This window comes from Pseudofrankia inefficax (genome assembly GCF_000166135.1).
GTDB lineage: Bacteria > Actinomycetota > Actinomycetes > Frankiales > Frankiaceae > Pseudofrankia > Pseudofrankia inefficax.
Genome location: NC_014666.1, coordinates 1,265,975 through 1,323,645 on the forward strand (window position 1 = coordinate 1,265,975; position 57,671 = coordinate 1,323,645).

The following is a 57,671-nucleotide window of genomic DNA, read 5'->3' on the forward strand; positions in this document are numbered from 1 at the left end:
GGCTCGACGGTGGGCCTGGCCACGCTGCACAACGCCGACCAGGTGAAGGCCAAGGGCGTCCTGATCGGTGACATGATCATCCTGCGCAAGGCTGGCGACGTGATCCCCGAGATCGTCGGGCCGGTCGTCGATCTGCGCGACGGCACCGAGCGCGAGTTCGTCTTCCCCACCCACTGCCCGGAGTGCGGCACCGAGCTGGTCCGCCCGGAGGGCGAGGCCGACACCCGCTGCCCGAACACGGTCGGCTGCCCGGCCCAGCGCCGAGAGGCGATCATCCACCTGGCGTCGCGCGGCGCCCTGGACATCGACGGCCTCGGCGGCGAGAGCGCGATCGACCTGATCGAGGCTGGCCGGGTCAAGGACATCGCGGACGTCTTCCACCTCGACGAGCGGTCCTTCACCGGGATGCCGCTGTTCGAGCGGATCGAGACCGTCCGCGACGAGAACGGCAAGCTCGTCAAGGGCCCGGACGGCAAGGCGCTGCGCCGGTCGGTGCTCGGCAAGAAGGCCGAGCAGGTCCTCAAGGGCATCGAGGCGGCCCGGCACCGCCCGCTGTGGCGCCTGCTCGTCGGCCTGTCGATCCGCCACGTCGGCCCGTCCGCGGCCCAGGCGCTGGCCAGGGAGCTGCGCTCGACCGACGCGATCCGGGCGGCCAGCCTGGAGGAACTGGCGGTCGTCGACGGTGTCGGCCCGACGATCGCGGCCGCCGTCGTCGAGTGGTTCGCCGACCCGCGTCACCTCGACCTGGTCGAACGGCTGCGGGCCGGCGGCGTGACCCTGGCCGACGAGGGCGCCGACGAGGGCCCGCGCCCGCTGGCCGGCGTCACCGTCGTCATCACCGGCTCGCTGGAGGGCTACACCCGGGACTCGGCGACGGAGGCGGTCCAGAACCTGGGCGGCAAGGTCAGCGGCTCGGTCAGCAAGAAGACCAGCTTTGTCATCGCGGGCGAGAACGCCGGGACGAAGTACGACAAGGCCGTATCCCTGAAGGTCCCGATCCTCGACGAGGCCGGCCTCCGCGTCCTGCTCACCGAGGGCGTCGAAGCGGCCGGTGCCTTGGCCCAGGTCAGCGACCCGACGTCGCCCGCGGAGCCGTCCGGGGTCACCGCGGGTCCCTCCGACCCGGCCGCCTCTCGAACGGAGTAGCCGCAGGCCCCGGCCTTCGTTGATCGCCGTTTGGCCCTCGGATGGTCGTAGGCAGGGTGTTTCACGACCGGTAGCGGGCCAAAACGACGATCAAGGCCCGATGGTGGCGCCGTCGGTAGGCCGGGCCGCCCGGGGCCGCGCGGCAGGACCTACAGCGCTGTGCGGCGGGCGAGGGACGCGGTGATGCCGGCCAGGTGGGCCAGGCGGGCGACCTCGGAGGAGCGGAACCTCGGGCCACCGGGACGGCCGATGAGGATCACCAGCTCGGCGCAGCCGACGGGGGCGGCGGCGAGCTCCATGCCGCGTTCGGACCAGCGCGCAGGCAGGCCGCCTTCGGCCGGGTCGATCACCCGGGCCTCGGGCAGCGGCAGCCACGGCACCGGCTCGATCGCCCGCGGCGGGCTCGCGTAGTCGTACACGCCCAGGTCCGGCGCGCCGACCGACGCCTCCCGGATGCGCACGTCGCCCGGCCCGGCGTAGTCGAGCAGCAGAGCCCAGTCCGCGTGGAAGACCCCGGGCACGAGGTCGGCGAGCATGGCGGCCGCCTCGCCCGGCCGGTCGGTGAGCGCGTCCACCAGGTCCAGGTCGTCGCTGACCCCGGCCCCGTCCGCGAGGTACGGCCGCAGCGACTCGACCCGCACGCCCGCGACCGAGTGCGCGGCCGTCAGCGCGCTGTCCGCGAGGCCACCCATGGGCAGCTGCACCACCAGGTCGTCGATCGCGCCGTCCGTCGACCGTTCGACGACGGCGAGGCTGATGATGTCGATCCCGACCCGCCCCAGCGCCGTCGCCACCGCCCCCAGCGCGCCGGGTCGGTCGGGCAGCAGCAGACGCAGGAGGTACGACATGACGTCGAGGATTCCGGATCGGCGTGACGCTGTGGTGACATCCGCGTGCGTTCCTGAATGTCGTCGCGGCTGTGCGGCCGCCGCGCGTGGGAAGATCGCGCCTTGCCCGGCGGCAGGCGCGTCGGCGTCCGCCGTACGATGAGGCTACGCAGACACGCCGAGGTGTCGCCCGTCGTCGCCGCCCGGCAAAATTCATTGTCCGGTCAGGCCGTTGGCTGGACACTGGCGACAACCGGCCGGTAGACGGCCGTAGAACAGGGGTCCACCGCCATGGCCATCACGAGGGACGAGGTCGCGCATCTCGCCCGCCTGTCGCGGATGTCGCTGTCGGATGCCGAGCTCGACGCGCTCGCACCACAGCTGGACCAGATCCTGTCCGCCGTCGCCCGGGTCGCCGAGGTCGCGGCGGCGGACATCCCGCCCACCAGCCATGCTGTGCCGCTTACCAACGTCTTCCGGGTCGACACGACCCGGCCGTCGCTGACGGCGGAGGAGGCACTCGCCGGGGCGCCGTCCGCCGAGGAAGGCCGTTTCCGGGTACCGCGCATCCTCGACCCGGACGAGTAGCGGCGCCCAGGCACGCGACGCCCGCTCGCCGGACGGAGCCTCGGTGGCCGAGCCAGGCCAGGGGGACCGCCCAGGCCGACGCGGCGGGCCGCGAACCCCGAGGACGAGGCGTCGACGCACCCGCGCGGCCAGATCCGCCGCCGATCGCGGACAGTCCCGGTGAACGCGGGACCCAGACGAACCAGGAAGCCTCCCAGAGGCCCACAGACGACAGAGAAGGACCGACCGCAGCCATGACCGACGCATCCGCCGACGTCGTCCGGCTCACCGCCGTCGAGACCGCGGCAGCGATCGCGGCCGGCGAGCTGTCCGCCGTCGAGGCCACCCAGGCGGCGCTCGACCGGATCGCCAAGGTCGACGACGCCGTGCACGCCTTCCTGCACGTCGACGTCGAGGGCGCGCTCGCCACCGCGGCCGGGGTCGACACCCGCCGCGCCGCCGGTGAGCAGCTCGGGCCGCTCGCCGGCGTCCCGCTCGCCCTCAAGGACGTCCTGACGGCCAAGGGCCAGCCGACGACCTGCGGGAGCCGCATCCTCGAGGGCTGGTACCCGCCGTACGACGCGACCGTCACCGCGCGCCTGCGGGCCGCCGACGTCGTGATCCTCGGCAAGGCCAACATGGACGAGTTCGCCATGGGCTCCTCCACCGAGAACTCGGCCTACGGCGCCACCCGCAACCCGTGGGACCTCAGCCGCATCCCCGGTGGCAGCTCCGGCGGCTCGTCGGCCGCGGTCGCCGCCTTCGAGGCGCCGCTGGCGATCGGCACGGACACGGGCGGGTCGATCCGCCAGCCGGCCGCCGTCTGCGGCCTGGTCGGGGTGAAGCCCACCTACGGCGGGGTGTCGCGCTACGGGCTGGTGGCCTTCTCCAGCTCGCTGGACCAGGCCGGCCCGCTGGCCAGGACCGTCACCGACGCCGCGCTGCTGCACGCGGCGATCGCCGGCCACGATCCGTGCGACTCCACCAGCGTCGACCGGCCGGTCCCGCCGGTGGTCGAGGCCGCCGTGCGCCGCGAGGTGCGCGGGCTGCGGATCGGCGTGGTCCGGGAGCTGTCCGGGGACGGCTACGAGCCCGGCGTGCAGGCCCGCTTCGACGAGGCGGTGGCGCTGCTCGCCGAGCTCGGGGCGGAGATCGTCGAGGTCAGCTGCCCGCACTTCGACTACGCGCTGGCCGCCTACTACCTGATCGCGCCGAGCGAGTGCTCGTCGAACCTGGCCCGGTTCGACGCGATGCGCTTCGGCCTGCGGCTCGGCGACGACGGGCTGGCCGGCGCCGAGGAGGTCATGAGCCGCACCCGGGCGGCCGGTTTCGGCCCCGAGGTCAAGCGGCGGATCATCCTGGGCACCTACGCCCTGTCGTCCGGCTACTACGACGCCTACTACGGCCAGGCGCAGAAGGTACGGACGCTGATCAGCCGGGACTTCACCGCGGCGTTCGAGCAGGTCGACGTGCTCGTCTCGCCGACCACGCCCACGGTCGCGTTCCCGATCGGGGCGAAGGTCGACGACCCGATCGCCATGTACCTCAACGACCTGTGCACGATCCCGGCGAACCTGGCGGGCGTGCCGGCGATGAGCGTCCCGGCCGGCCTCTCTGACGGATTGCCGGTCGGCTTCCAGATCATGGCCCCGGCCTTCGCCGACGAGCGGCTCTACGAGGTCGGCGGCGCGCTGGAGACGGCGCTCGACGCCCGCCGCGGCTACCCGCTGCTGGCGGCCGCGCCCGCGCTCTAGCGCGGGGCCGGCCGGACGAGACGGAAGGAAACGACATCATGGTCGGGCTGCGCAGCAGGCGGCAGGACCGGACGCTGCTGATCGTGCTGTGGCTGTTCACCGCCATCGTGCTGGTGCTCGGCGGGTTCGCGGTAAGCCCGATCCTGCTGGTCTGGGGGACGGTCGGGCTCCTGGCCGCGATCTTCCTGACCTACATCCACGTGCGCGACACCCGCGGGCAGGGCGGCGGCCCAGGAGCCCAGGACACGCCGGGCCAGGACGAGGACGCGGCAACCACGAACCCAGAAGACACAGCCACGCGCACGGACGCAGAGGAGTCCCGGTGAGCACGGACGGCGCCGTCATCGCCACCCCGTCCTTCGAGGACGCGGTCGCCCGGTACGAGCCGGTGATCGGCCTGGAGACGCACGTCGAGCTCGGCACCGCGTCGAAGATGTTCTGCGGCTGCTCGACCTCGTTCGGCGCCGCGCCGAACACCCAGGTCTGCCCGGTCTGCCTCGGGCTGCCCGGCGCGCTGCCGGTGGTCAACGAGGCGGCGATCCGGTTCGCCGTCATGATCGGCCTGGCGCTGAACTGCTCGATCGCGTCCTGGTGCCGGTTCGCGCGGAAGAACTACTTCTACCCGGACATGCCGAAGAACTTCCAGATCAGCCAGTACGACGAGCCGCTGTGCTCGAACGGCTGGCTGGCCGTCGAGGTCGACGGGGAGGTGCACCGGGTCGGCATCACCCGGGTGCACCTGGAGGAGGACACCGGCAAGTCGCTGCACGTCGGTGGCGCCACCGGCCGGATCCACGGCGCGACCCACTCGCTCGTCGACTACAACCGGGCCGGCATCCCGCTGGTGGAGATCGTCACCGAGCCGGACATCCGCTCGCCCGAGGTCGCCCGCGCCTACGTCGAGGAACTGCGCGAGCTGTGCCGCTCGCTCGCCGTGTCCGACGTCCGGATGGAGCAGGGCTCGCTGCGTTGCGACGCGAACGTCTCGCTGCGCCGCCGGCCGGTCCCCGGCGAGCCGGACGCGCCGTTCGGCACCCGGACGGAGACCAAGAACCTCAACTCGCTGCGGTCGGTCGAGCGGGCCGCCCGTTACGAGATCACCCGCCAGGCGGCGCTGCTGGACGGTGGCGAGCGGATCCACCAGGAGACCCGCCACTTCGAGGAGGCCTCGGGCCGTACCGCGGCCGGCCGGTCGAAGGAGGAGGCGACCGACTACCGGTATTTCCCGGAGCCGGACCTGACTCCACTGGCGCTGACCCGGGAGTACATCGACGCCGTCGGGGCGTCGCTGCCTGAGCTGCCGTCGCAGCGGCGGGCCCGGCTGATCGCCGAGCACGGCTTCAGCCCGCGCGATCTCGTCGACATGAGCAACGCGGGCGCGCTCGAACTGGTCGAGGAGACGATCGCCGCCGGCGCGTCCGCCCCGGCGGCGCGCAAGTGGTGGCTCAACGAGCTGGCCCGGCGCGCGTCCGACCAGGGCGTGACCCCCGCGGAGCTGGCGATCCGGCCGGTCGACGTGGCCCGGATCATCGAGCTGATCGCCGACGGGAGCCTCACGGACGCGCTGGCCCGCAAGGTCATCGACGGTGTGCTCGCCGGCGAGGGCGACCCGGACGAGGTCGTGTCGGCCCGGGGCCTGGCTGTCGTCACCGATGACACCGCGCTGTCCGCGGCCGTCGACACCGCGATCGCCGCGTCCCCGGACCTCGCCGACAAGGTCCGCGGCGGCAACCTCAACGCCGTCGGCCCGCTCGTCGGCGCCGTCATGAAGGCCATGAAGGGCCAGGCCGTCGCCTCGACCGTCCGGGCACTCCTGCTGGAGCGACTCGGCGCGGCGTAGACGCGGACGGCCGATCGGTCTCGCCGGGGCGAGGCCGATCGGCCGTGGGCCGTCCGGGGGAGGCGTTCCGGACCGGTCGCCTGGTCAGACCGTGGTCCGGCGGATCGTGCTGAACCCGCCGGCCAGCAGGGCCGCGGCGAGCACGGCCAGGATCGCGGTCAGTCCCAGCGCGTCGGCGCTGGTGAGGAAGTCGCCGACGCCGGCCCAGGCGTGCGTCCAGGTGACGACCAGGATGGCGACGACCGCCACGGTGACCTGGGCGGCGCCGAAGGCGAGCGAACCGAGGATGCTCCAGCGGCGGAACACGATCCCGAACCACATGCCGTAGGCGAACAGCATTGCGATGCTCACGAACGACGTCAGCCAGGTGATGTACCAGGGACCGTCGAGGATGTCGGCGATCCGGAAGAAGTACAGGTGCCCGCCCCAGCCGCCGGTGGCCCGCTCGATCGCCTGCAGCGCGGTGATCGCGGCACCGTCGGCCGCGGCGATGGCCGCCCAGAGGCAGATCGTCCCCAGGTAGTAGGACCGCCTGCTGACACCCAGGGCGAGTCCGAACGGCAGCGACGCCGTGGTGCTGTAGAGCCCGCAGACGAGCACGTAGATGAAGATCGCGCCAAGCCCGCCGGTCCGCACCCCGTCCACCTGGGTGGACACGACCAGGTTGACGACGAAGCTGAACCCGACGATGGCCCAGGGCATGCCCAGGTAGACCAGCCGGTTGACCAGGTGGTACTGGGCGACGTTGGTGATGGTGCGCCGGGTGGTCATGCGTTCGTCCTCTCCAGCGAGTCCTCGCCGGCCTGGCCGGAGACGGCGACCAGCATCTGTTGCAGGGACAGGGGTTCCATCCGCAGGTGCAGCTCCTGCGCGCGCAGCCGGTCGGACTCGTCGAGAGGCTCGGCCAGGACGACGGCCTCCTGCGACGCGAGCGTGCGCCGTTCCCAGGTGGGGCGCCCGGCGACGAGCTCGGCCACCGCGGCGGACGGGCCGCTCACCGACGTGTACCGGCCCCGCAGGTCGTCGGCCGCGGCGTTCAGGACGACCCGGCCGCGGCTGATGATCACGACCTGGTCGAGCAGGCCGGCGACCTCGTCGACCAGGTGGGTGGACAGCAGCACGGTGCGCGGGTGCTCCGCGTAGTCCAGGAGGAGCCGGTCGTAGAACACCTGGCGCGCGACCGCGTCCAGGCCGGCGTAGGGCTCGTCGAACAGCACGACCTCGGTTCGCGCCGCCAGGCCGATGACGATGCTCAGCGCGGACCGCATCCCCCGGGACAGCTTCTTGACCGGTCGGCGGCTCGGCAGCTCGAACTCGGCGACCAGATCGTCGGCCAGCTCGGTGCTCCAGTTCGGGTAGAACAGCGCCGCCATCCGCAGGGCGTCGCGGACCCGGATGTCCGGGAAGACCTGGTCCTCGCGCACGAAGACCATGCGGCGCAGGATGGCGTCGTTCTCGACCGGGCTGGCGCCGAGGACCAGCACCTGGCCGGCCGACGGGAACTGCTGGGCGGCGATGATCCGCATCAGCGTCGTCTTGCCGGCGCCGTTGCGGCCCAGCAGCCCGGTGATCGTGGGGCCCTGGAGGTCGAGCGTGACGTCGTCCAGGGCGACGTGGCCCCGGTAGCGCCTGGTCACGCCGGTGAGCGAGATCGTCGTGGTCATGGGGTGACGCCCTCCTGCGTGTGGCTGGCCTCGTGGATCAGGGCGGTCAGGGTCTCGGCGTCGATCCCGAGCCGGGTGGCCTCGGTGACCAGCGGGGCGACATAGCGCTCCGCGAACCGCTTGCGGCGCTCCTGGATCAGGCGGTCCCGGGCGCCCGCGGCGACGAACATGCCGATGCCGCGCCGCTTCTCCAGCAGTCCGTCGTCGGTCAGCACGTTGATTCCCTTCGCCGCGGTGGCTGGGTTGATCCGGTAGAAGGCGGCCAACTCGTTGGTCGATGGCACTCGTCCGCCCTCCGCCAGGGCGCCATCGGCGATCTCCTCGGCCAGTCGCTCGGCGATCTGGGCGAACAGCGGTGTCCCCTCATCGAGCAAGACCCCTCCCTTCGTCGCTCGGTTGGTTACCTACTCAAGTAACTAACCAATGAGGCGATCTGTCAAGGGAGATCTCCGCGCGAAGCGGGCGGGCCGGGTGCCGCGGCCGGTGGCGAACGCGACAAGATCACAGTCCTGGCGGGCGCGCCCTGTTCGGGTCGGCCTGTGCGACCATCGGAAGAATGGCCGCCGCCTCCCGGAAGCTGCTCGCGTGCAGCGATCTGCACGTCCGCCATCAGGAGAACCGGGCCGTGGTCGAGGCGATGCGTCCGACCGGGGACGACGACTGGCTGCTCGTCGTCGGTGACGTGGCCGAGTACGTCGCCGAGTTCCGCTGGGCGCTCACGCTGCTGGCCGGCAGGTTCGCGAAGGTCATCTGGGTGCCGGGCAACCACGAGCTGTGGACGCCGAACCGCGACCCGGTCCAGCTACGCGGGGTCGCCCGTTACTGGCACCTGGTCGACATCTGCCGCGAGCTCGGCGTGCTCACGCCGGAGGACCCCTACCCGACCTGGGACGGGCCGGGCGGGCCGGTCGTGGTCGCGCCGATGTTCCTGCTCTACGACTACACGTTCCGCCCGCAGGGCACGTCGACCAAGGCCGAGGCGCTCGCCTACGCCTACTCGACCGGCGTCGTCTGCTCGGACGAGCACCTGCTGCACCCCGACCCGTTCCCGGCCATCGACGACTGGTGCCGGTCCCGGGTCGCGCTCACCGAGCAGCGGCTGGAGGCGCTCGACCCCGCGGGCCCGCCGACCCTGCTGGTCAACCACTTCCCGCTGGTCCGGGAGCCGACCAGGGTGCTGCGCTACCCCGAGTTCGCGCAGTGGTGCGGCACCGAGCTGACCGCCGACTGGCACCTGCGCTTCCGGGCCGCCGCCGCCGTCTACGGCCACCTGCACATCCCGCGCACCACCAGCTACGACGGCGTCCGCTTCGAGGAGGTCTCCCTCGGCTACCCCCGAGAGTGGACCCGCCGCCCGGCCCACTACCAACGCCCCCCACTCCGCCAGATCCTCCCCGTCGAGGCCTGACTGGTCGGCTGAGCTCAGCCGGGGGCGGCGGCGGTGGTTGCGGGGGCGGTGGCCGGGTTGGCCGGGGGTGGGAGGTTGCCGTCGAGGGCGTTCAGGAAGGCGGCGGCGAGCGGGGCGGCGGACTCGGCGCCGAAGCCGCCGTCCTCGACGAGGACCGCGAAGGCGATCGGGCCCCGGTAGCCGACGAACCAGGCGTGGGTCGGCGGCGGGTTCCCCGCGTTGTACTCGGCCGTGCCGGTCTTGCCGAACACCTCACCGGGGAACTGGACCTGCGCCGCAGTCCCGTCCGTGACGACCGCCCGCATGAACGAGCGCAGGTCCGGCAGGATCTTCGCCGGCAGCTGGTGGGACCGGGCCGGGCCGCCGACGACGAACGGTGAGCGCCAGGTGCCGCTGGCCACCGCGGCCGCGACGCTCGCCATCTGCGCCGGAGACGCGGCGATCCGCCCCTGGCCGATCGCGGACGAGGCCAGCTCGGCGCCGTCCCGCGGGGCCGGGAAGACGCCCCCGACGCTCGCGATCGGCAACGGCGCCGCCCCGTCGAAGCCGTACAGCTGGGCGGCCTTCTCCAGCGCGCCAGGGGGTAGCGACTCGGCGAGGCCGACGAAAGCCGTGTTGCAGCTGCGCGCGAACGCGTCGCGCAGCGTCAGCGGCCCGAACTTCTCGTTCTCCGCGTTCGAGAAGGATCGGCCGCCGGCCAGGATGGTCTGCGAGCAGTCCAGCTGGGTGTTGGCGTTACGCCCGTTCATCAGCGCGGCGGTCGCCGTCACGATCTTGAAAGTCGAGCCCGGTGGGTACGTGCCGCGCAGGGCCCGGCCGTAGCCGCTGGGCGGGTGATTCGCCGACGCGAGGATGCCCCCGGTCCGGGTGTCGATCGCGACGAGCGCCGCGGCCGGCCACCGCGAGGTCGCCAGCGCCGCCTCGGCGGCCTGCTGGACGGAGAGGCTGATGGAGGTGCGTATCGTCTGGCCGTTGGCCATCGGCCAGGTCTGCGGGGTCTTCACCGTTTTCCCCGCCGCGTCGCGCAGCACGATCTGGCCGCCGAGAGCCTCGAGCCGGTCGTTGTAGGCCCGCTGCAGCCCGCTCGGCGGGGAGATCTGGCCGACGAGGTTGCCGGCGAGATCCTGGTCCTCCGTCAGCGGCCGGCCCGCTCTGTCGAGCAGCTGCCCGCGGCTGGCCGTCGAGCCGGTCCGGTCGAACCGCAGCCCCTGCGCGAGGTCGGGCTGCACCGAGGACAGCCGCGCCTGCACCCGCCACACGCCACCGAGCTTCGTCAGCGACAGCTGGCCGGGGTAGGTCCACGGCGTCGGCGCGTCGGCCAGGCGCAGCGTCGCGGTGTAGGGGACTGTCGCGCTGGTGCCGGCGCGGTGGACCTTGCCGGGGGTGAAGCTGGCGTCGCTGATGCGCAGCCGGTCGCGCATGTCGGTCATCGCGGTGACCAGGGTCGGGACGTCGGTGTCGCCCGGGACGGTGACGGCCGCGATCCCGGCCGCGCCCGCCGCGCCCGGCCCGGTGACGGCGGAGACACCGGCAGCGCCCGCGCCCGCGCCGCCGCCCGCTCCCGCGCCACCGTGCGCCGAACCCGTGGCGACGAACAGGGCGGGCGCCGCGGAGGCCCGCGGCGTGACGGTCGCGCTCGGCGTGGCCGACGGGCCGGCCGCGTTGCCGTTCGCCGCGGCCCGGGACGGCGTCACGGCCGGGGGTGTGACCGGGCGGTCCCGGTCGATCGCCCGCCACGACCCGAGATAGGCCACCGCGACGTCGCGGACGGCGCGGTCGGCGGAGTTCCGGTCGCGCGCGGTCTTCCAGAGGAACCCGCCGCCGGCCCCGGCGCCGAGCAGCAGCAGCACGGCCGCCGCCAGCGCGGCGCCGCGCCGTGGGCCCCGCCGGCGCCGGCCCCCGCCGCCCATCGCTGTGAAACCGCCTGGAGTCAAAGGCACGGCGCTACCTCCCCCGATCGCCGCGACGGCTCGCGCCCGGACCGTCCGTCATCGGTGCTGGTCCGGGGATGCCGACGGCCGTAACTTACGTTGGGTAGCGGCTCGCCGCATGTCGCGTCAGAGCTGGGTGCTGCCTGCCGGTGCCGGAGAGCCCCAACCGCCGGGCGCGCGCGGGACGCCGGACCGGCCGAGGGCCGGCCTGGGCCTCCGGTGGCGTGGCGTCAGGCCGGCGTGGTGGCGAGGCTGGCGAACGACTCGCTGACCGTGGCCCGGTTGGGCAGCTGGGCCGTGCAGGCCAGCTGCTGTACCCCGGCGTTCCACCCGTCGGCACCCGGTTCCAACGCGCTGGAGACGATCTCCAGGTCGGGCCTGGCATGACTGGTGTAGCTCAGGAAGGCCTTGGCGCACTGGGTTGCCGCGAGGCTGTCCAGGGCCGCGGATCCGGGCCAGATGTCGCCGGGCACCTGTCCGGTGAGGCCGAGAATCTTGACCACCTCGGCGCGGTGCGGCGTCGTGCACGAGACGACCATGGCGCCGGTGGAGCCCGGCCGCAGCGCCCAGGTGATGCAGTCGCCGACCTTCAGCGTCGGCAGCAGGGCCGAGGACACCTGGTAGCCGCTGGCCGTCCGCGGCGCCAGGGGCGCGGTCGTGGAGGTGGCTCGGCCAGTGCCGGTCGCGGTCGGCGTCGTGGCCGGAGTGCGATTGGTTGTGTGACGCAGCGTGATGACGATGCTCATGACGCCGGCGAGCACCGCGACGAAGGCGAGGATCCGCGCGGCCCGTCGACGCCGCGGCCCCGGGCCCGGAGCCCAGACCATCCTGTGCATTCCGGCGGGAAGGCGCCGGTTGGCGGGCACGACCTGGCAACGGCCCGGATCGCGCCGGTCGCCCGTCCGACCGCGCTCGGCGGCGGAGGGCTCGACGAACCGCGCGGCCCGGACGAATCCCTCGTCCAAGCGCAAGTTCTCGAAGGGGTCCCGGTGCTCCGCGGGCTCCCGTTCCGGCGACGCCATGGCAGCAACGGTAAACCCGCGCCGGGCCATCCCGATGGTCTTTCCATCAACGTGCGGATAGACCACAACGAATACCCCACGGTGCGGGGTCGACCGGGCCTCTTTTTGCCTCCAGTCCCGTCAGAATGGGACGCCCGGTGACGTGCCGCTGACGCGTGGTGCAAAGCGGCCCCCGGTCCGGGTGACGCTTGGTTCGCGCTTCGCCGAGGTGGTCCGGGTCGGGGGATGCGTTAGCTGACGCTGACAGCCCGTGCGTACGGCGCACCGATGATCTTCGCGATCTCCTGGAGGATGTCGGCCGGGACGGCGTCGTCGAGCGAGAGCGACATCAGCGCCGGGCCGCCGACGGCGAGCCGGCTGACCTGGGCGTTGGCGATGTTGATGTGCGCGTCGCCCAAGAGCTCGCCGACCGCGCCGACGATGCCCGGCCGGTCCTCGTACCGGAAGAACGCCAGGTGCGCCTCCGGCCTCAGGTCGACCTCGAAGCCGTCGATCGCGGTGATCTTCTCGACCTGCCGGGTGCCGATCAGCGTGCCAGCGATCGAGACCACCGTGCCGTCCGCGAGCGCCCCGCGCAGGGTGACCAGGTTGCGGTAGTCCGGGCTGTCCCGGTGCGTCTCCAGAACCACCTCGACATGGCGCTCCTTGGCCAGCAGCGGCGCGTTCACGTACGTGACCTGCTCCTCGACGACGTCGTGGAACACGCCCTTGAGCGCCGCGAGCTGGAGCACGGAAACGTCGAACTCGGTGATCTCGCCGCGGATCTCGACGGTCAGGTTCTCCGGGAGGCCGCCGGCGATACCGGTGAACACCTGGCCGAGCTTCTCCGCCAGCGGAAGACCTGGCCGGACGTCCTCGGCGACCACGCCGCCGGCCTGCACGTTCACCGCGTCCGGGACGAACTCGCCCTGCAGCGCCAGCCGCACCGACCGGGCGACCGCGAGGCCGGCCTTCTCCTGGGCCTCGTTGGTGGAGGCCCCCAGGTGTGGCGTGACGACGACGTTCTCCAGCCCGAACAGCGGCGAGGAGGTGGTCGGCTCCTTGACGAAGACGTCGACGCCCGCGCCGCCGACGTGGCCGGAGCGGATCGCGTCCGCCAGCGCCTCCTCGACGACGAGCCCGCCGCGGGCGGCGTTGACGATGATGACGCCGGGCTTGGTCTTCGCCAGCTCGTCGGCGCCGATCAGGCCAAGAGTCTCCTTGGTCTTCGGCAGGTGGATCGTGATGGCGTCGCTGACCCGCAGCAGCTCGTCGAGGTCGACCAGGCGCACGCCCATCTGCGCGGCCCGGGCCGGCGCGAGGTAGGGATCGTAGGCGACGAGCGTCATGCCGAAGGCGGCAAGCCGCGCCGCGACCAGCTGACCGATCCGGCCGAGGCCGACGACGCCGGCGACCTTCTCCGTGAGCTCGACGCCGGTGTACTTCGAGCGCTTCCACTCGCCGTTCTGCAGCGACTGGTCGGCGGCCGGAACCCGGCGGGCGACCGCGAGCAGCAGCGCGATCGCGTGCTCGGCCGCGCTCACGATGTTCGACTGCGGCGCGTTGACGACCATGACGCCCCGGGTGGTGGCGGCGGGGACGTCGACGTTGTCGAGCCCGATGCCGGCGCGGGCGACGACCTTGAGCTTCGGCGCGGCGGCCAGCGCCTCGGCGTCGATCTTCGTCGCGGACCGGACGATCACCGCGTCGACGTCGGCGAGCGCGGGCAGCAGGGCACCGCGGTCGGCGCCGTCCACGTGGCGAAGCTCGAAATCGCCGGACAACACCGCCAGGCCGGCCGGCGAGAGCTCCTCGGCTACGAGTACGACGGGCACGTGATCTCCTCGTTGAGGCGCGCAGGGGCGCGGCGCCGCCGCGGATCTTCGCGCGCTGCCGCCGCTCCGGCCGCGCCAGGCAGACGCCTCCGGCGGCTAGGAGCTTAACGGGTGTCCCAGGTCACCCCGGCCCCAAAAACACGTAACGTCCAGCAACGGCCTACCGGCCGTCACTGGACGTTACGCGGAAGTTACGAAACCTCGGCTACTTGGCGATCCAGGACATCATCGAGCGCAGCTTCGAGCCGACCTTCTCGATCGGGTGGGACTTGCCCTCCTCGACGAGCTTGGTGAAGTTCGGGCGGCCGTTGTCGTCCTCGGCGACCCACTCGCGCGCGAAGGTGCCGTCCTGGATCTCGTCCAGGATCTTGCGCATCTCGGCCTTGACCGCCGGGGTGACGACCCGCGGGCCCCGGGTGACGTCGCCGTACTCGGCGGTGTCGGAGATCGAGTAGCGCATCTGGGAGATGCCGCCCTCGTACATCAGGTCGACGATGAGCTTCAGCTCGTGCAGGCACTCGAAGTAGGCGATCTCCGGCTGGTAGCCGGCCTCGACCAGCGTCTCGAACCCGGCCTGGACCAGGGCGGACGCGCCACCGCACAGGACGGCCTGCTCACCGAACAGGTCGGTCTCGGTCTCCTCGGTGAAGGTCGTGCGCAGCGTCCCGGCGCGGGTGCCGCCGATGCCCTTGGCGTAGGCGAGCGCGGTGGCCAGCGCCTTTCCGGTCGCGTCGGTCTCGACGGCGACGAGGCAGGGCACGCCCTTGCCCTCCTGGAACACCCGGCGAACCAGGTGGCCCGGGCCCTTGGGGGCGATCATGAAGACGTCGACGCCCTCGGGCGGGCTGATCAGGTTGTAGCGGATGTTGAAGCCGTGGCCGAAGGCGAGCGCGTCGCCGGCCTTGAGGTTCGGCAGGATCGACTCGGCGTAGATCTTCCGGTGGGCGGTGTCCGGCGCGAGGATCATGATGATGTCGGCCTCGGCGGCGGCCTCGAACGGGGTGACGACCCGGAGGCCCTCCTCCTGCGCCTTCGCCCGGCTCTTGCTGGTCTCCGGCAGGCCGACGCGGACGTCGACGCCCGAGTCCCGCAGGTTCAGCGCGTGCGCGTGGCCCTGGCTGCCGTACCCGATGATCGCGACCTTCCGGTCGGTCAGGTCGTCGAGGTTGGCGTCGTCGTCGTAGTAGATCTCGACCATCGTGGGCGAATCTCCTTGTAGGGCGTTCGGCGGAAATCGGCGCTCCGCGCCTCTTCCGCCGCCGGTGAACTTGGTCTGACTGGTCTCGCGAGCTGGGCTCTCTGGCCTGAAGGCCCTCGGCGTCAGCGCGCGATCTTACCGTTAGCCAGGGCTTGGCTACGCCGTGCGCTCCAGGGCGCGCAGGCTTCGGTCGGTGATCGAACGGGAGCCCCGGCCGAGCGCGACCATGCCGGACTGGACGAGCTCCTTGATCCCGAACGGCTCCAGGACTCGGACCAGCGCGTCCAGCTTGTCATGCGTTCCGGTGGCCTCCACGGTGACGGCGTCGCTGGCCACGTCGACGACCTTCGCGCGGAACAGCCCGACGAGCTCCAGGACCTGCGAGCGGACGGCCGCGTCGGCGCGCACCTTGATGAGCACCAGCTCGCGCTGCACCGACACGTCCGCGTCCATCTCGACGATCTTGAGCACGTTCACCAGCTTGTTCAGCTGCTTGGTGACCTGCTCCAGCGGCAGCTCGTCGACGGCCACCACGATGGTCATCCGCGAGATGTCACTGTGCTCCGTCGGCCCGACGGCGAGCGACTCGATGTTGAACCCCCGCCGCGAGAACAGGCTCGCGACCCGGGCCAGCACCCCCGGCTTGTTCTCCACAAGAACAGAAAGCGTGTGCCTGGTCACAGGTTCACCTCTGCGTCGCCGCTGTAGTCAAAGTCGGGGGCCATGCCGCGGGCGACCTTGATGTCGTCGTTGCTGGAGCCGGCGGCGACCATCGGCCAGACCATCGCGTCCGGGTGCACGACGAAGTCGATGACGACCGGCGCGTCGTCGATGGCCATCGCCTTCTCGATCGTGCTGTCGACGTCCCCGGCCGTCTCGCAGCGCAGCCCGACGCAGCCGAGCGCCTCGGCGAGCCGAACGAAGTCGGGGACCCGCTTCACGCCGGTGCGCGAGCTGGCCGGGTGGGTGCCCAGGTCGGTGTTCGAGTACCGCTCGTCGTAGAACAGCGTCTGCCACTGGCGGACCATGCCGAGGGCGCCGTTGTTGATGACGGCGACCTTGATCGGGATGCCTTCCAGCGCGCAGGTGGCGAGCTCCTGGTTGGTCATCTGGAAGCAGCCGTCGCCGTCGATCGCCCAGACGGTCGCCTCCGGCCGCCCGACCTTCGCGCCCATCGCGGCCGGCACCGCGTAGCCCATCGTCCCGGCGCCGCCGGAGTTCAGGAACGTGTACGGCTGCTCGTAGGAGATGAACTGCGCGGCCCACATCTGGTGCTGGCCGACGCCCGCCGTGTAGATCGCGTCCGGACCGGCGATCTTCCCGATCCGCTCGATGACGTGCTGCGGGGCCAGCGAGCCGTCGGCCGGCTCGGTGAAGCCGAGCGGGTAGGTGTCGCGCCACCGGTTCAGGTGGTCCCACCAGCCCGCGAGGTCGGGCTTCGGCTCGGCCTGCAGCGCGCCGATCAGGTCGGCGATGACCTCCCGGCAGTCGCCCACGATCGGCACGTCGGCGACCCGGTTCTTGCCGATCTCGGCCGGGTCGATGTCGGCGTGGATGATCTGCGCCGTCGGCGCGAACGACGACAGCTTGCCGGTGACCCGGTCGTCGAACCGGGTGCCCAGCGCGATCAGCAGGTCGGACTTCTGCAGCGCGGTCACGGCGGCCACCGAGCCGTGCATGCCCGGCATGCCCAGGTGCAGGTGGTGGGAGTCCGGGAAGGCACCCCGGGCCATCAGTGTCGTGACGACCGGGATCCCGGTCAGCTCGGCGAGGATCCGCAGCTCGGCGCTGGCCCGGGACTTCAGCACGCCACCACCGATGTAGAGCACCGGCCGCCGGGACGCGCTGATCATCTTGGCCGCCTCGCGGACCTGCTTGGCGTGCGGCCTGGTCACCGGCCGGTAGCCGGGCAGGTCGAGCGTCGGCGGCCACACCTCGTGCGGCAGCACCGCCGTCAGAGACTGCAGGACGTCCTTGGGCAGGTCGACGAGCACCGGCCCTGGCCGGCCGGTGGCGGCGAGGTGGAACGCCTCGGCGATCGTGCGCGGGATGTCGTCGGCCGACTGGACCAGGAAGTTGTGCTTGGTGATCGGCATCGTGATGCCGCAGATGTCCGCCTCCTGGAAGGCGTCCGTCCCGATGGCCGGCCGCGCGACCTGGCCGGTGATCGCGACCATCGGGACCGAGTCCATGTAGGCGTCGGCGATCGGCGTGACCAGGTTCGTCGCCCCCGGGCCGGAGGTAGCCATGCAGACGCCGACCTTGCCGGTCGCCTGCGCGTAGCCCTCGGCGGCGTGCCCCGCGCCCTGCTCGTGGCGGACCAGGATGTGCCGGACCCGGGCCGAGTCGTACAGCGGGTCGTAAGCGGGCAGGATCGCGCCACCCGGGATGCCGAAGACAACGTCGGCTCCGACCGCTTCCAGGGAGTGGACGAGCGACTGGGCTCCGGTGATCTCTCTAGTCATCTGGTCGTCTTCCTTGACGGGCCGTGGTTCGGGGGGCGCGGGGGCGTGCCCAGGGCACTAAAAAGCCCCTCGTGCCGAGGGCACTGAGGGGCTGCGTACGAGTCGGCTCCGGGACCTGCCCCGGTGACTACGCACGCTCCGTCTCTACTACGAGACCGCGCACAAGAATGTTCAGACGCACGCACCTACCTTGGCTGACGACCGCCGCCCAAGTCAAGCGCCCACCCGGATCCGGCCGCAAGGGAAGTGTTGGGCACGCGACGGCGCAGGCGGCGCCTGGGCTGGGTTACTGTGTTAACGCCATGAGTGCCTCGCTTCCGGCGACCCTGCCGACCAGTGCGCCGTTGCTCGCTCGCCTTGGGCTGACGCAGCTACGGCTTGGCGGCCTGCTCCTTATCCGCCGCGGCGGGGCCTGACTCATCCGGCTGGCTTCCCCGTCGCGGAGTTCTTGGCGCGTCAGCACATCTGGCCCGTACTTCGCCCGTCGCGGCCGTACGGGACCCGGATGTCACAGGCACCTCAGGGCTGAGGGCCTCGACAGGAAGCAGATGCAGTGATCACCAATCCGCAGGTTCCCTCCGGCATGCCCATCGACAAGTACCGGCCGTTCACGCCGGTCGCGCTGCCGGACCGCACCTGGCCGAACGCCCAGATCACGAAGGCGCCGCTGTGGTGCAGCGTCGATCTGCGTGACGGCAACCAGGCCCTGGTCGACCCGATGACGCCCGAGCGCAAGCTGAAGATGTTCGAGCTGCTGGTCGGGATGGGCTACAAGGAGATCGAGGTCGGGTTCCCGGCCGCGAGCCAGACCGACTTCGACTTCATCCGCCAGCTGATCGAGGAAGAGCGGATCCCGGACGACGTCACCATCCAGGTACTGACCCAGGCCCGCGAGGAGCTGATCGAGCGGACCGTCCAGTCCCTGGTCGGCTCCCGCAGGGCGCTGCTGCACCTGTACAACTCGACGTCCACCCTGCAACGGCGGGTCGTGTTCAACTCCGACCGGGCCGGCATCACCGAGATCGCGGTCCAGGGCGCCCGCTGGACCGTCCAGTACGCGGAGAAGCTGCTGGACGACCGCACCGACCTGCGCTGGCAGTACAGCCCCGAGTCGTTCACCGGCACCGAGCTGGAGTACGCCGTCGAGGTCTGCGAGGCCGTGATGGACGTCTGGGAGCCGACGGCGGACCGCCCGGTCGTGCTGAACCTGCCGGCCACCGTAGAGATGTCGACCCCGAACGTCTACGCCGACCAGATCGAGTGGGTCGGGCGCAACCTGACCCGCCGCGACGCGGTCGTGCTCTCGCTGCACCCGCACAACGACCGCGGCTGCGCGGTCGCCGCGGCCGAGCTGGGCGTCATGGCCGGCGCGGACCGGGTCGAGGGCTGCCTGTTCGGCAACGGCGAGCGGACCGGCAACGTCTGCCTGGTCACCCTGGGGATGAACCTGTTCTCCCAGGGCATCGACCCGCAGATCGACTTCTCCGACATCGACGAGATCCGCCGGACCACCGAGTACTGCAACCAGCTGCCCGTACACCCGCGCCACCCCTACGGCGGCGACCTCGTCTACACGGCCTTCTCCGGCTCCCACCAGGACGCCATCAAGAAGGGCCTGGAGGCGATGGACCGGACCGGCCAGCGGGTCTGGGAGGTCCCGTATCTGCCGATCGACCCGAAGGACGTCGGCCGCACCTACGAGGCCGTCATCCGGGTGAACAGCCAGTCCGGCAAGGGGGGCGTCGCCTATCTGCTGAAGTCCGAGCACGGCCTGGACCTGCCGCGCCGGCTGCAGATCGAGTTCTCCGGGGTCGTCCAGCGGCACACCGACGGCGAGGGCGGCGAGGTGACCGCCGGGCAGCTGTGGGAGATGTTCCGCCGCGAGTACTTCCTGGACGAGACCGCGGGCCCGGCGCCGCTGGAGGTGCTGCAGTTCGCCGCCACCGCCGGCAGCGGCGCCCAGGACGAGGTGACCGTCTCGGTCCGCCGTGACGGCGCGGAGGAGGTGCTCACGGGCAAGGGCAACGGCCCGATCGACGCGTTCGTCGACGCGCTGTCCACCCGGGGCGTGAGTGTCAAGGTCCACGACTACAACGAGCACGCGATCGGCGCCGGCGCGGACGCCCGGGCCGCCGCCTATCTCGAGGTGGCGGTCGAGGACGCCCAGGGCGCCCGGGTCTACTGGGGGGTCGGGATCGACCCGAACATCGTCACGGCCTCGCTGCGGGCCGTCGTGAGCGCGGTCAACCGAGCGGCCCGCGCCCGCACCACGCCGGTCGTCGCCAGCTGACCGCCTAGCCGCGCGGCCGTGGCCGCCGTGACCGGATTCGACCGGCCACGGCGGCCACGGCTCGTTTCGGGCCCGGACAAGTCCGTTGCCTGTCCCGGCGAGGCCAACGACCTGGCTACGGCCGCCAGCGGCCCGCCCTTGCCCGCAGGCGCGCGCGTCCCGCTCTGAGGGCTGCCGTAGTGTGATCATCACACCGGGACAAATGCGGGGGGAACGGCAATGGCCTGGCCTGGCTGGGGGGCGCGCGCGATCGCGTCCGGTGTGTCAGCGCTCGCGGGCGCGGGCGCCGGGCTCGTGACGGACGCCGCCTCCCGTCGCCCGACCCTGCCCTGGATAGCCGGTTTCGCCGTGCTGGTCCTGCTGATGGCGGGGTCGCAGATCTGGCTCACCCTCGTCGACGGCCGGAGCCCACCAGACCGCCGCGTGCGGGCCGGCGGGGTGGTCGTCGGCGGATCGTCGAGGGCGGCGATTGTCACGGACGTCGCCGGGATCCGGCAGGTCCCGGGTGCCCCGGCGGGCGGTCAGAGCGTGATCGGCTCCGGCGCGGTGCTGGTGGAGAAGGTCTCGGCCGGCGAGATCCGTACCAGGGTTCGGGACGTCGAGGAACGGTAGCGAGTGCCGCGACGCGCCAACTCCCCTGACACGGTCAACGTCGGCCCTGGCGGTATATATATCGGCGGCCACAACGACGCGTCCGCCTCGACCAGCGTCGCGGCCGGGCCGCGGGTCGGCCGGTCGGCCTATCAGGAGCAGGTCCGTCGGATCGCCCCGCCTCAGCTGATCGGCAGAGACGCCGAAATCGCCGAGCTCGCCGGCTGGTGCCAGCAACCCGGGCCTGGCTACGCGTGGTGGCGGGCACCCGCCTGGGCGGGCAAGTCGGCGCTGATGTCGTGGTTCGTCCTGCACCCGCCGCGCGGGGTGCGGATCATCTCGTTCTTCATCACGGCCCGGTACGCGAGCCAGGACGACCGCGTCGCCTTCACCGACCTGGTCATCGAGCAGCTCTGCGATCTGCTCGGCGAAGCCCCACCGCCGTTGACCGACACGACGCGAGACACCCAGTTTCTGGGCCTGCTCACCGAGGCCGCCGAGCGCTGCCGCCGCGACGGGGAACGCCTCGTACTGGTCGTGGACGGCCTGGACGAGGACCGTGGCGTCCAGGGCCCCGCGGGGCACAGCATCGCCGCGCTGCTGCCCACGGCCCCGCCCGCCGACCTGCGGATCATCGTTGCCGGCCGGGTGAACCCACCGATCCCGCCGGACGTGCTCAGGCACCATCCGCTGCACGACCCGAGCATCGTCCGCCCGCTGGCCGCCTCGCGGCAGGCCCAGGTGATCCGCGGGGACATGGAGCGCGAGCTGTTCGCGCTGCTCGCCGGGCCGCCCCTCGGCCGCCAGCTCCTCGGCCTGCTCACCGCGGCCGGTGGTGGCCTCAGCGGTCCGGATCTGGCGGAGCTCACCGGACAGTCGGCCCGCCAGGTGGAACGCCACCTCGACGGCGTCGCCGGACGCAGCTTCACCCTGCGCGACAGCAGGTTCGCGCCCGACGCCGCCCCCGGCCTCTATGTCCTCGGCCACGAGGAGCTGCGCGTCACGGCCCTCGACGAGCTCGGCGCCGAGGCCACCGCGGGCCACGTCCAGCAGATCCATGCCTGGGCGGACCGCTACCGCGCCCGCCGTTGGCCAGCCGGGACCCCGGAGTACCTGCTGCGCGGCTATCACCAGATGCTGCACGCCACCGGCGACGTCCCTCGCCTGATCGAGTACGCCACCGACCGGGCCCGGCACAACCGGATGCTGGAGACCACCAGCGGGGACGCGGCCGCGCTTACCGAGATCCGCGTCACCCAGAACGTCGTCCTCGATCAGGACGAGCCCGACCTGAACGTGCTGACGCTTCTCGCCCTGCACCGCGACACCCTGATCGAACGCAACACCAACATGCCTCCCGCGCTGCCGGCGGTCTGGGCCAGACTCGGTCACCTCGACCGGGCCGAGGCCGTCGCCAGGACCATCACCGACCGGCTCCGGCAGGTGCGGGCGCTCGCTGGTCTGGCGGCGGCGCTCGCGGACGCGGGCCAGTACGACCGGGCCGAGGCCGTCGCCCGTTCCATTCCCGACCGCTACCGGCAGGACGAGGCGCTCGCTGGTCTGGCGGCGGCGCTCGCGGACGCGGGCCAGTACGACCGGGCCGAGGCCGTCGCCCGTTCCATTCCCGACCCCTGCCGGCGGTTATCGGCACTCGCGGGTCTGGTGGCCGCCCTGACCGCCGCGAGCTGTCCCGAGCACGCCCAGGCCGTTGCCGACGAGGCCAAGGCCGTCGCGGGCCAGGTCGAGGCCGTCGCCCGCGCGATCCCCGACCTCGACCGGCGGGCTGAGACGCTCGTGAACCTGACGGCCGCCCTCGGGACCGCGGGCCTGCGAGATCAGGCCAAGGACGCGGCCGAGGGGGCCGAGGCCGTGGCGCGCGCGATCACCGACTCCGACTGGCAGTCCGAGGCGCTCGCCGCCCTGGTGGGTGCGCTGGCGACCACGGGCCAGTACGACCGCGCTGACACCGTCGCTCGGACCATCACCGATTCCTACTGGCAGTCGGAGGCCCTCGCCGGCCTGGCGGACGCCCTGATGGCCGCCGGCGAGCACGATCGGGCTGAAGCCGTCGCCTACACGATCACTGACGCCGACCGGCTGGACCAGACGCTCGCCGACCTGACGGACGCCCTGGCGACCGCGGGCCAGCACGATCGAGCCGAAGCCGTCGCCTGCGCGATCAGTGATCCCTACCGGCAGGCGGAGGCGTTCGCTGGTCTGGCGGCCGCCCTGGCGACGGCGGGCCAGCACGACCAGGCCAAGGCCGTCGGCGAATGGGCCAGAGTCGCGGCCGACGAGGCCGAAGCTGTCGTGCATAGCATCACGGACCGCCATCGGCGGGCCCAGGCGCTCGCCGGCCTGGCCACCGCCTTGACGACCGCGGGTCACCATGACCAGGCCAAGGCCGTCGCGGAGCGGGCCGAAGCCGTCGCGCGCACGATTCCCGAGCCCTACCGGCACGCCGAGCGGCTGGCTGGTCTGGCCGCCGCCCTGGCGACCGCGGGCGATCACGACCAGGCGAAGGCCGTGGCCGGTCAGGCCGAAGCCGTCGCCCGCAGCATCACCGACCCCGACAAGCAGGCCCAGACGCTCGCCGACCTGGCGGGGGCCCTGACGACCGCCGGCCAGCACGACCGGGCCGAAGCCGTCGCGTACGCCATCGCCGATCGCCACCGGCGGGCGCAGGTGCTCGCGGGGCTGGCGGCCGCCCTGGCGACCGCGGGCGACCATGACAAGGCGAGGGCGGTCGCCGGTCAGGCCGAGGCCGTCGCCGGCCCGCTCGCCGACCGGTACCGCAAGGACTGGATCCTCGCTCGGCTGGCGGGTGCCCTGGCGGCCGCGGGCCAGCACGACCGGGCCGAGGCCGTCGCGTACTCGATCGCCGATCTCTACCGGCGGGCGCGGGTGCTCGCCGGTCTGGTGGTGGCCCTGGCGACCGCGGGCCAGCCCGACCGGGCCGAGGCCGTCGCCCGCACCATCGGCGACCGGTACCAGCGGGCCGAGGCGCTCGCCGGTCTGGCGAGTGCCCTGGCGCGCGTGGGCCAGCGCGACCGGGCCGAGGCCGTAGCCCGCACCATCGCCGATCCCTATCAGCGGGCGGGGGCGCTCGCTGGCCTGGCGGCCGCCCTGGCCGCCGCGGGCCACCACGACGACGCCGAAGCGGTCGTCCGCACGATCTCCGACCGCGACCGGCAGGGGCAGGCGTTCGCCGATCTGGCCGGGGTCCTGACGACCGCGGGCCGTTACGACCAGGCCGAGGCCGTCGCCCGCGCCATCGCCGACCGCCACCGGCGGGCACGGGCGCTCGCCGGTCTGGCGGCCGGCCTCACGACCGCTGGCCGTCACGCTCAGGCCGCGGCCGTAGCCGATCAGGCCGAGGCCGTGGTCCGCGCCATCATCGACGGCCTGACCGGCGTCAGTCGGGATGGGCAGGCGGAGGCACTCGCGGACCTGGCGGGCGTCCTGACGACCGCCGGCCGCTATGACCAGGCCGAGGCCGTCGCCGACCCCGTCCTCGATCCCGACGCGCGGGCGCGGGCGCTTGCCGCCCTGGCGGCCGCCCTGGCGGCCGCGGGCCGCTCTGATCGGGTCGCGGCGGTCGCCGACCGGGCCGAGACGGCCGCGCGCACCATCAACCGCCCCTACCGGCGGGCGCAGGTGCTCGCCGGCCTCGCGGCCACCCTGGCGACCGCGGGCCACCATGATCAGGTCAGGATCGTCGTCGCCAGGGCCGAGGCCGTCGCCCGCGCCGTCACCGACCAGTACCAGCAGGTCGAGGTGCTCGCCAGCCTGACGGTCGCGCTGGCGGCCGCGGGTCACGACGACCAGGTCAGGGCCGTAGCCGACCGGGCCGAGGCCGTCGCCCGCGCCAGCGCCCATCCCGACTGGCAGGCGCGCACACTCGCCAACGCCGCGGGTGTCCTCGCGACGGCCGGCCACCACGACCAGGCGAAGGAGGTCGCCGAGCGGGCCGAGGCTGTCGCCCGAGCCGTCCCCGACCCGGACGGGCAGGCCAGGACCTTCGCCGACCTGGCCAGCGCCCTGACGGCGGCGGGCCGCCATGACCAGGGTCGATCGCTCCTGGCACGAGCGCTGGTCACGGGCAACTGGACGCGGTCCATCCGGGCGCTGACGCGGATCGCGCCCGGCGCGCTGGCGGTGGTCGCGGAAAGCGCCGATCTGGTCGCGGACGACTCCCACCGCTAGCCGGCCCGGCTCCCGCTGTCTGGTCGGCCCACGGGCGCCAGTCCGGCGAGCAGCGCGGCGAGGCCGCCGCGCGGTCCCGGCCGGCCCCTGGGGCGCCGGTACAGTCGGCTCTTATGAAGCTTGCGGTTATCGGTGGCGACGGGATCGGCCCGGAGGTGGTCGCGGAGGGCCTGCGGGTCCTGCGCGCCGTGCACGACAAGGTCGAGACCACCGACTACGACCTCGGCGCGCGCCGCTGGCACGAGACCGGCGAGACGCTGCCCGACACTGTCCTGGACGAGCTGCGGGGGCACGACGCGATCCTGCTGGGGGCCGTCGGCGACCCGAACGTGCCGAGCGGCGTGCTGGAGCGCGGCCTGCTGCTGCGGCTGCGGTTCGAGCTCGACCACCACGTCAACCTGCGCCCGGTGAAGCTCTACCCGGGGGTGACCTCGCCGCTGGCCGGCGACCCGACGATCGACATGATCGTGGTCCGGGAGGGCACCGAGGGGCCGTACGCCGGCGCCGGTGGCGTGCTGCGCAAGGGCACCCCGCACGAGATCGCCACCGAGGAGAGCATCAACACCCGGTTCGGCGTCGAGCGGGTCGTGCGCGACGCGTTCGCCCGGGCGCAGCGCCGCCCGCGCCGCAAGCTCACCCTCGTGCACAAGAACAACGTGCTGACGAAGGCCGGCGACCTGTGGTCGCGGACCGTGACGGAGGTCGCGGCCGAGTTCCCGGAGATCACCGTCGAGTACCAGCACGCCGACGCGGCCAGCATGTTCTTCATCACCGACCCGGGCCGGTTCGACGTGGTCGTCACCGACAACCTGTTCGGCGACATCATCACGGACATCGGCGCCGCGGTCACCGGGGGCATCGGCCTGGCCGCCTCCGGCAACCTCGACCCGTCCGGCGCGCACCCGAGCATGTTCGAGCCGGTCCACGGCAGCGCTCCCGACATCGCAGGCAAGGGCGTGGCCGACCCGACCGCGACCGTCGCGTCCGTCGCGATGCTGCTCGACCACCTGGGCCTGACCGCCGAGGCGGCCAAGGTCGAGAAGGCGGTCGCCGGTTCGCTGGCCGCTCGCGCCGCCTCGGCCGGTCAGCCGCTGTCGACCCGCGAGGTCGGCGAGGACCTGGCCCAGCGCGCCGTCGCCAACTGATCTCGGCCCCGGGCCCGGGGCCAGCTGAGACCGACCTGACAGTGCGGCCCCGCCGGCTCCGGGCTTGTTGCTCGGAGCCGGCGGGCTCGGCGGCCCGATTGCCGGATGTCCGATATTCGTGGCGTCTCCTCGTCCCCGACACCAGCAGCTATCCTCGATAGAGCCGTAGATCCGGTAAGACGGCAGCCGACAGGGCCTGACCACGGCGAAGCTCGGCCGTTTCGTCATCTTCTGAACGCTCTCATCGCGCTGCCTGCTGAGGAGTACGCCAGTGGCCATCACGCCCACCTCGAAGATCTGGATGAACGGCGAGTTCGTCGCCTGGGACGACGCCAAGATCCACGTCCTCACCCCGACGCTGCACTACGGCTGGGGGGTGTTCGAGGGCATCCGCGCGTACGAGACCCCGCACGGCAGCGCCGTCTTCCGCCTCACCGACCACATCGCCCGGCTGTACCGCAGCGCCAAGATCTACATGATGGAGCCGGACTTCACCGAGGCGCAGTTCGTCCAGGCGGCCAAGGACACGGTCGTGGCGAACGACATCCAGTCCTGCTACCTGCGGCCGCTGATCTACCTCGGCTACGGCGAGATGGGCCTCAACCCGCTGCCGTCCAAGGTCGAGTCGATGATCGCGGTCTGGCCGTGGGGCGCCTACCTCGGTGAGGAGGCGCTGGAGAAGGGCTGCCGCGTCATCATCTCCAGCTGGCGGCGCAACGACGTCAACATCACCCCGCCGGCCGCGAAGGCCACCGGCCAGTACCTGAACTCGTCGCTGGCCAAGGTCGCCGCCATCAAGGCGGGCTACGACGAGGCGATCCTGACCAGCCCGACCGGCCACATCGCCGACGGGTCGGGGGAGAACGTCTTCATCGTCGCCGGTCGCACGCTCATCACCCCGCCGCTGACCGACGGCGCGCTCGGCGGCATCACCCGGGCGTCGGTCATGCAGATCGCCGCCGACCAGGGGTACGAGGTCGTCGAGAAGCACATCGTGCGCACCGACCTCTACCTGGCCGACGAGGCGTTCTTCACCGGCACCGCGGCCGAGATCGTGCCGATCGCCGAGGTCGACGACCGTGCCGTCGGCGCCGGCCGCCCCGGCCCGGTCACCAAGGAGATCGCCGAGATCTTCCACCAGGCCACCACCGGCCAGCTCGACCGTTACAAGACCTGGAACGAGTTCGTCGCGGACTAGGACTCGGCGCCTTCTCTCGGACGCGCCCTCGGCCTTCGGGTCGGGGGCGCGTTCGCGTTGGGGGTGCGGTGTCCCGGCGCGCCCGGGGAGCGGGGTCTCGCCAGATCGCCGATCGAGGTTTACCTTGCTCCCAGTAGGGGTTTCACAAGCGCACAAGCGCCAGAGGCCCTCATCGGTCCGTGCCAACGGATCGCGGAGGGAGGACCAGTCGACTGCTGACCCTGGTCACCCGGCCGGCCCTCCCACATCCCGACGGGAGGCTGTCATGCGGGTTTCGGACGGAATGAGTGCGCTGGTACTGATCATCGGCCCTGGTCACACCCTTCGCCAGGCGGCCAGGCTGATGGCCGGTCGCGGCTGTGGCGCCGCGGTGGTGCTGGACACGGACGGCGCGGGCTACGGGATTCTGACCGAGCGGGACGTCCTGCTGGCGTTGGCCGCGGGCAAGGACCCCGATGTCGAGATCGCCGCGGACCACCTCACCCGGGACCTCGTCTTCGCCGACCCCGAATGGTCGTTGGACACGGCCGCCGACGCGATGCTGCGCGGCGGATTCCGGCATCTCGTCGTCACGGAGGGTGGCATCGTCGCTGGTGTCCTGTCGATGCGCGACGTGGTTCGTTGCTGGAACCAGCAGCGCGTGAGTGCCTGACGACGCCAGGTGTGGTTCGTTCCCGCCGGTTCGGGTAGGCGGCCTGACCTCGGACAGGCCGCCAGATTCGGGCTCACAGGTGTCAGACAGCCGATTCCTAGTGTTCTGCGTGATGTAAGCGGCAACTACCCGGTGAAAGCCGCTAACGTCTCGACCATGCTCGACGACGACGAGGCGGTCGCGCTGCTCCGGGCGACCACGCTGCTGAAGGAGCTCGACGAGGAGGACCTGCGGCGGCTCGCTGCCCGCGCCGTGACGCGCCGTTACCGGCGCGGCCAGGTCGTCTTCACCGAGGGGGAGCCCGCGGACACCCTGCTGGTGGTGGCCCAGGGCCGGCTGAAGGTGCTCACCAAGGCCGATGACGGCCGTGACCATGTACTGAACATCCACGGACCACGAGAAACGATCGGCGAGCTGAACATCGTCGAGCCGGGGACGAGGTCGGCGAGCGTCGAGGCGCTCGAACCGAGCACGGCGCTCGTGCTCGACCGCACCGCGGTCTGGGAGCTGGTGAAGGAACGACCGGCGGTCGCCGAGCAGCTCATCCGCGCGCTCGTCGCCCACGTGCGCAGGCTCACCGGGGCGAACGCCGACCTGGTGTTCCTGGACCTGCCCCGCCGCGTGGCCAAGCTGCTGCTCATGCGAGCCCGTGAGGCCAGCCGGCCGGTGATCGAGCTCGGCCTCACCCAGACCGAGATCGCGTCGCTGCTCGGCGGTTCCCGGCAGTCGGTGAACCAGGCGCTGCGGGAGTTCGAACGCCGCAGCTGGATCCTTTCCGAGGGTCAGACGATCACCATCCTGCAGCTCGACCGGCTTCGCCGCTTCGCCGGCGACTAGGCCACTGTCGCCTCGTGGGGAAGGCGGGGCGACCTCGGACACAAGCCCCGGCGTATCAACCGTGTTACGAAGTAAGGTTGATAGCCGGCGGTGAACCCGTCTTCGTCGCGCGTTCCGGCCACGCAACCCGGGTCGGCCGGACGCGTGACGACCCCGGGGATCAGGCTTCGGCCTAGCGCCGGCCGGGCGCCGTACCGTGGTAGTCGCCGGTGAGCGCGAACGGCCCACCGGCCGTTCGCGGCAGCGCCACGAGATGCCGCCTTACCCCTGTCCGTGGGGAGTGACCGCGGGCCGCGGCGCAGGTCTTGTTTCGCCTCCGGCGGTCCGATACCTCGGCGACGCACCGCCGCGGCGCGGCCCGACGCGCCGAGCGGTGCGCGCGACGTTGAGAGGCTAGAGCTGTGCGGCCATACGACCCCGAGTCCCTGCACATCTACGACACGACTCTGCGGGACGGCACGCAGCAGGAGGGCCTGTCGCTCTCCGTGGCCGACAAGCTCGCGGTCGCCCGCCATCTGGATGACCTCGGGGTCGGTTTCATCGAGGGCGGCTGGCCCGGCTCCAATCCGAAGGACGCCGAGTTCTTCCGCCGCGCGCAGACCGAGCTGAACCTGCGCGGCGCCAAGCTCGCCGCGTTCGGCTCGACCCGCCGGGCCAGCAAGACCGCCGCCGACGACCCGCAGGTCGCCGCGCTGCGCGAGGCGGGGACGCCCGTCGTCTGCCTGGTCGCCAAGTCCGACCGCAGGCACGTCGAACGGGCGCTGCGCACCACGCTCGCCGAGAACCTGGCGATGATCCGCGACACCGTCGAGCACCTGCGCGCCGAGGGCAAGCGGGTGTTCGTCGACGCCGAGCACTTCTTCGACGGCTACCGCGTCGACGAGGCGTACGGCCTCGAGGTCGTGCGGACCGCGGCCGAGGCAGGGGCCGAGGTGGTCGTCCTGTGTGACACCAACGGCGGCATGCTGCCCACCCAGATCGGTGACACCGTGCGGGCCGTGCTCGACGCCTCGGGCGCTCGGCTGGGCATCCACTGCCACGACGACTCCGGCTGTGCGGTCGCCAACAGCCTGGTCGCGGTCCAGGCCGGCGTCACGCACGTCCAGGGCGCCGCCAACGGCTACGGCGAGCGTTGCGGCAACGCGAACCTGTTCACCGTCGTCGCCGGCCTGGAGACGAAGCTGGCCACCCCGGTGCTGCCGGCCGGTCGGCTGCGCGAGCTGGTCCGGGTCTCGCACGCGATCGACGAGCTGACCAACTCGGCGCCGGACACGCACCGGCCGTACGTCGGTGCCAGCGCGTTCGCGCACAAGGGCGGCCTGCACGCCAGCGCGGTCAAGATCGATCCGGACATGTACCAGCACATCGACCCGGCCGTGGTCGGCAACGACATGCGGATGCTGGTGTCGGAGCTCGCCGGCCGGGCCACCATCGAGCTCAAGGGGCGCGAGTTCGGCCTCGACCTCTCCGACGAGAAGGAGGCCCTCGGCCGCATCGTCGAGCTGGTCAAGGAGCGCGAGGCGAGCGGCTTCGCCTACGAGGCGGCCGAGGCGAGCTTCGAGCTGCTGCTGCGCGACGAGGTCTACGGGCCCGAGCGGTACTTCACGCTGGACAGCTGGCGGGTGATCGTGGAGCAGCGCCCCGACGGCGAGGTCGTCAGCGAGGCGACCGTCAAGCTCGAGACCCGCGGCGAGCGGCACGTCTCCACCGCCGAGGGCAACGGCCCGGTCAACGCGCTCGACAAGGCCCTGCGCGAGGCGCTGGCCAAGGCCTACCCGGGCCTGAAGGCCGTCGACCTGACCGACTTCAAGGTGCGCATCCTGGACGGGCAGGAGGGCTCCGGCGCCATCACCCGGGTGCTGGTCGAGACCACCGACGGCCAGACCCGCTGGGACACCATCGGCGTCGACGAGAACATCATCGCCGCCTCCTGGCAGGCGCTGCAGGACGCCGTCACCTACGGCCTGCGCCGCCAGAACGAGGTACCGGACCCCGACGCCGTCTGACCTCGTTCGCCGCGGAGCTGTCGGCCGCGGAGATCGGTTCGAACACCGGAGCCAGTGAGGTTACGGTCCGTCCGTCCGTGTTAACGGGGGGTGCGGAGGTCGTGATGTTCCTGCAGGTGATCCAGGGAAGAGTGCCGGACCGGACGGCGATGCGGGCCCAGCACGAGAAGTGGGCGGCGCAGATCGGGGCGGACGCCCCCGGCTGGCTCGGCTCGACCGCGGGCATCACGGAGGACGACCGGTTCATCTGCCTGAGCCGGTTCAGCTCCGTCGAGGCCCTCGCCCGGCTGGCCGCGCGCAGCGACCAGCGGGAGTGGTGGGGCCATACCGAGCGGCTCTTCCTCGGCCCGGTCGTCCGGTCGGAGTTCCTCGACGTCGCCGTCATGCTCGAAGACGGGACCGACAGCGCCGGCTTCGTGCAGATCATCCAGGGCCGGGCCGCCGACGCCGGGCGGCTGCACGCGCTGGAGAAGGAGCTGCTGCGCTACCTGCCGGACGGTCGACCGGACATCGTCGGCGGTCTCGCCGCGACCGGCCCGGACGGCCGGTTCGTCCGGGCGTTCTTCTTCAGCTCCGAGGAGCTGGCCCGCGCCGGCGAGCACGGCGAGCAGCTCCCGGAGCTCGAGGAGATCCTCTTCGAGCTGCGTTCGCTGACCGGCGAGCCGACGTACCACGACCTGCGCCACCCGTGGTTCGCCTCCCCGCGGCAGCCGGGCCGGGACCGCGAGGACTCCCGCTCCGCCGCCGCCACCCGGCCGACGGCCGACAAGGCCGGCACGCGGCCGTGGGGCACGGCTGACCAACGGACGACGACCCCTCGCTGACGCGGGGCGGCATGGTGCTGGGCTGGCAGGGTGCTGGGCTGGCGGGGTGCTGGGCTGGCGGGGTGCTGGAGCTGCGGGGTGCTGGAGCTGCGGGGTGCTGGGGCCGTGGGGTGCGACGGCCCCAGCCCCGCGCCGGGAGCCCTGGGGGACTGGTTCAGTCCTCCGGAATCTCCTCCCACCACTGGCACCACCAGTCGCCGCCGACCAGGACCCGCAGCTTCGGGTGCCAGCAGTAGGTGATGTCCTTGTCGGTGTCGAGGTAGTACAGGCAGTTGTCGCACCGCTCGGCACCGTTCGGCTTGCCGCGCAGGATCGCGTCCTCCGCCAGGTGGCCGAGCTTGACGCTCAGCTCCTCGTCGATCGGCTTGGGCTCCGGTGCGCCCACGTCGTAGACGGCCTCGGTCATGCCGCTCCTTCTGCTCCTAGATCCTGCGGTCGGCCCCCGTCCGCCGGTCGCGTCCCCAGAGTCAGCTGACCTGGACCTCGTACCTGTCATCACGCGCCGTCGGAACTGTTCCAGATTCTCTGCTACCCCACCGCGGGCGGAGCAGCGGCCCGGGGTTCGACCTGCTCACACTGAGCGGGCCCAGGCGCCGCCCGACGGCCCGTCGCGGGTCAGGCGACGGGCCGCGTCCGCCCCAACAACGCGACCCAGCCAAGATCCCAACCCTCGACCGGCGCGGGCCACGGATTTCCAGGCCACGAGACGACAGGCGTTGGGAGGGCGCCCTGGGCGCCCGACAGGCAACGTGGCCGGCGGCGCTCCGCGCCCGTTCCGGCCACGTTGCCATACGGTCGCGAGGTGCGTATCGCGAGGTTTACAGACGGTTCGGAGCCGGCCTTCGGCGTGGTCGAGGGCTCGGTCGAACGCGGTGAGGCGACGGTCGCCGCCCTGACTCCGCATCCGTTCGGGCCCTTCCAGTTCACCGGGGCCCGCCGCCCGCTCGGCGAGGTCCGGCTGCTGGCGCCCGTGCTGCCCAGCAAGGTGCTGGCCGTCGGGAAGAACTACGCCGACCACGTCAGGGAGATGGGCGGCGACGCCCCGCCGGACAAGCCGATCCTCTTTCTCAAGCCGTCCACCGCGGTCGTCGGCCCCGGCGACCCGATCGTCCACCCCGACCCGACCAGCCGCATGGACTACGAGGGCGAACTGGCCATCGTCATCGGCCGGCTGTGCCGGGATGTCCCCGAAGAACGGGCGATGTCGGTCGTCCTCGGCTTCACCTGCGCGAACGACGTCACCATGCGGGAGCAGCAGGCCAGCGACGGCCAGTGGACCCGGGCGAAGGGCCATGACAGCCACTGCCCGCTCGGGCCGTGGATCGAGACCGACCTCGACGCCGCGGGCGCCGGCCTGCGCACCACGCTCGACGGCGAGGTCCGCCAGAACTCGACCACGGCGCATCTCATCCACGGCATCCCGAAGCTGATCGCCTACATGTCAGCGGCGATGACCCTGCTGCCCGGCGACGTGCTGCTCACCGGCACCCCGGCCGGCGTCGGCCCGATGCGCCCCGGCCAGACCGTCGCCGTGACCGTCGACGGCATCGGCACGCTGACCAATCCGGTCACGGCCCGCTGACCTGTCCGCGGTGGCCGGGCACCTTTCGCGCCGGCGACCTATCCCTGTGCTGACGGCATCCCGGGCGGGTACCCGCCCCTCGGGATGCTGTACAGTAGGCAACGCCCGAGAGGGCGTCGATGGGGTATGGGGTAATTGGCAGCCCAACGGATTCTGGTTCCGTTAGTCTAGGTTCGAGTCCTGGTACCCCAGCGAGCATCCTGTTCGCTGGCCGTTCCGGCAGCTTCCCGCGGTTTTGATGTCTTCCCGGGGGGCGACCCCCGGAGCCCCCGGTGTCGCGCTTCGCGCGACCGGGGTGGTTGTGTGGGATTGTGGGTGTGGCTACTGCTGCCAGGTCTTCCTGGCCGGTGGTCGGGGATGTCGTGTATGGTACGAAGCGCCTCCGGGTGGGTGACCGGCCGGAGGTTGCTAAGGTAAGGCAAGACAATTGAAGATTGGGAAGTTCCTGGCCCCATCGTCTAGCGGCCTAGGACGCCGCCCTCTCAAGGCGGTAGCACGGGTTCGAATCCCGTTGGGGCTACGCACAATCATTTAGCACCCTCTTCGGAGGGTGCTATTTTGCGTGGTCCGACGCTGCTTTCGTGCCCGGCCGGCGGTGCCGCGATAGGGACGCCGCGGCTGACGTCCCCATCGGCGAGGCGGCCAGTGCCGCGGCCAGCCGGTCACCTTGATCGCTGTTTCGGCCCTGTGGCGGCTGTGAAACAGCTCCCGCTACGACCACCAGAGGGCCGAAACGGCGATCAAGGAATGCCAGGAACGGCCGGCGCGCGCCGACGGAGAGGACTAGTGCCGCCCCTGACGGGGCCGGCCCGTCGCGGCACCGCCAAGATCGCTGTTTTCGCCCTCGCGCGGCTGTAACGGTGGTGGTTTTGTGACACTTTTGGGGCCACGACGACGATCAAGCAAGCGGGCGGACCAAGCCAGCGGGCTGGCCTTGCCGGACCCGGCGCTAGCGGACGACGGAGAGCCGGGGCAGCGACGCGGGGTGCCGGGCCATGGCGCACGCGCGGCAGTGGCACGAGGCCGGGCCGCCGTGGCCGTGGATCTCGTCGATCTCGGTGACGGCCGTGGCCGACGTCACCAGGCGCAGGTGCGCGCGGGCCACCTGGACCGACGGCTCGGCCGGGGCCGGCAGCGTGACCGGCACGGGCGCGGCGTCGGCGGCCGGGCACGGGGCGATCGCGGGACCGGAGTGAGACGACAGCCGTGCCGGGACCGACGCGAGGGTCAGAGCGACTTGGGGCACAGCGTCCTCCTCGTGGGGCAATGACCGGGCGGTGCGGATCTGGTGGTGCGGCTGGTCCTATCCCACCGGCTCGGACCGGGCTGGTGACCCGGACGTCGCCCGGCTGACTCAGATACGCCAACCGGACCGGTGGAAGCGGGGCTTCCCTGGGGTGCCGCCGCGGACCACACTGTCTCGGTGGTCGCGTTTCGGCGCCATCCTCCGTCCAGCCCGTTCCGTACTGGTCCTCAGTGGCTAGTCAAAGGTGGGCACTGGCGTCATCCGACACCACCCTTGACAACCATGGCGGGTTCCGGTCGTCCCGGTAGAAACTTGCGCGGATGTCCGCCGCCGGTCCCCCCTTCGGAGAGCGGGCGCGTCGCCGTCATGAACGCGCGCGCGCCGCGCGGACCCGGCACGTCACCGGACACCCCCGGCGCGGCGCCGCCGACCGGCGGCCGGCGGACCCGACGAGCCAGTCCACCGGCGGCAGCCTGTCCGGCCGGGCGAGTGGCTGGGTCTCCAGCCTCGTCCCGCACGGTCACCGGCTCACCCTCGAGGACTGGAACGCGCGTCACCGCCTGCTGAAATGGGTCCTGGCGCTGCACCTGCCGGTCATCGTCGGCTACGCCCAGCTGCACCACTTCGACACCATGCACGGCATCGCGGCCGCGAGCCCGTCGATCCTGCTGTTCGGCGCGGCGGCGCTGCCCGGTCTGCGACGGGTGCGCGCGCTGGCGGCGAGCCTCGGGCTGCTGTGCTGCTCGGTCGTGTTCGTCCACCTGTCGGACGGCCTCGGCCCGATGTACTTCCACTTCTTCGTCGTGGTCGCGCTGATCGCCCTGTACGAGGACTGGTCGGTCTACGCGCTGGCGATCGGGTTCGTGTTCGTCGCGAACCTGGCGATGCGCTATCTGGTCACCCCCGGGGCGCTGACCGACTACGCCCGGCACAGCGCGCTGATGCTGGCCGCGATGCACGCGGCCTTCATCGTGGCCCTTGCCGGGGCCCAGGTGGTCTTCTGGCGCTACAACCAGCAGGAGCGCAGCAGAACCGAGCGCTACCGTCACCAGCTCTATGAGGGCCAGCAGAGCCTCATGGCGCGGCTGGAGGAGACCGACCGGATTCGCACCGACCTGGTCGCCACCGTCTCGCACGAGTTCCGCACCCCGCTGGCCGGTATCCGGGGCAACCTGCTGACCCTGCGCCGCCGCCGCCACCGGATGTCAGAGGCCCAGGTGGACGACATGCTCGACCTGGCGCTCGGCTCGTCGGAGCGGCTGTCCCGGCTGCTGGAGAACATGCTGACGGCGGCGACGGCGACCGGTATCGACGACACGACGGTCTCCGACCTGCCCGAGGTGGTGTACGAGGCCCTCGGGAGCCTGCGCAACGCCGCCCTGGTGAACGCCGTCACCGTCGACCTGCCGGACCACCTGCCGGTCCGGATGTCGCGCGAGGCGCTGCACCAGGTCGTCGCGAACCTGGTCGACAACGCGCTGGTCCACTCCTGGCCGGGCGCCCCGGTGCGGCTGATCGCCGGCCGGGTCGGCGACGAGGTGGTGCTGCGGGTGCGCAACCCGGGGCCGGACCTCGACAAGGAGACGATCGCCAGGCTGTTCGAGCCGTTCACCCAGCGGGACGGTTCGGCGACGAGGCCCACGGACGGCGCCGGGATGGGCCTGTACGTCGTGCGCCGGCTGGTCGAGGTGCACGGCGGCCGGCTGCGGATGACCTCGGATGGCGGCGAGATCAACGTCGAGGTCGACATGTGGGCGGCCGAGCTGCCGCTGCCGACCGCCGACCCGACCATGCTGCCGCGGCTGCCCGACCTGCCGCGGCTGCGGGCCGAGGGCCTGGTCGAGCGGGAGCCCTTCATCCCCGCCCCGAGCAGCCCGCCGCTGGCGGTCCGCCGGCCTCGCTGGGACCAGCCCGGCCGTGGCTACCCCAACGCCGACGAGGCCGACCTGACCGGTCTCGGGGGCTCAGGCCTCGGGGGCGCCGGCCTGGGCGGCCCGCGTGGCCGCGCCTCCGCCTGGCCGGCCGACGACCTCCCGCTCGACCGCTCCGGCTGACACCGGCCCTGACCGTCGGCGCTGGGCGCCTCGCCAAGGCACCGCCGGGCTGCCCCTCGGCCGCGCTGGCCCCTGGTCGCGCTACCCCTTGGTATCGGTGCTGAGCACGCTGGGCTCGCCGTCCTTGCGGGCGACGACGCGGTAGACGTTCGCCCGCCGGCCGGTCAGGAGATACGGGAGCATCATCGCGTCCACGAGGGCGGCCAGTGGGAACAGCGGTGCCGTCGCGGTCAGGGCACCAAGCCGGCGGGCCCGCCGCCAGGCGGTGGCCTCGTAGGGCAGCCAGGGCAGCGTCGGGTCCGGCTGCAGCTTCTGGGTCAGGTAGTAGACCGCGCTGGTCGCGTCGCCGAAGATGTGCGCCGGCCCGAACTCGACCTTCACGGTGCGCAGCCCGCGCTCGGCCAGCGCCCTGACGAGCTCGTCGGGCGAGATGAGGTGAAGGTGCTGGGGCGGGCACAGGCCGACCCAGAAGCCCCGGAAGAGCGCGAACGACGGGCCGTGCGCGTGCGGCACCTCGATCAGGAGGTGGCCGGCCGGGGGCAGGGCGGCGGCCGCGGCGTCCAGCTCCCGGCGCGGGTCGAGCGTGTGCTCCAGATAGTGGAACATGCTGATCACGTCGTACCGCCCGGCGATCTCGCTGGCCAGGTCGGGGAACATCCGCCGGTAGGCGTGCCGTACCCAGCCGCGGCGCTGGGCCTCGGCGATGCCGTCACCCTGGTCGACCGCGTCGAACCGAACGTTCGGGAGCAGCCCGCCCGCGACCAGGCAGAAGTGGCCGTGGCCACCGCCCACGTCGAGCCACCGGGTGGCCCCCGCGCCGGCCGGCAGCAGCCTGGCCCTGGACCGGTAGCCGAGGTCGGAGGCGGCGAACATCCCTTCGGCCTGGTCCGCGTTCAGCCCGTCGTAGAAGTCGCGGTAGTAGAAGTCGAGGCCGGCCGGGCTGAGGCACGGGTTGAGGAAGATGTGCGCGCAGGCGTCGCACTGGTCGTAGCTGAACCGGCCGGGCTTGCGCAGGATCACGTCGGCGGCGCTGGTCCGTGTCTCCAGCGCGGTCGAGCCGCACCAGGGGCAGCGATCCCGCCGCTGCTCGAAGTGCTTGGCCGTCTCGGTGGAGATCTCCGCCTGGTATTCGGCCCGGCGCCGGCGCGCGTCGAGGTCGGGCGCGGCGCCGCCCGCCCGGCGCGTCCGGGCCGCCTCGACGGCGAACGCCGGCCAGGACGCCAGCCGGCGGGCCGACGTGGCCACCACGTTCCGCGAGCCTGGCGAGACCCGTCCGGCGGCGACCGCGGCCGGCTGTAACGCGGACAGTGCCAGGGCCAGCAGGCCCCAGCCGGGGGTCGTCACGCACGCCGCGGTGACCGCGGCCGTCCGGACGGCAGGGAGGTACGCGACTGGCTGGTAGGGGTGCTGGTAGCCCGCGGCCCGCAGCCGGAGGCGCTGCGCCCCACCGAGGCTCGCGGCCTTCAGGCCTGGCGCGATGGCCAGGCCGGTGGTGGCGGGCGCGTACTGCTTGAGGCGTCTGACGATCTTCAGCAGCTCGACGGGGGTGTAGTCCTCGCGTTCGTTGATGCCCGCCCGGGCGAGCACCGAACGGTCGACGAGCAGGGCCTGGCCCGCTCCCTGGCCGGCGGCGAACCGGTCCGCCCGGTACCGGGCCACCCGGACCGTCCGAGCGAGGTCGAGCAGCCGCTCCGGTGGGAGGTCCGCCGGGACGAGGTCGAGCACGTCGAGCCCTTCCCTGCGGGCGTGGGCGCTGGCGGCGCGGCGGGCCTCGCCCGACAGCTGGACGCCGGTGGCGACGAGGAAGGCATGCGACGTGGCCACTGCTTCGGTGCTCGGAGCGGTCCGGTCCAGGCCGTGGAGGCGCCTGCGCAGCCGGGCTCCGTTCGCTAAGACCAACGCACCCGTCGTGATCGCGAACCAACCGCGCACGAGATCCTCCTCCTGAGGCCTACCTGTCACGGTTGGTGCCTGAACGCCGAATGCCCGTCCCGGGAACCCGGGACGGGCATTCGATCATGCCCCGGCCTTCCGGGGCGGTTTAGCTGCTTGCCGTCGGAGACGGCGGCGGCGGGCTGGGCTCGCAGGTGTAGTTGATGGTGACCGTGCTGCCCTTGAGCAGGCGGCCGCCGGTCGGATTCTGGGACGTCACCGGGTCATACCCATACGGGCAGCTCCACTCGCCGCCGAGCCAGACCTGGAAGCCCTTGCCCTCCAAGGTCGACTTCGCGGAGGGTGGGCTCATGCCGACGACGTTCGGCACCGTCGGGCATTCGCCGGCGGTCGTGCCGGAGATCGCGCTCGCCTTGTCCTGCTTGCTGCCACCCGCTGGGCTCTGGCTCAGCACCTGGCCGACCGAGACGCTCGGGTCCGTGCACTTGGCGGTCCACGACGGCGTGCTGGTGAACCCGGCGTCGGCGAATTCCTGCGCGGCGGCGTTCTGGTCCTCACCGACGACGTTGGGAACGGTCGCGGTGGACGGCGTGGCCGGCGTCGTCGTGGCGGGCGGCGCGTTGCCGGTGCTGCTCCCGCTGGACGGGCTCTGCCCCTTCGTCTGGGTCGGCCCGGGCTTGACGGTGACCATCTTGCCGCCGATCAGCGTCGTGTACGCGGCCGTCGCCGTCGGGTCGACCAGGTTGCCGGAACCGTCGACGTACGGCGTCGGGTTCGTGGTGACACCCGGGGCCCCGTTGCTCAGGGTGGTGTTGCTGCCCGAGGGCGACGGCGAGTTGCTGCCCGAGGACGCGAGAGCCCAGCCGCCGGCCGCGGCGATGAGGGCCACGACGAGGCCGGCGCCGGCGGCGATCCGCAGCCGTTGCCGGTTGTCCCGCACCGGAGGGCGGCCGCCGGAGCTGGGCGCTGGCTGCTTGTTGGCTGGGATCGCGGAGATGATCGTGTTGCGGTTCGCCTGGACCGCGCCGGACCGGCTCGGGACCCGGACGGGGCCGCCGTCGGTCGGCGGGTCGTCGTAGTCGTCCTCGTCGTCCCAGTCGCGGGGGCCACCGACCGTCGGGCCGAGCCGGGTCGCGGCGTCGTCGTCCCAGCCGCCCCGGGGCCCGCTCGGGCCGCCGGCCGTGGGGCCGAGCCGGGTCGCGTCGTCGGCCCAGTGGCCACCCTGGGGCCCGCTCGGACCGGTGATGGGCACGATGCCCGTCGCCGGGTCCTCGTCCCAGTCGTCATGGCCATAGCCACCACCGGAGCCATAGCCACCGCCGGAGCCGTAGCCACCGCCGGGGCCGGCGTGCGCCGCCTTCGTCGTGCTGATGGCCGCGGCGCCGACGCCGGCCAGCGGTCGGCCGCCGACGGCGTTGTCGTCGGTCGGGGTGTCGTCCACCCGGGGCTTGGCGCTGGCGCGCTCCCAGGTGTCCTCGTCGCGGGGCTCGCGCGGGCGCAGGTCGCCGGAGCGGGCCAGCGCGGCCTCCAGGGAGCGCGCGGCCTCGGCAGCGCTCGCCGGGCGGCGGGCCGGCGTCTTCTCGAGCATCGCGGCCAGCACATCCCACACCGGCCGGGGCACGCCCTTGATGGGCAGCGGCGCCTCCTCGAGGTGCGCGCGCAGCATGTCGGTCGGGCTCACCTCGTCGAACGGCGGCGCGCCGGCGAGCATCTCGTAGAGGACGATGCCGGCCGAGTAGATGTCCACCGCCGGGGTCGGCTGGCCGCCGGTGCCGAGCTCGGGGGCCATGTAGAGCGGCGTGCCGATCGGCCCGGTGAGCTGGGCCCGGCCGCGGGCCAGGGTGTCCACCATCCGGGCGATGCCGAAGTCGGTGAGCCGGACGGCGGGCCCGTTGCCCCGCCGCTCGTCGAGCAGGACGTTCTCCGGCTTGACGTCACGGTGCACGACGCCCGCGCCATGCACCGTGTCGAGCGCCCACAGGACGTGAGTGATGATCTGCACGGCCTGCTCGACCGGCAGTGGCGCGGAGTGACGCAGGTACTCGCGCAGGTCGGTGCCGTCGACGAGCTCCATGACGATCGCGAGGGCGTCCCGCTCGTTGACCAGGTCGAGGACGCGGACCAACTCCGGGCTGTTGATGTCGTAAAGGATCTGCCATTCACGCAGAAACCTGTCGACGACAACACGGTCATCGGCGAACTCTGGCCGCAGCATCTTGACCGCTACGTCAGCGCCGTCGTCGCGGCGGGTGGCCCGCCACACTTCGCCAGTGGTGCCCTGCCCGAGCAACTCGTGCAGGACATACCGCGAGCCGAGTGTGCGCACTGAACCGACTCCCCCTCTTCACGCCACCCCGGGGGAGGCGGGTAATGGCCACGACGGCGACACCGCGGCGGGGTGCGCGGCCAGCCCTGTCACGATCATTCCCGGGCCACCAGCCCGACCCCCCGAACGGTGGCCCGTGCGGTCCGCGACGGCCCACGGGTACCCCCTACCGCCCGACGGCCGTCTGGGCGACCCGTATCGGGACTACTGGGTATCGCCAAGACCGACACATAAAGGCTACGCTTTCGCGTCCGCCGATAGTCCGTCGGGGGTGGTCCCGGGTGTCAACGATGTGCTGCCGGTGACCCTTTTCGTAGCGCGAGGGTTGTTCGTCTCGGAATAGCCGGCGATGGTCGACAGCCGGTCGGCGGCCGCCGCGACGATGGCCCCGAACAGCTCGCCGGGGGAGCGGGTGAGCCGCCCGTCGGGTCCGGACATCGACAGCGCGGCGACCACGGTGCCGGCCGCGTCGCGTACCGGCGCCGACACCGAGGCGAGGCCCGCCTCCCGCTCGCCGGCGCTCTGCGCCCAGCCACGTGCGCGCACGCCTGCCAGCACCTCTGCGCCAAAAGCCGCGCCGGCGGGCGCTACCGGCCCCCCGCCCCCGCCCCCGCGCCCGGTCGCGGCGGGACGGCTGCCGGCCGGGCCGTCCTCGGGGGCCGCGAACGCGAGCAGTACCTGGGCGCCGGACCCGGCCGTCATCGGCAGGATCGCGCCGACCGGCACCGTGTCGCGAAGGCCGCTGCCGTGCTCGGCCGCCGCGACACAGACCCGCTCCGCCCCCCGGCGAACGTAGAGCTGGGTGCTCTCCCCGGTGCTGTCCCGTAGCTCGGCCAGCACTTCGGGCGCGGCCTGCAGCAGCCGCCAGGGCAGCGGCCACAGCGCGGCGACCGCCGAGCCGGCGGCGAGGCGTGGCCCGGCGACGAAGCGGCCGGCGCCGTCCCGGGCGACCAGCCGGTGCGTCTCCAGGGCCACGGCCAGCCGGTGCGCCGTCGCCCGGGAGAGGCCGGTGCGGGTCACGAGCTCGCCGAGCGAGGCCGGGCCCTCCTCGACGGCCGCGAGCACCAGCGCCGCCTTGTCCAGCACGCCGACGCCGCTGCTCGCCCCGGCGGCGTCCGGGCCGGGGGAGGGGTTACGCTGTTCCATACGTTGATACTGCCATCTCAGGAACTGGGATGCATCGGAGATGCATCCTGAGATGCACGCCTGAGATGTACGCGAACTACCACAGGGAGGAGTGGCGCGATGACCCTGAAGGGCGAGGGGCGCACACTCGCGGAGAAGGTGTGGGACGCGCACGTCGTGCGCCGTGCCGACGGCGAGCCGGATCTGCTCTACATCGACCTGCACCTGGTGCACGAGGTCACCTCGCCGCAGGCGTTCGAGGCGCTGCGGCTGGCCGGCCGATCGGTACGCCGGCCGGACCTCACCATCGCGACCGAGGACCACAACGTCCCGACCACCGACACCCTGCTGCCGATCGCGGACCCGGTCTCGCGTGCCCAGGTCGAGGCGCTGCGCAAGAACTGCGCCGACTTCGGCGTCCGGCTGCACCCGATGAACGACCCGGGCCAGGGCATCGTGCACGTGGTCGGGCCGCAGCTCGGGCTGACCCAGCCGGGCATGACGGTCGTCTGCGGTGACAGCCACACGGCCACCCACGGAGCCTTCGGCGCGCTCGCCTTCGGCATCGGCACCAGCCAGGTCGAGCACGTGCTCGCCACCCAGACCCTGCCGCAGGCGCGGCCGAAGACGATGGCGATCACCGTCGACGGCGCGCTGCCGGACGGGGTCACGGCCAAGGACCTCATCCTCGCGGTCATCGCCGAGATCGGCACCGGTGGCGGCCAGGGCTACGTCCTGGAGTACCGGGGCGAGGCCGTCCGGACGCTGTCGATGGAAGGCCGCATGACGGTCTGCAACATGTCGATCGAGGCGGGCGCGCGGGCCGGCATGATCGCGCCGGACGAGACCACGTTCGAGTTCCTCAAGGGCCGGCCGCACGCACCGACCGGCGCCGACTGGGACGCGGCGGTCGCCTACTGGAAGACGCTGGCGACCGACGAGGACGCCGTCTTCGACCGCGAGGTCGTCATCGACGCGGCCAGCCTGAGCCCGTTCGTCACCTGGGGCACCAACCCGGGCCAGGGCTCCCCGCTGTCGGCCGCCGTGCCGGACCCGGCGTCGTTCGCCGACGCGGGCGAGCGGGCCGCCGCCGAGCGGGCGCTGGCCTACATGGGCCTGACCGCCGGCACCCCGCTGCGCGACGTCCCGGTCGACACGGTGTTCATCGGCTCCTGCACCAACGGCCGGCTGTCCGACCTGCGGGCCGCCGCCGACATCCTGCGCGGCCGAGCGGTCGCCGACGGGGTTCGCGTGCTGGTCGTGCCCGGGTCGATGCAGGTCAAGGCGGACGCCGAGGCCGAGGGCCTTGACGAGGTGTTCCGGGCCGCCGGGGCCGAGTGGCGCAGCGCCGGCTGCTCGATGTGCCTCGGCATGAACCCGGACACGCTCAAGCCGGGGGAGCGCAGCGCGTCCACGTCGAACCGCAACTTCGAGGGACGGCAGGGCCAGGGCGGCCGGACCCACCTGGTCTCCCCGCAGGTCGCCGCCGCGACCGCCGTCACCGGCCGCCTCGCCGCCCCAGCGGACCTCTGAGCTCCCCCCACCTGACGCCTTCGGCGTGATGTGGGGACCCCTGCTTTGGGGCTTCCCCTCGACAGATGAACCGTTGATCTAGACGAAGACGAAGGGAGAGCGCCCGATGGAGGCGTTCACCACGCACACCGGCCGGGCGGTGCCGCTGCGGCGCAGCGACGTCGACACGGACCAGATCATCCCCAGCGACTGGCTCAAGCGGATCGAGCGGACCGGCTTCGGCGCCGGGCTGTTCAGCGAGTGGCGCCGGGACCCGTCGTTCGTGCTGAACGACCCGGCCCACGCCGGCGCGACGGTCCTGCTGGCCGGGCCGAACTTCGGATCCGGCTCGTCCCGGGAGCACGCCGTCTGGGCGCTGCAGGACTACGGCTTCCGCGCCGTGATCGCGCCGAAGTTCGCCGACATCTTCCGGGGCAACTCGCTCGGCAACGGCCTGTTGACGGTCGTCCTGCCGGTCGAGACCGTCGAGACGCTGCTGGCCGCCGTCGAGGCCGACCCGGCGGTCGAGATCACCGTCGACCTGGACGCCCGTGAGGTCCGGGGCGCCGGCGTGGTCGCGTCGTTCGAGCTGGACGACTTCACCCGCTGGCGGCTGATGGAGGGCCTCGACGACGTCGGTCTCACCCTGCGGCACGCCGACCTGATCACCACCTTCGAGGCCAGCCGCCCGTCGTTCCTGCCGACGACGACGCAGCCGGCCTGACCCGGTTCGCCCAGGCGGCCCACCCGGCTCCAGCGGCCGGGGACCGCGGCTCTCGACGGCCGCGGTCCCCGGCCGCTCGCGTCCCTGGAGGCCTCCCGGGCGGCGGCGTTGCCAGGGCCGCCGAGTGGCCCGATGGTTGGGGGCGGTGGACCGGCTGGCTCGACTGGGCCGGCGGGTGTCGAGATGTTCTTCGCGACTGACGGCGGGGGCTGTGGTCCGATTGCCCCCGCCGTCATTGGCTTGCGCTGCGCGCTCGGTGGCGGACCTGGCCGGATCGGTGACATCACTTGGCGACCAAACGGTGACAGAACGTCTGAAACGAGCCTGAAATCGGCGAGATGATTGCGCCGATCGTGGTGGACTGAGTGCTCTCACCGGAGGACTGCGATCCGGTCGGCGATTGTCCCGAAGCCGCTGACGTGCGGGTTTGTGTGACGCGACACGCTTCCGGGAATTGCCCTCGGCAGTAGAGATGCCTACGGTGCAGCGCAGTGCGATGCCCGATCTGCTCCACCCCCGCACTCGCGGGGGTGTCCCGGAGGTTGTTGTGAACAAGTCCCAATTGGTTGACCGCATTGCCCAGCAGATCGAGGGTGGACGGTCCAACGCGACCAAGGCTGTCGACGCGGTCTTCCACGCGATCCAGGAAGCCGTCTCCGCCGGCGAGAAGGTGACGATCACCGGATTCGGTGTCTTCGAGCGCGTCGAGCGCGCCGAGCGGACCGGGCGCAACCCGGCGACGGGCGAGCCGGTGCACGTCCCCGCCTCCGTCGTCCCGAAGTTCCGCCCGGGCTCGGAGTTCAAGTCCAGCGTCTCCTCGAACGGCTGACCTCCCAGATCGACCCCGCTGTCAGGTGGGCACCCTGGCTTCGCCTCGGTGCCCTGCCTGACAGCGGAGTCGATCTGAACGGGCCGGACGTTCAGGCGCGGTTCTGGGCCCAGGCGGACAGGTCGCCCTGGTAGTCCGACAGGCGGGTGTCGTCGGGGCCGGTGACGCGCCGCTCCCAGTGGCCGCTGGGCTGCAGGTCCCAGGCCGACACCTCGGCCGAGAAGCCGTGGTCCAGCAGCCGGCGCAGCGCGGCCCGGTTGTCGTCCTGGGTCACCCGGACCAGCGCCTCGACCCGGCGGTCGAGGTTGCGGTGCATCATGTCGGCGCTGCCGATCCACACCTCGTCCAGCGCCGAGAACTCGAACACCCGGCTGTGCTCCAGGTAACGACCGAGCACCGAGCGGACCAGCACGGTCTCGGACAGGTTCGGGACCCCGGGGCGCAGCGCGCAGATGCCCCGCACCAGGCAGCGGATCGCCACCCCGTCCCGGGACGCGTGGTACAGCGCGTCGATGAGCTCCTCGTCGACCAGGCTGTTGACCTTGATCCGGATCCCGGCCGGCTCGCCGGACCGGGCCGCGGCGGCCTCCTTCTCGATCCGCTCGATCAGGCCGTCGCGCATGTGCTGCGGGGCGACCAGCAGCGACCGGTAGACGGTCTGCCGGCTGTAGCCGGTGAGCACGTTGAACAGGTCGGTCAGGTCCGCGCCGACGCTCGGCTCGGCGGTCAGCAGGCCGACGTCCTCGTAGAGCCGGGCGGTCTTCGGGTTGTAGTTGCCCGTGCCGACGTGGCAGTAGCGGCGCAGCCCGTCCTCGTCCTGGCGCACCACGAGCGCGGTCTTCGTGTGCGTCTTCAGCCCGATCAGGCCGTAGACGACGTGGCAGCCGGCCCGCTCCAGCTCACGCGCCCAGCGGATGTTGGCGCTCTCGTCGAACCTGGCCTTGATCTCGACGAGCACCACGACCTGCTTGCCGGCCTCGGCCGCCGCGATCAGCGCGTCCACGATCGGCGAGTCACCGGACGTCCGGTACAGCGTCTGCTTGATCGCGAGCACGTGCGGGTCTGCCGCCGCCTGCTCGATGAAGCGCTGCACGGACGTGGTGAACGAGTCGTAGGGGTGGTGCACCAGCACGTCCCGCTCGCGCAGTACCGCGAAGAAGTCCGCCGGCTCGCCCGACTCGGTGACCAGGCTGTGGTGGGTCACCGGGACCCGCGGCGGGTACTTGAACTCCGGCCGGTCCAGGTCGAACAGCGCCCACAGCACCGACAGGTCGAGCAGCCCGCGCAGCCGGTGCACGTCGCGGGTGGAGACCTCCAGCTCGCGGCAGAGCATCCGCAGCAGGCCCTCGTCGATGTCCGCGTCCACCTCCAGGCGGACGGCCGGGCCGAACCGGCGGCGGGCGAGCTCCCGCTCCAGCGCCTGCAGCAGGTCCTCGGCCTCGTCCTCCTCGACCTCCAGGTCGGCGTTGCGGGTCACCCGGAACAGGTGTGAGTCGACCACCTCCATGCCCGGGAAAAGCTGGGAGAGATGGGCGGCGATCACCTCTTCCAGCGGCACGAAGCACGCGTAGCGGTCGGCCTCGGCGCCCTCGCCGGCCGGTTCCTGGCCGATCGGATGCTCGCCGGGCAGGTCGACCCGGATCAGGCGCGGCACGTTCTGGGGCACCTTGACCCGGGCGAACCGCTCGATGTCGTCGCCGGGGTCGCGCACGGTCACCGCCAGGTTCAGCGACAGCCCGCTGATGTACGGGAACGGGTGCGCCGGGTCGACGGCGAGCGGGGTCAGGACCGGGAAGATCTGCTCGTGGAAGTACTGGTGCAGGCGGTGCTGCTGGTCGGTGGTGAGCTGGTGCCAGTACCGGATGCTGATGCCGGCGTGCTCCAGCGACGGGACGACCTCGTCGGTGAAGCAGCGAGCGGCCCGGTCGGTGAGCTGGGCGGTGTTCTGGCTGATCAGCTCCAGCTGGGCCCGTGGGGTGAGCCCGTCGACGGAGCGGACCGCGAGCCCGGTCGCCTCCCGGCGCATCAGGCCGGCGACCCGGACCATGTAGAACTCGTCGAGGTTGCTGGCGAAGATCGCGAGGAACTTGGCTCGTTCCAGCAGCGGCGTGCTCACGTCCTCGGCGAGCGCCAGCACCCGGGCGTTGAAGTCCAGCCAGGACGTCTCGCGGTTGATGAACCGGTCGGCCGGCAGATCGGACGGAAGCGGCGGCCGCGGCGCCTCCAGAGGCTCGAGGAGGGCGCTGCGGGGCTTACGTTGGGGCTGCTGCTCGGATCTTGTCACCACCAGCTCGGCCATGCAGCGATGGTGCCAGCCTGAGGTGAACGCGGCAGCCTATCCCGATGACCGGTAGCGGTCGTCACGCTTTTCAGGCCTTTCCGCCTATGTCGCCCACTGCGTAGGTCTGTGCGCCCGCGTCCCGGACCGGGCAGGGGCCGGCTGCTGGACGGTGGCGATAAGGTCCGTTAACGCACGGGAAACACCACTGGCGGAGCATCGACTGCTGGCGGGTTACCCGCGTGGTGGGGGTCTCTTTTCTCGGCTGGTCAGGTCGCCTGGCCGGCTCGCGGGCGGGCGGCTCATGCGCCGCGCCCGTGGGCCCGGCGTCGACCGAAGGGACTGGTGCGTCAGCCGTGCAGGACCTGCTGCCCCGGCCGCGCCCAGCCCTGGCGACCGCGGCCCCGCCCACGGCCGCCGCGTCGGCCACCGCGGCCACGGCCGCGGTCTGGTCCGCCGAGCCGCTCGCCGTCGACGAGGCGCGGCTCGCGGCCGCGAGCCTGGTGACCTACCGCATCCGCCAGCGGCTGCGCTACACCTACGACGGGCCGGCCCATGACCTCGTGCACCGGTTGGTGGTGCTGCCACCGAACCGGCACGGCGACCAGACCTCCCGGCACGGCGAACTGACCGTCTCGGCGCCGGCGGCCCGGGTCAGCTGGGAACGCGGGCCCGACGGGCTGCGGGCCGCGACGGTGACGCTCGACGAGGTGCCCGGCGTTCTTGACTTCGAGGCGGCCGCGATCGTCGAGCGGGGGCCGGCCGTCACCTGGCCCGAGCTGCCCGCGAGTTCCCTGACCGGCCGGCGGCTGCTGGCGGCGACGGCGCTCACGGCCCCGGACGAGACGCTGCTGGCCGTCGCCAGCCGGCTCGCCGGCCCGGACCCGCTGACGACCGCGCGCCGGTGCTGTGCCTGGGTGTTCGAGAACATCGCCTACCTGCCGGGCTCGACCACGGTCGGGACGACCGCCGCGCAGGCGGTGGCCGGTGGCGCTGGTGTCTGCCAGGACCAGGCGCACGTGATGATCGCGCTGTGCCGGGCGGCCGGGCTGCCGGCCCGGTACGTGCTGGGCCATCTCGTCGGCGACGGGGCGTCGCACGCCTGGGTCGAGGTGGTCCTGCCCGACGGATGGGCGCCGCCCGCGCCCGGCCGGTCCCGTGGGCCGAGCGGGCCGAGCACGGCCGGCGGCGCGGGCGCCGCGGCCGTCGCGCTCGACCCGTGCCACAACCGGCTCGCCGACCGGCGGTACGTGACGATCGCCACCGGCCGGGACTACCACGACGTCATGCCCACCTCGGGCGTCTACCGGGGCAGCGGCCGCGGCCTGCTCGCCGCGAGCCAGCGCGTCGAGATCGTCGGCCTCGAGGCCTAGGGCTTTCCCGGGCCGCCACGACACGCCGGGGCGGCCCGCGACACGCCGTCCCGACGATCTGGGTCATGCCGGCCTGGCAAGGCGGGGCGGGATCGTCTGGCTGATCGTCACTTCGGCGACTGGTTGCGATTCATTCGTTACCCGATACGGTGCGCAGTGACGACACAGATACGGTGCGTGTCGAAGGTTGATGGCGCGAATGCACGATCGGCATCGCCGTCGCCGCGCACCCCTGCCCTGGTAGGCGGGGCAGGGCACCCAGCCGGTGGCCGCCGGCACCGCCGCGGGGCGGCGCGCAGGCGGGGCTGCCACCGCCGGCCGGCGGTGGCAGCCCGGTCGACGGGTGCGGGATGAGAGGGGCGGCTCAGGCCGTGACACACATCGATGCCTTGGACCCTGATGCCTTGGACTCTGATGCCGTGGCGGGGGCCCCGCTGGGCTCGGTTCTGCCGTCCGGGTCGACGGCCGCGGTGTCGCTGGGGGCGAGGATGACCGGGGCACTCGGCGCCGACCTGCCCCTGGGCCCGCCGGTGGCGCCGTTGTTCCGAGCCCGGGCGCTGCGCCCGGCCGCGCCGTCCGCGTTGCCGGCGGCGGTCGGGCTGCCCTCGACGGTGCGGCTGCCGGCGCCGTCGACGCCGGCCCGGTCGGCCGCGCTGGTGCCGCTGGTCGCCGCGCTCGTCGCCGGGATGGCCCAGCTGCTCACCGACGACGGCGGGGTGACGGTCGTCGAGGCCGGCGCGACCGGCGCCGGCGTGGCCGCGACCGGGGTGGCGGGCTGGTCGCTGTGGCAGGCGTCCGCGAGCGAACGGCTCCGCCTCGGCCGGCTGACCGTGGTGCTGGCCGCCTGGACCCTCACCCAGCTGGCCCGCGTCGGCCTCGGCCCGGCGCCGACGGTCGCGTCGGCCCGCGCGGCGGTGGCGGCCGGGGCGCTGGCCGCACCGCTGCTGGCCGCGCTGGCGCTGGCCACCCTCCCGCGGTCGGTTCCGCTCGTGGTGGACCTCGGTGGCCTCAACGGCCCCGCACGGGCCGCGCTGGGCGGCGAGTCCGGCGTGGGCCTGGTCCGGCGCCGCCACGGCATCCACGGCCCGCGTGAGCGGAGCAGAGCCTCCGTCCTCACCCAGACCGTCTCCGGTACCGCCGCCAGGGCTGCTGCGGCGGCCGGGGCGCCGCGTGGGGCGGGCGAGGACCGCAGCCTGGAGGCACGGCTCGCGGCATCGCTCATGACCGCCAGTCGCCAGGGCTGGGATGTCGCCGGCTTCGACGTGCACTACCAGCCGATCGTGCGCCTGAGCGACGGGGTGGTCGTGGCACTGGAGGCGCTCGCCCGCTGGACCGAGCCCGGTCACGGCCCGGTCCCGCCGCTGACCTTCGTGGCCGCCGCCGAGGACGGCGGCCTGGTCGCTGCGCTCGACGGCTTCGTGCTCGGCCGGGCCTGCGCCGAGGTGGCCGCCGGGATGCCCGGCGGGGCGGGCGAGGGGGCACCGCGGCTGCACGTCAACATCTCGGCCAGCCGGCTGTCCGACCCGACGCTCGCGGACACGTTCCGCCAGGCGCTCGGCGTGAGCGGGCTCGACCCGGCCCGGCTGGTCATCGAGATCACCGAGACGGCCCGGATCGACGACCTCGGCGCGGCCGCCCGGGTGCTGGAGGCGGTCCGCGCGCTGGGGGCGTCGGTCGCGATGGACGACGTCGGCGCCGGTCACACCACACTGGCGGCCCTGCACCAGCTCCCGGTCAACATCGTCAAGCTGGACCGCGGCCTGATCGAGAACCCGCTCGGGCCGGGCCGCGAGGCTCGGCTCGGCCGGTCGGTGATCACCGTGGCCCGGTCGCTCGGCGCGGTGGTGGTCGCCGAGGGGATCGAGCGGCGGGCCCAGCGAGCCGACCTCGCGCTGCTGGGCTGCGAGCTCGGGCAGGGCTACCTGTTCGCCCGTCCCGCCCCGCTGGCCGCGCTCGGCCCGCTGCTGCGCTCCACGGCGGTCGTCGGTGCCCCTGCGACGGTCGTCGGTGCCCCCGCGACGGTCGTCGGTGGCCTGGAGACGTCAGAGGCCGGCAGGAGGCCGTAGACGGTCGCGGGGGAGCCGGAGCCCGCGCGGTTGCGGGTGCCACCCGCGAGCACCCAGGCGCCCGTCGGCGGCAGCGCCCCCAGGTTGGTCAGGTTCTCCAGCGAGATCCGGCGCTCCCGGTAGAGCAGCCGTGAGACGGCGTAGCCGGTGTCCAGCCCCGGGTCCGGGCCGAAGGTGTCGGTGCCCAGCGCGCCGCGCCGGCCCAGCCGGCCGGTCTCGACCAGCCACTCCACGGCGGCCAGGGCGAATCCCGGCTGGTGGATGCGGCCCCGCTCGTCGAGGTTCGGGTAGGCCGGCGTGCCCCAGCGGTCCGACCAGCCCGTCCAGGCCAGCACCGCGGCCTCGGCCGGGATCGGCCCGTGCGCGGCCTCGAACCCCACCAGGTCGGCGACCCGGACCTGGTAGTCAGGGTCGCGCGCCACGGCGGCCCGGACGTCGAGCCGGACGGCCGGCCGGAACAGGTCGTCGGCGTCTAGGTCGTCCGCCCGCAGGCCGCCCGGGTCGAAGTGCGCCGGCGCCCCCCAGTGCGTTCCCGTGTGCTCACCGCAGCTCACGCGCAGCAGGTAGTAGCCGTCCGCGTCGATCGTGGCCGCCCGCGTCATCGTGAACGGCGGGTCGCCGGGGAAGACCGGCGTGGTCGCGGGGTCGTGGACGTGGGACAGCAGCACCGGCCGCACCGGCGCCACCGGCCACGGCCGTCGGTCAGCCTCGGACACGGCGCCCGTCAGCCGGCGTTCGCGGCGGTGCTGGCGAGGACCGCCCGGGTGGCGGGGCCGACGCCGAGCAGCCTGGCCGCGGCCAGGTCGGCGACCGTGTCGACGTCGCGGCGCAGGCCCGGGACCGCCGCCGCGAGTGGGCCGGTCAGGTCGAACGCGCCCGACCGGACGTGGCGCGCGTGGCTGCCGACGCCGAAGTGCGGCAGCAGCGGGCTGCCGGGCGCCGCGCACAGCAGGACGGTGCCCGTGCCGGCGGCGTCGGCGAGCACGGCCCGGCCCGCCGCCGGCGCGGCCAGCAGCGCGGCCCGAAGCTCCCCGGGGCGCAGGGCGGCCAGATCGGCGGACAGCGCGGCGACGCCGTGGCCGGGCCAGCGGCGCGCGACGGCCCTGGCGCCGTGCCGCAGCGCCGGGTTCAGCCCCCGGTCGGGCAGGTCGGGAATGGCGACGACCGGCGTCGGGCGGTCGTCAGGGTGGGCGAGGCCGTCCCCGGTGATGGCCGCGCTCGCCGCGGGGTCGTTGGTGACGAGCAGGACGCCGGCGACCAGGTCGGGGCCGGCCGCCGCGGCCGCCGCGGCCGTGTCGGTCGCCATCGCGAGCGCGAGCGCCGCCCGGTCCGGATGCTCGAGGCGGCTCTTGGCCGCGCCCAGCCGCTTCAACGGCAGCACCACGATCCATCCCTCGGGTCGCCCGGCCGCCACGTCCCGACGATAGGGCAACCGCTGGCCCAGATGGGCGGCGCGGGCTTTCATCCACCGGAGTGGGGCGGCAGTCCGGCGGGCCCGGTCGCCACGCCAGCCACGCCAGCAACGACGGCGGGCGACCGGCCGGACGTGCCACAGTGACGCCGGCGGTGGCACCGACGTCCGTGCTGCCTCGTTGACATAGCGTCGGCGCCACGGCCACCAGCAGGGATGGTCGACGGCCGGGTGACGAGTGGGTGAGACTGCGGCGGCATGACGACGAACGGCAATGCCAGTAAGCCTTTCCCGTCGTGGCCGCACCCCGACGCCGGGAGTTCTGAGTCCCCCGTGGGACAGCGCGGGCCCACGGCCGGCCCGCGGCTGACGGCCGCCGTGCTCACCGCCGGGTCGTGGGGCACGGTGTTCGCGAAGATTCTCGCCGACGCGGGCCGCCGGGTGACCCTGGTCACCCGGGACGAGGCGCTCGCGGCGGCCATCAACGCCGAGCACCGCAACCCTCGGTACCTGCCCGGCATCCGGTTACCAGATCTCGTCCGGGCGACCCACCACCCCGCTGAGGCGCTCGCCGGCGCCGGCCTGGTGGTTCTCGCCGTGCCGTCGCAGGGGCTGCGCGCCGCCCTGGCCGCGTGGGCGCCCCTCGTCGAGCCGTCGGCCGTCTACGTCAGCCTCATGAAGGGCGTCGAGGACGGCACCTGCCGGCGGATGAGCGAGGTGATCGGCGAGGTGGCCGGCGTCGGCGCGGACCGGATCGCCGTCGTCAGCGGGCCGAACCTGGCCGGCGAGATCGCCGTCGAGGATCCGGCGGCGACCGTGGTGGCCAGTGCCTCGTCCGCGACCGCGGCGCAGGTGCAGGCCGCGTGCTGGACGCCCTACCTGCGGCCGTACACGAACGCCGACGTCGTCGGCTGTGAGCTGGGCGGCGCGGTGAAGAACGTCATCGCGCTCGCCGCCGGGATGCTGGAGGGCCTCGGGTTCGGGCTGAACAGCCTCGCCTCGCTGATCACCCGTGGCCTGGCCGAGACGACCCGGTTCGCCGTGGCGATGGGCGCGGACCCACGTACCCTCGCCGGCCTGGCCGGGCTGGGCGACCTGGTCGCCACCTGCGCGTCGCCGCGGTCGCGCAACCGGACCTTCGGCGAGAAGCTCGGCCGGGGGATGACCCTCGACGCCGTGCTGGCGGAGCAGCGCCAGGTCGCCGAGGGGGTCCGGTCCTGCCGGCCGCTGCTCGCGCTCGCGGACGGGCTGGGCGTGCACATGCCGATCAGCCGGCAGGTGGAACGGGTGCTGTACGAGGGCCTGCCGCCGCTGGAGGCCGTCAAGGAGCTCATGAGCCGCGAGCCGGGCCCCGAGTTCCACGCGGTCGCGCCCGTTCCGCCCTCCTAGACGGCGGCGCCGGACTGGGTGGGCCCGGCCACGGGGATCGTCTCGATCATGGCGCCGATCGAGCGCAGCTTGCCGACCGGGTCCTCGTAGCCACGCTCCAGGAAGCGGGTTCCCGAGATGGTGCTCGCGCCGCCCGCGACGAGAGCGGCCAGCACGTAGGCGAAGCCGGCCCGCAGGTCGGGGATCTCCAGGTCGCCGCCGACCAGCGGCGTCGGTCCTGACACGACAGCGGAGTGCTCGAAGTCCCGGGCCGCGAACCGGCAGGCCTTGCCGCCCAGGCAGTTCGTCGACAGCGCGATGCTCGCGCCCATGGCGTTGAGCTGGCGGGTGTAGCCGAACCGGTCCTCGTAGATGGTCTCGTGGACCACCGAGGCGCCCTGAGCCTGCGTCAGCAGCACCACGAGGGGCTGCTGCCAGTCGGTCATGTACCCGGGGTGCACATCGGTCTGGACGTGCGTGGCGGTCAGCTCGCGGTCCTTGTAGAAGGTGATCCCGTCGTCGGTGACCCGGAACTCCCCGCCGATCCGGCGCAGGTGGTTCAGGAACGTGGCGACGTGCTCCTGGCGGGCGCCCCTGACGTCGACCCGGCCGTCGGTGGCGACAGCGGCCGCGGCGAACGAGGCGACCTCGATGCGGTCCGGGATCGCGGTGTGGTCCGCGCCGTGCAGCCGCTCGACGCCCTGGACGACGATCGTGCGGTCGACCTCGACGTCGACGAGCGCGCCCATCTGCTGCAGGAAAAGGATGAGGTCGATGACCTCCGGCTCGACCGCCGCGTTGGAGATCACCGTGGTGCCCTTGGCTCGGACGGCCGCGAGCAGCAGGTTCTCGGTGGCGCCGACGCTCGGGAACGGCAGCTCGACGTGGGCGCCGTGCAGGCCGAGCGTCTTGACCTGGACCGAGCGAAGCTGCTCGACGATCTCGGCGCCCATCGCCCGCAGGCCGGTGAGGTGGAAGTCGACCGGGCGTTTGCCGATCCGGCAGCCGCCGGGCAGCGGCACGACCGCCTCGCCGACCCGGTGCAGCAGCGGGCCCATCATCAGGATCGGGATCCGGTTCACCCCGGAGTACATCTCCGAGAGGGACGGGTCGGTGATCCGCGCGGTCTGGATCCGGACCCGGTGGTCGTCCAGCCATTCCACCTCGGCGCCGAGCTCGGCCAGCATGCCGAGCACGACGTCGACCTCGACGATCCGCGGCACCCGGGCCAGGGTGCAGGGCTCGTCCGTCAGCAGGGTGGCGACCAGCAGCTTCGTGACCGAGTTCTTCGCCCCGGACACCTCGACCGAGCCGAACAGCGGCTGACCGCCGACGATCCGGTAACGGTGCCGGTCCCCGGCCGTCGCGAAGCTCAGCGAGCTGCCGGCGGCGGGCGCCTGGACCGGCCGTTGGTCGGGGACGTCTGCTGGGAGGTCGTCGATCGGGGAGGTATGGGGCACGGGTCGGCCTCCTACGGATCGGTTCTCGGGCTCCGGCGGTCCGCTGTGCGGACGTGGCTGGTCCCGCGAGACCTCTCGACGGCGGCGAGCGTGCGGCCCGCCTCGGCTTGGTCGATCGAGGTCATCTCTCGGGCCGGGGCGCGAGCTCTCCGGCCGCGCCCGGTGGCCCGTGGGGACGATCGGCCTCTGGAATTCAATCAGACGGCCCCGGCCGGGAGGCCCGGCGCCGCGCGGCCGGGGAGCGACACCACGTCGCGCCCACGTCCGCGCCACACGGTAGCTATGGAGCGTCAATGGCCCGAGACCGCCTGGACGCAGGCCGGTCACTCGACGCCCCGGGCGCGACTGCGGGTAGCCGACAGGTAACGGACTGATGGAGTGGCCTCATGGTGCCCGTCCGGCCCGACCCGTGGGCCGAGACCCGCGGGAGCCGGCCCGCAGGGCCGCCGAGGGACGATCGGCGGCGATCGGGCAATCCGGAGCAAGCGCCCGTGTTCACTCGGACGCAATCGGCGGTCGGCTACTGTCCCCGGCATGGCTGGCTTCGCGGGCAGGCACCGGTTGGCGATCGTGTTCGGCGGGCGCAGCACCGAACACGCAATCTCCTGCGTGTCCGCGCGCGGAGTGCTGGCCGCCGTCGACCGCGAGAAATATGAGGTCATCCCGGTCGGCATCGCGCCCGACGGCCGGTGGCTGGTGCTTCCCGACGACCCGGCGGTGCTGGCCGGCGTCGGTCAGGAACTGCCCCAGGTCCGGCCGGAGGCGGGGCGCGGGGTCGTCCTGCCGCCCGACCCGAACGGAGCCTCGCTCGTCGCCGTGGAGGCCGCGCCGGGGGGCGTGCCGGCCGTCGCCGGGGCGCTCGGAGACCTGGACGTCGACGTCGTCTTCCCGGTGCTGCACGGGCCGTATGGCGAGGACGGGACGATCCAGGGCCTGCTGGAGATGGCCGGGCTGCCCTACGTCGGCTCCGGGGTGTTCGCGAGTGCCGCGGCGATGGACAAGCAGCACATGAAGACCCTGCTGGCGGCGGCCGGCCTCCCGGTCGGCCCGTACGCGGTGCTCCGGGCGGGCGAGACGCTCTCCGAGGCCGAGAAGCGGCGCCTCGGGCTGCCGGTCTTCGTCAAGCCGGCCCGCGGCGGGTCGAGCATCGGGATCAGCCGGGTGGACGCCTGGGCGGACCTGGACACCGCGATCAAGACGGCGCGCGAGTCGGACCCGAAGGTGCTCGTCGAGGCGGCCATCCTCGGCCGGGAGATCGAGTGCGGGGTGCTAGACGCCCTCGGCGGCGGGCCGCCCGAGACCAGCCTGCCGGCGGAGATCGTCGTCGACTCGGCCGCCGGGTTCTACGACTTCGCGGCCAAGTACTCCTCCGACGCGACCCGGCTCGACGTCCCGGCCGACCTGCCGGCCGGGATCGCCGACCGGGTGCGGGCCGCGGCCGGTGCCGCGTTCCAGGCGCTGGACTGCGCCGGCCTCGCGCGGGTGGACGTGTTCCTCACCGCGGCCGGCGAGGTGGTCCTCAACGAGGTGAACACGATGCCGGGCTTCACCCCGTCCTCGCTGTTCCCCCGGATGTGGGCGGCCAGCGGGCTGGACTACCCGGCCCTGGTCGAGCGCCTCATCCAGCTGGCGCTGCGCCGAGGCAGCGGCCTGCGCTAGGCCAGCCCAGGGTCGTGGCCCTGCTGGGGCCTACGGGGTCGGCGTCTCCGGGACGGTCGAGGTGGTGTGGGCCCGGATCGCCGAGGCGACCGCGACCAGCAGGTCCCAGGTCTGGGCGTCGTCCCGCACCAGCATCGTCACCTGCGGGCGCCGGGTCGGCGTCGACAGGAGCGTCTTGCCGGCCGTCTGCTCGGAGAACCAGCTCACCCGGTTGACCTCGGCGACGTCCGAGGTCTTCTGGTAGGTGGCGGGCAGGCCGTCGGCCCCGCAGGTGAGCACGACGGGCGACTTGCCGTAGGCGGCGGCGAACACGCCGGGCGGGCTGACGTCCCGCCGGTCGAGGCCCTTGCCGAGCGAGGCGGGGAGCGCCGCCAGCAGGGCCCGGCAGGACGCGGCGGCCGCCCCCGTCGGCGCCGGCGCCCCCGTCACCTGGACCGGGCCGGAACCGCCGCCGCACCCGGCGAGGGCGATCACCAGCGCCGCCGGCACGACCGCCCGTCGGGCGAATCCCATCGGATCAGAAATGCACGACGGGGCAGGTCAGCGTGCGGGTGATTCCCTCGACCGCCTGCACGCGGGACATGATCTGCTTGCCGAGGTCGTCGACGGAGCTCGCCTCGGCCCGCACGATCACGTCATATGGCCCGGTGACGTCCTCCGCCTGCGTGACGCCGGGGATCTGCTCGATCTCCTTGGCCACCGACGCGGACTTGCCGACCTCGGTCTGGATGAGGATGTACGCGTGGACCACAGAAGCTCCCAGTTCCCTCCGGCCGAGTGCCGGCCGGCTTTTGCCGGCCAGCTGCGGGCCAGTGCCATTCGGCCAAGTTGAAGCAATGACGTTCGGCCAGGTGCGGGCCAGTGCGTACGGCCACGTTCGCGCCTGTCGAACGCCCACCGCCCGTCGAGCAGAAGTACGGGCCGACAGACGGTAACAGGCAATCGGCCGCCGTGAGAGGCTCCCAGCCGAAGGAACTGCTGTGAACGCGCGAGTCTCCGTGACGCCGTACGGCCCCGATGGGCTCCGGTCGCGGCGGGTGCGCCACCACCGGGGCGCGATAAGAGCCCCCGGTCTGTGATTGATACCACCCGACGATTGTCAGGCCAAGCGCGCATGCGGGTTGTTGTGGGCAAACTGACAAGGTGACCGGCGGTCCGGCGGCCTGCGGGCCGGTGGTGCGGCCGGGTGCGCAGGCCGGCCCCGGTGTGGAGGAAATGTGACCAGGATGACATTCCGGCCGGAATCCGGGCCGACCGGCCCGACGGCGCGCAATCGGTGTTCCGTGCCGGCCGCGAAGGCGGCGCAGTGGCGCTGACCTCGGATTTCATGGCCATTCCCGGGCCAGGCGCCGCGCCACCGCGGGTGCTGGCGATCGCCGG

At 72.8% G+C, this 57,671-nt stretch carries 44 protein-coding genes, 2 tRNA genes and 2 pseudogenes (2 of these 48 running past the window's edge); 27 read left to right on the forward strand and 21 right to left on the reverse strand.

All coding sequences use genetic code 11. The features are described from left to right. On the forward strand, positions 1-1,146 hold the 3' portion of the coding sequence (gene ligA / locus FRAEUI1C_RS05035; RefSeq protein ID WP_013422198.1) for an NAD-dependent DNA ligase LigA. Its footprint begins 1,122 nt before the window's first position; only the last 1,146 of its 2,268 coding nucleotides appear in the window; its start codon lies beyond the left edge, outside the window; it ends in the stop codon at positions 1,144-1,146. A gap of 149 nt (positions 1,147-1,295) precedes the next feature. Here ligA and FRAEUI1C_RS05040 read toward each other — a convergent pair whose 3' ends face one another. Further along, entirely contained in the window at positions 1,296-1,994 is a 699-nt protein-coding gene (locus FRAEUI1C_RS05040; protein WP_013422199.1) for an ACT domain-containing protein, read from the reverse strand. 270 nt (positions 1,995-2,264) lie between these two features. Between FRAEUI1C_RS05040 and gatC the strand changes: the two genes are divergently transcribed. The 4 genes from gatC (at position 2,265) to gatB (ending at position 6,134) form a co-directional block, all read left to right on the forward strand. Continuing rightward, on the forward strand, positions 2,265-2,561 hold the full coding sequence (gatC, locus tag FRAEUI1C_RS05045; protein ID WP_013422200.1) for an Asp-tRNA(Asn)/Glu-tRNA(Gln) amidotransferase subunit GatC: 297 nt from the start codon (positions 2,265-2,267) through the stop codon (positions 2,559-2,561). Positions 2,562-2,794: 233 nt separating this feature from the next. Next, positions 2,795-4,294 carry an Asp-tRNA(Asn)/Glu-tRNA(Gln) amidotransferase subunit GatA gene (gatA, locus tag FRAEUI1C_RS05050; RefSeq protein WP_013422201.1) on the forward strand — a complete coding sequence of 500 codons (1,500 nt, stop codon included), beginning with the start codon at positions 2,795-2,797 and terminating at the stop codon, positions 4,292-4,294. Between the two features lie 38 nt (positions 4,295-4,332). Beyond that, complete coding sequence (locus tag FRAEUI1C_RS05055) at positions 4,333-4,620, forward strand: hypothetical protein (protein ID WP_013422202.1); 288 nt, start codon at positions 4,333-4,335, stop codon at positions 4,618-4,620. Further along, on the forward strand, positions 4,617-6,134 hold the full coding sequence (gatB, locus tag FRAEUI1C_RS05060; protein WP_013422203.1) for an Asp-tRNA(Asn)/Glu-tRNA(Gln) amidotransferase subunit GatB: 1,518 nt from the start codon (positions 4,617-4,619) through the stop codon (positions 6,132-6,134). The genes FRAEUI1C_RS05055 and gatB overlap by 4 nt, the downstream gene beginning before the upstream one ends. 84 nt (positions 6,135-6,218) lie before the next feature. Here gatB and FRAEUI1C_RS05065 read toward each other — a convergent pair whose 3' ends face one another. From FRAEUI1C_RS05065 to FRAEUI1C_RS05075, 3 genes are read right to left on the reverse strand one after another with little or no spacing between them, the layout of a single operon-like run. Continuing rightward, positions 6,219-6,905, reverse strand: a complete 687-nt coding sequence (locus FRAEUI1C_RS05065) for a hypothetical protein (protein WP_013422204.1) — start codon at positions 6,903-6,905, stop codon at positions 6,219-6,221. After that, positions 6,902-7,798 (reverse strand): ABC transporter ATP-binding protein, encoded by an 897-nt coding sequence (locus FRAEUI1C_RS05070; protein ID WP_013422205.1) that lies wholly within the window; start codon positions 7,796-7,798, stop codon positions 6,902-6,904. The genes FRAEUI1C_RS05065 and FRAEUI1C_RS05070 overlap by 4 nt, the downstream gene beginning before the upstream one ends. Next, entirely contained in the window at positions 7,795-8,172 is a 378-nt protein-coding gene (locus FRAEUI1C_RS05075) for a GntR family transcriptional regulator (protein WP_013422206.1), read from the reverse strand. Before FRAEUI1C_RS05075 ends, FRAEUI1C_RS05070 begins: the two co-directional genes overlap by 4 nt. A 182-nt stretch (positions 8,173-8,354) precedes the next feature. Between FRAEUI1C_RS05075 and FRAEUI1C_RS05080 the strand changes: the two genes are divergently transcribed. Continuing rightward, positions 8,355-9,206 carry a metallophosphoesterase family protein gene (locus tag FRAEUI1C_RS05080; RefSeq protein WP_013422207.1) on the forward strand — a complete coding sequence of 284 codons (852 nt, stop codon included), beginning with the start codon at positions 8,355-8,357 and terminating at the stop codon, positions 9,204-9,206. Between the two features lie 14 nt (positions 9,207-9,220). Here FRAEUI1C_RS05080 and FRAEUI1C_RS05085 read toward each other — a convergent pair whose 3' ends face one another. The 6 genes and pseudogenes from FRAEUI1C_RS05085 to FRAEUI1C_RS05110 form a co-directional block, all read right to left on the reverse strand. Then, complete coding sequence (locus FRAEUI1C_RS05085) at positions 9,221-11,116, reverse strand: penicillin-binding transpeptidase domain-containing protein (protein ID WP_013422208.1); 1,896 nt, start codon at positions 11,114-11,116, stop codon at positions 9,221-9,223. A gap of 251 nt (positions 11,117-11,367) precedes the next feature. After that, positions 11,368-12,159 carry a septum formation family protein gene (locus FRAEUI1C_RS05090; RefSeq protein ID WP_232425300.1) on the reverse strand — a complete coding sequence of 264 codons (792 nt, stop codon included), beginning with the start codon at positions 12,157-12,159 and terminating at the stop codon, positions 11,368-11,370. A 230-nt stretch (positions 12,160-12,389) separates the two neighbouring features. Further along, positions 12,390-13,973 carry a phosphoglycerate dehydrogenase gene (gene serA / locus FRAEUI1C_RS05095; protein WP_013422210.1) on the reverse strand — a complete coding sequence of 528 codons (1,584 nt, stop codon included), beginning with the start codon at positions 13,971-13,973 and terminating at the stop codon, positions 12,390-12,392. A 205-nt stretch (positions 13,974-14,178) separates the two neighbouring features. Beyond that, positions 14,179-15,171: a ketol-acid reductoisomerase gene (gene ilvC, locus FRAEUI1C_RS05100; protein WP_013422211.1), complete on the reverse strand. Its 993-nt coding sequence runs from the start codon at positions 15,169-15,171 to the stop codon at positions 14,179-14,181. A 156-nt stretch (positions 15,172-15,327) separates the two neighbouring features. Next, positions 15,328-15,852, reverse strand: a complete 525-nt coding sequence (ilvN, locus tag FRAEUI1C_RS05105) for an acetolactate synthase small subunit (RefSeq protein WP_013422212.1) — start codon at positions 15,850-15,852, stop codon at positions 15,328-15,330. Continuing rightward, positions 15,849-17,642 (reverse strand): annotated as a pseudogene (locus FRAEUI1C_RS05110) (acetolactate synthase large subunit); the annotation flags it as partial. The gene ilvN and the pseudogene FRAEUI1C_RS05110, both read right to left, overlap by 4 nt. 577 nt (positions 17,643-18,219) lie before the next feature. On the opposite strand from FRAEUI1C_RS05110, the gene leuA reads away from it, so the two are divergent. From leuA to FRAEUI1C_RS05155, 9 genes are all read left to right on the forward strand, one after another. Then, entirely contained in the window at positions 18,220-19,926 is a 1,707-nt protein-coding gene (leuA, locus tag FRAEUI1C_RS05115) for a 2-isopropylmalate synthase (RefSeq protein ID WP_041260169.1), read from the forward strand. Positions 19,927-20,187: 261 nt separating this feature from the next. Further along, complete coding sequence (locus FRAEUI1C_RS05120) at positions 20,188-20,538, forward strand: hypothetical protein (RefSeq protein ID WP_157734824.1); 351 nt, start codon at positions 20,188-20,190, stop codon at positions 20,536-20,538. Between the two features lie 3 nt (positions 20,539-20,541). Further along, a complete protein-coding gene (locus tag FRAEUI1C_RS05125; protein ID WP_013422216.1) occupies positions 20,542-24,723 on the forward strand; it encodes a tetratricopeptide repeat protein in 4,182 nt (1,393 codons plus the stop codon). 113 nt (positions 24,724-24,836) lie between these two features. Further along, positions 24,837-25,868 (forward strand): 3-isopropylmalate dehydrogenase, encoded by a 1,032-nt coding sequence (locus tag FRAEUI1C_RS05130; protein WP_013422217.1) that lies wholly within the window; start codon positions 24,837-24,839, stop codon positions 25,866-25,868. Between the two features lie 271 nt (positions 25,869-26,139). Continuing rightward, positions 26,140-27,066: a branched-chain amino acid transaminase gene (locus tag FRAEUI1C_RS05135; protein ID WP_013422218.1), complete on the forward strand. Its 927-nt coding sequence runs from the start codon at positions 26,140-26,142 to the stop codon at positions 27,064-27,066. 265 nt (positions 27,067-27,331) lie between these two features. Further along, positions 27,332-27,718: a CBS domain-containing protein gene (locus FRAEUI1C_RS05140; protein WP_013422219.1), complete on the forward strand. Its 387-nt coding sequence runs from the start codon at positions 27,332-27,334 to the stop codon at positions 27,716-27,718. Positions 27,719-27,874: 156 nt separating this feature from the next. Continuing rightward, positions 27,875-28,555, forward strand: a complete 681-nt coding sequence (locus FRAEUI1C_RS05145; RefSeq protein ID WP_013422220.1) for a Crp/Fnr family transcriptional regulator — start codon at positions 27,875-27,877, stop codon at positions 28,553-28,555. 401 nt (positions 28,556-28,956) lie between these two features. Next, positions 28,957-30,561: a citramalate synthase gene (gene cimA, locus FRAEUI1C_RS05150; protein ID WP_013422221.1), complete on the forward strand. Its 1,605-nt coding sequence runs from the start codon at positions 28,957-28,959 to the stop codon at positions 30,559-30,561. A 77-nt stretch (positions 30,562-30,638) separates the two neighbouring features. After that, positions 30,639-31,385 carry a hypothetical protein gene (locus FRAEUI1C_RS05155; protein ID WP_198318710.1) on the forward strand — a complete coding sequence of 249 codons (747 nt, stop codon included), beginning with the start codon at positions 30,639-30,641 and terminating at the stop codon, positions 31,383-31,385. A gap of 154 nt (positions 31,386-31,539) precedes the next feature. On the opposite strand, the gene FRAEUI1C_RS05160 is transcribed toward FRAEUI1C_RS05155, so the two are convergent. Further along, a complete protein-coding gene (locus FRAEUI1C_RS05160; RefSeq protein ID WP_013422223.1) occupies positions 31,540-31,791 on the reverse strand; it encodes a hypothetical protein in 252 nt (83 codons plus the stop codon). A gap of 396 nt (positions 31,792-32,187) precedes the next feature. Here FRAEUI1C_RS05160 and FRAEUI1C_RS05165 point away from each other — a divergent pair, with 396 nt between their 5' ends. The 3 genes from FRAEUI1C_RS05165 (at position 32,188) to FRAEUI1C_RS05175 (ending at position 33,487) form a co-directional block, all read left to right on the forward strand. After that, on the forward strand, positions 32,188-32,967 hold the full coding sequence (locus tag FRAEUI1C_RS05165) for a fumarylacetoacetate hydrolase family protein (RefSeq protein ID WP_013422224.1): 780 nt from the start codon (positions 32,188-32,190) through the stop codon (positions 32,965-32,967). 120 nt (positions 32,968-33,087) lie between these two features. Continuing rightward, positions 33,088-33,159, forward strand: a tRNA-Gln gene (locus FRAEUI1C_RS05170). Positions 33,160-33,414: 255 nt separating this feature from the next. Continuing rightward, a tRNA-Glu gene (locus FRAEUI1C_RS05175) sits at positions 33,415-33,487 on the forward strand. 429 nt (positions 33,488-33,916) lie between these two features. Here FRAEUI1C_RS05175 and FRAEUI1C_RS05180 read toward each other — a convergent pair. Continuing rightward, a complete protein-coding gene (locus tag FRAEUI1C_RS05180) occupies positions 33,917-34,213 on the reverse strand; it encodes a hypothetical protein (protein WP_013422225.1) in 297 nt (98 codons plus the stop codon). Positions 34,214-34,533: 320 nt separating this feature from the next. Between FRAEUI1C_RS05180 and FRAEUI1C_RS05185 the strand changes: the two genes are divergently transcribed. Then, the gene (locus FRAEUI1C_RS05185) at positions 34,534-36,267 is read left to right on the forward strand and encodes a sensor histidine kinase (RefSeq protein ID WP_013422226.1); all 1,734 of its coding nucleotides are present in this window, start codon (positions 34,534-34,536) and stop codon (positions 36,265-36,267) included. An 81-nt stretch (positions 36,268-36,348) separates the two neighbouring features. Here the strand turns inward: FRAEUI1C_RS05185 and FRAEUI1C_RS05190 are convergent, their stop codons facing one another. From FRAEUI1C_RS05190 to FRAEUI1C_RS05200, 3 genes are all read right to left on the reverse strand, one after another. Continuing rightward, positions 36,349-38,199 carry a class I SAM-dependent methyltransferase gene (locus FRAEUI1C_RS05190; protein WP_013422227.1) on the reverse strand — a complete coding sequence of 617 codons (1,851 nt, stop codon included), beginning with the start codon at positions 38,197-38,199 and terminating at the stop codon, positions 36,349-36,351. A 109-nt stretch (positions 38,200-38,308) separates the two neighbouring features. After that, complete coding sequence (locus tag FRAEUI1C_RS05195) at positions 38,309-40,486, reverse strand: serine/threonine-protein kinase (RefSeq protein ID WP_013422228.1); 2,178 nt, start codon at positions 40,484-40,486, stop codon at positions 38,309-38,311. 237 nt (positions 40,487-40,723) lie between these two features. Then, a complete protein-coding gene (locus FRAEUI1C_RS05200) occupies positions 40,724-41,632 on the reverse strand; it encodes an IclR family transcriptional regulator (protein ID WP_013422229.1) in 909 nt (302 codons plus the stop codon). A 99-nt stretch (positions 41,633-41,731) separates the two neighbouring features. Between FRAEUI1C_RS05200 and leuC the strand changes: the two genes are divergently transcribed. From leuC to FRAEUI1C_RS05215, 3 genes are all read left to right on the forward strand, one after another. Beyond that, positions 41,732-43,144, forward strand: a complete 1,413-nt coding sequence (gene leuC / locus FRAEUI1C_RS05205; RefSeq protein WP_013422230.1) for a 3-isopropylmalate dehydratase large subunit — start codon at positions 41,732-41,734, stop codon at positions 43,142-43,144. Positions 43,145-43,250: 106 nt separating this feature from the next. Further along, the gene (gene leuD / locus FRAEUI1C_RS05210; protein WP_013422231.1) at positions 43,251-43,847 is read left to right on the forward strand and encodes a 3-isopropylmalate dehydratase small subunit; all 597 of its coding nucleotides are present in this window, start codon (positions 43,251-43,253) and stop codon (positions 43,845-43,847) included. A gap of 547 nt (positions 43,848-44,394) precedes the next feature. After that, positions 44,395-44,676: an HU family DNA-binding protein gene (locus FRAEUI1C_RS05215; RefSeq protein WP_013422232.1), complete on the forward strand. Its 282-nt coding sequence runs from the start codon at positions 44,395-44,397 to the stop codon at positions 44,674-44,676. A 91-nt stretch (positions 44,677-44,767) separates the two neighbouring features. Here the strand turns inward: FRAEUI1C_RS05215 and FRAEUI1C_RS05220 are convergent, their stop codons facing one another. Then, the gene (locus FRAEUI1C_RS05220) at positions 44,768-46,975 is read right to left on the reverse strand and encodes an RNA degradosome polyphosphate kinase (protein ID WP_041258888.1); all 2,208 of its coding nucleotides are present in this window, start codon (positions 46,973-46,975) and stop codon (positions 44,768-44,770) included. Between the two features lie 335 nt (positions 46,976-47,310). Between FRAEUI1C_RS05220 and FRAEUI1C_RS05225 the strand changes: the two genes are divergently transcribed. Further along, positions 47,311-48,327, forward strand: a complete 1,017-nt coding sequence (locus tag FRAEUI1C_RS05225) for a transglutaminase family protein (protein ID WP_368411158.1) — start codon at positions 47,311-47,313, stop codon at positions 48,325-48,327. Positions 48,328-49,547: 1,220 nt separating this feature from the next. Beyond that, a pseudogene (locus FRAEUI1C_RS40750) lies at positions 49,548-50,204 on the forward strand (EAL domain-containing protein); the annotation flags it as partial. 41 nt (positions 50,205-50,245) lie between these two features. On the opposite strand, the gene FRAEUI1C_RS40755 reads toward FRAEUI1C_RS40750, so the two are convergent. Both FRAEUI1C_RS40755 and cofC read right to left on the reverse strand, forming a co-directional pair. Continuing rightward, the gene (locus tag FRAEUI1C_RS40755; protein WP_232425301.1) at positions 50,246-51,109 is read right to left on the reverse strand and encodes a cyclase family protein; all 864 of its coding nucleotides are present in this window, start codon (positions 51,107-51,109) and stop codon (positions 50,246-50,248) included. A gap of 8 nt (positions 51,110-51,117) precedes the next feature. After that, positions 51,118-51,807 carry a 2-phospho-L-lactate guanylyltransferase gene (gene cofC, locus FRAEUI1C_RS05240; RefSeq protein WP_041258890.1) on the reverse strand — a complete coding sequence of 230 codons (690 nt, stop codon included), beginning with the start codon at positions 51,805-51,807 and terminating at the stop codon, positions 51,118-51,120. 375 nt (positions 51,808-52,182) lie between these two features. On the opposite strand from cofC, the gene FRAEUI1C_RS05245 reads away from it, so the two are divergent. Continuing rightward, complete coding sequence (locus FRAEUI1C_RS05245) at positions 52,183-53,193, forward strand: NAD(P)H-dependent glycerol-3-phosphate dehydrogenase (RefSeq protein WP_041260177.1); 1,011 nt, start codon at positions 52,183-52,185, stop codon at positions 53,191-53,193. Here FRAEUI1C_RS05245 and murA read toward each other — a convergent pair. After that, positions 53,190-54,548, reverse strand: coding sequence for a UDP-N-acetylglucosamine 1-carboxyvinyltransferase (murA, locus tag FRAEUI1C_RS05250; RefSeq protein WP_041260178.1), 1,359 nt, complete (start codon positions 54,546-54,548; stop codon positions 53,190-53,192). The genes FRAEUI1C_RS05245 and murA overlap by 4 nt on opposite strands. Before the next feature lie 618 nt (positions 54,549-55,166). Here murA and FRAEUI1C_RS05255 point away from each other — a divergent pair. Continuing rightward, the gene (locus FRAEUI1C_RS05255; protein ID WP_013422240.1) at positions 55,167-56,291 is read left to right on the forward strand and encodes a D-alanine--D-alanine ligase family protein; all 1,125 of its coding nucleotides are present in this window, start codon (positions 55,167-55,169) and stop codon (positions 56,289-56,291) included. A gap of 30 nt (positions 56,292-56,321) precedes the next feature. Here the strand turns inward: FRAEUI1C_RS05255 and FRAEUI1C_RS05260 are convergent, their stop codons facing one another. Both FRAEUI1C_RS05260 and FRAEUI1C_RS05265 read right to left on the reverse strand, forming a co-directional pair. Continuing rightward, positions 56,322-56,804: a DUF3515 family protein gene (locus tag FRAEUI1C_RS05260; protein ID WP_013422241.1), complete on the reverse strand. Its 483-nt coding sequence runs from the start codon at positions 56,802-56,804 to the stop codon at positions 56,322-56,324. Positions 56,805-56,808: 4 nt separating this feature from the next. Next, complete coding sequence (locus FRAEUI1C_RS05265) at positions 56,809-57,042, reverse strand: Lrp/AsnC family transcriptional regulator (RefSeq protein WP_013422242.1); 234 nt, start codon at positions 57,040-57,042, stop codon at positions 56,809-56,811. Between the two features lie 576 nt (positions 57,043-57,618). Here FRAEUI1C_RS05265 and thiD point away from each other — a divergent pair. Then, positions 57,619-57,671: the 5' end (the start) of a bifunctional hydroxymethylpyrimidine kinase/phosphomethylpyrimidine kinase gene (gene thiD / locus FRAEUI1C_RS05270; RefSeq protein WP_041260179.1), read on the forward strand. It continues 826 nt past the right edge of the window; 53 of the gene's 879 nt are visible here — the first part of the coding sequence; it begins with the start codon at positions 57,619-57,621; the stop codon falls past the right edge of the window.

Excerpts from the sequence above, each read along its gene's own strand:
- FRAEUI1C_RS05040 (WP_013422199.1), bottom strand. The coding sequence starts at position 1,994 with ATGTCGTACCTCCTGCGTCTGCTGCTGCCCGACCGACCCGGCGCGCTG.
- gatC (WP_013422200.1), top strand. The coding sequence starts at position 2,265 with ATGGCCATCACGAGGGACGAGGTCGCGCATCTCGCCCGCCTGTCGCGG.
- gatA (WP_013422201.1), top strand. The coding sequence starts at position 2,795 with ATGACCGACGCATCCGCCGACGTCGTCCGGCTCACCGCCGTCGAGACC.
- FRAEUI1C_RS05055 (WP_013422202.1), top strand. The coding sequence starts at position 4,333 with ATGGTCGGGCTGCGCAGCAGGCGGCAGGACCGGACGCTGCTGATCGTG.
- FRAEUI1C_RS05065 (WP_013422204.1), bottom strand. The coding sequence starts at position 6,905 with ATGACCACCCGGCGCACCATCACCAACGTCGCCCAGTACCACCTGGTC.
- FRAEUI1C_RS05070 (WP_013422205.1), bottom strand. The coding sequence starts at position 7,798 with ATGACCACGACGATCTCGCTCACCGGCGTGACCAGGCGCTACCGGGGC.
- FRAEUI1C_RS05080 (WP_013422207.1), top strand. The coding sequence starts at position 8,355 with ATGGCCGCCGCCTCCCGGAAGCTGCTCGCGTGCAGCGATCTGCACGTC.
- FRAEUI1C_RS05085 (WP_013422208.1), bottom strand. The coding sequence starts at position 11,116 with ATGGGCGGCGGGGGCCGGCGCCGGCGGGGCCCACGGCGCGGCGCCGCG.
- FRAEUI1C_RS05090 (WP_232425300.1), bottom strand. The coding sequence starts at position 12,159 with ATGGCGTCGCCGGAACGGGAGCCCGCGGAGCACCGGGACCCCTTCGAG.
- ilvC (WP_013422211.1), bottom strand. The coding sequence starts at position 15,171 with ATGGTCGAGATCTACTACGACGACGACGCCAACCTCGACGACCTGACC.
- leuA (WP_041260169.1), top strand. The coding sequence starts at position 18,220 with ATGCCCATCGACAAGTACCGGCCGTTCACGCCGGTCGCGCTGCCGGAC.
- FRAEUI1C_RS05130 (WP_013422217.1), top strand. The coding sequence starts at position 24,837 with ATGAAGCTTGCGGTTATCGGTGGCGACGGGATCGGCCCGGAGGTGGTC.
- FRAEUI1C_RS05140 (WP_013422219.1), top strand. The coding sequence starts at position 27,332 with ATGCGGGTTTCGGACGGAATGAGTGCGCTGGTACTGATCATCGGCCCT.
- FRAEUI1C_RS05145 (WP_013422220.1), top strand. The coding sequence starts at position 27,875 with ATGCTCGACGACGACGAGGCGGTCGCGCTGCTCCGGGCGACCACGCTG.
- FRAEUI1C_RS05160 (WP_013422223.1), bottom strand. The coding sequence starts at position 31,791 with ATGACCGAGGCCGTCTACGACGTGGGCGCACCGGAGCCCAAGCCGATC.
- FRAEUI1C_RS05185 (WP_013422226.1), top strand. The coding sequence starts at position 34,534 with ATGTCCGCCGCCGGTCCCCCCTTCGGAGAGCGGGCGCGTCGCCGTCAT.
- FRAEUI1C_RS05200 (WP_013422229.1), bottom strand. The coding sequence starts at position 41,632 with ATGGAACAGCGTAACCCCTCCCCCGGCCCGGACGCCGCCGGGGCGAGC.
- leuC (WP_013422230.1), top strand. The coding sequence starts at position 41,732 with ATGACCCTGAAGGGCGAGGGGCGCACACTCGCGGAGAAGGTGTGGGAC.
- leuD (WP_013422231.1), top strand. The coding sequence starts at position 43,251 with ATGGAGGCGTTCACCACGCACACCGGCCGGGCGGTGCCGCTGCGGCGC.
- FRAEUI1C_RS05220 (WP_041258888.1), bottom strand. The coding sequence starts at position 46,975 with ATGGCCGAGCTGGTGGTGACAAGATCCGAGCAGCAGCCCCAACGTAAG.
- FRAEUI1C_RS05255 (WP_013422240.1), top strand. The coding sequence starts at position 55,167 with ATGGCTGGCTTCGCGGGCAGGCACCGGTTGGCGATCGTGTTCGGCGGG.
- FRAEUI1C_RS05260 (WP_013422241.1), bottom strand. The coding sequence starts at position 56,804 with ATGGGATTCGCCCGACGGGCGGTCGTGCCGGCGGCGCTGGTGATCGCC.